Source organism: Methanobacterium spitsbergense (assembly GCF_019931065.1).
In the GTDB taxonomy this organism is placed as follows: Archaea; Methanobacteriota; Methanobacteria; order Methanobacteriales; family Methanobacteriaceae; genus Methanobacterium_B; species Methanobacterium_B spitsbergense.
The window spans coordinates 522,255-579,925 of record NZ_JAIOUQ010000003.1; the positions used below are offsets into that span (position 1 = coordinate 522,255).

The following is a 57,671-nucleotide window of genomic DNA, read 5'->3' on the forward strand; positions in this document are numbered from 1 at the left end:
GCATACTGTACTTGAATAAAATATTCGGTACATTTTTTTCATTTTTTAATATAAAAAATATTTAGAGGGCTATTCTTTTAGGATGTGAATAAATATTGAATCTTTCTCCCCTCATAAATCCAATCATTGTTACACCTGCCTCTTCAGCCACTGAAACACCTGAAGATGTAGGAGCTGCATTGGAAGCTATAATTGGAATGCCAACCCTAGCTATTTTAATTAGCATGTCCGCAGGCATACGGCCACTATAGACTATGAAACTTTTGGAAAAATCATAATTTTCTAGAGCGCCAGCACCAATTACCTTATCTACGGCAACGTGCCTACTGACATCTTCTATAGCAATGAACTTGTTTTCACTAACTAAACCCGCAACATGAGTACCACCAGTTTCTTGCCATATTTTTGCTTCTTTTTTCAACGTATTAAATGCTTCAAAAAGAGCTTCTTTTGAAATTGTATACTCTGATTCAACTTTTCCAATGAATTCGATTTTAGTTCTCCATCCACCAAAACAATCTGAACCCACAACCAATTCTTTTCTTATGTCAAAGTCTACTAAATCAATTTCAGCTTTTATGGTTTTGTCTTCTATGATAATGTCGGTAATATTGTCCACTGATTCTGTTAAACCTTCACCAAGAAGGTAACCCACAGTAAATTCACGAAGTGAATTAGGGCTAATAGAAAATCTTCTTGAAATACTATTATTAATTGTTATTTCAATTTCTTCGTCATTCACAATTGTTTCCATTACTTTGGATGGTTTCCCTTCAAATCTTATTGCATTTACTTGTTTAGACATTTCCAGCATTTTGAAACTCCTAAGAAATCTATGATCTTATCAGATAATACTACTTAGAGGTGTTAATTAGAATAGGTTATATCATTCTCAATTCTCATAAAACTATTCCAAAAAAAATGTATTTCTAATTTAGTCAACAAAAAGGTCCTCTGCCCAAGAAATAGCTGCTGCTACATTAGGAAAACCAATTGTACTTGTGAGTAGTAAAAGAGATTGGTAGATCTCATCTTTTGTTGCTCCAGATTCCATGGCTTGTCTTGTATGGCTATGGACTGCACCTTCTGATCTTATTGCTGCAGATGCAGCTAACTGTATGAGCTGCGAATTTTTTTCATCAATGGGGCCTGTTTCCCTAACAACACGACCTAAATCACTTAATACTACGCCGTACTCCTCAAACCTTTCCCTTATGTTAACGTAATGTTTTGGTAATTCATGACTTTGTTTTTCATCTGACAAATTATACCCTCCATAATTTTAAAAAATTTTTACCTTAATTATATATTCTAACTTTGATGCAATATATTTTAAGAGTAACGAGTTTATAAAATACAAAAACTATACAATAGAATTCAAACACATGCATTTTATTAAGGAGAATTTTAATGAGTAAGATCTTAAATAAAATATTATCCAAGTACAGTGGAGATAAATCAGATTTGATACCAATTCTACAAGATATTCAATCTAACTTAGGTTATTTGTCTGAAGAGGCTATTATTGCGGTTTCAAAATTTGCTGGAATTCCTGAAAGTGAAATATATGGAGTTGCAACTTTTTATACACAATTCAGGTTTACACCAGTTGGAAAAAAACATGTGATGGTTTGTAAGGGAACTGCATGTCATGTTAAAGGTGCACCACAGATAATAGAGGGAATTGAGAGACATTTAGATATAAAAGAGGGAGAAGTTACATTTGATATGGAATACTCTCTAGAATCTGTTGGATGTCTCGGATGCTGTGCACTGGCGCCATGCGCAATGGTAAATGAAGATGTGGAATCTAATCTTACTTTAAAGGATGTTAAAAAGATTTTCTCTCGAATGAAACGGGAATCTAAGAATAATGATTGTAATTAATACGAATGAATAAATATAAATAAATCATTGAAAGGTACCATAATGAATTTTAATCAATTAGTAACGGAATCAGTTGAAGAGTACAACGCATTATTTGAAGGTGATACTCCTATAATATTAGTTGGTTCAGCAACATGCGGAAAATCAGCAGGAGCACAGGAGATATCGATTACATTTAAAGCGGAACTGGAAAAACAAGGAGAAATTGCTAAAGTCATTGATGTAGGATGTATAGGGTTGTGTTATCTAGAACCTGTAGTAACCGTTATAAAGAAGGGAATGCCTGCTATTTTCTATGATGAAGTAACACCAAAACTGGCAAAAAAAATTGTAAAAACCTACATAATGGGCAATGATCCAATGCCTGAACATGCTCTGGGAAGTTTTGGTGAGAAACAAATTGAAGGCATTCCTGAACTATTTAATATACCAGTTATGAAACCTCAAGTTCGCAGAATATTAAGAAACTGTGGATTCATTGACCCTGAAAATATCAAGCACTACATTGCAGTTGGAGGATACACCGGATTAAATAGAGCACTCCAAATTGAACCAGGAGAAGTAATTGAAAAGATAAAACTTTCAGGATTAAGAGGCAGAGGTGGAGCAGGTTTCCCAACGTGGATGAAATGGCAATTTTGTATTGATTCCGATGAAGATGAAAAATATTTAATCTGCAATGCTGATGAGGGTGATCCTGGGGCTTTCATGAATAGATCACTTCTCGAAAGCGATCCGCATTCAGTATTAGAGGGTATTGTTATTGCCGCGTATACTATTGGGGCAAAAGAGGGTTATATTTACTGTAGGGCCGAATATCCACTCGCCCTTGATAGGTTAAAACATGCAATATCTGAAATGAGGGAACAGGGATTCCTGGGAGAAGATATTTTAGGCACAGGCTTTAATTTCAATATAAAAATAAAAGAAGGAGCAGGTGCATTTGTGTGTGGGGAAGAAACTGCTTTAATAGCTTCAATTGAAGGAAAAAGAGGAATGCCACGTACTAGGCCACCTTTTCCAACTACATATGGTCTTTGGGGAAAACCAACTGTGATTAATAATGTAGAAACAATGGCGAGTGTCTCATTGATTATGCAAGGTGGTCATAATCAATTTATTAAATATGGGACAGAGGAGAGTAAGGGTACAAAAACATTTTCATTGGTTGGTAATGTCAGAAATACTGGACTAATAGAAGTTCCATTAGGAACAACTCTTAGACAAGTTATAGATGAAATTGGTGGAGGAATAATTAACAATGGAAAATTCAAAGCTGTTCAGATAGGAGGGCCATCTGGAGGATGTCTTCCTGAGTCATTTTTGGATACAAAAATAGATTATGATTCTTTAACAATGGCAGGGGCTATAATGGGTTCTGGAGGTCTTGTTGTAATGGATCAGACCAGTTGTATGGTTGATGTGGCAAGATATTTTCTGGAATTTATTCAAAATGAATCTTGCGGTAAATGTGTTCCATGCAGACTTGGTACAAAACAGATGCTGGACATATTAACTGATATTACACAGGGAAAAGGTAAATCTGAGGATATGGATCTGCTCCTTGAATTGGCTGAAGGAATTAAGGATGGATCGTTATGTGGATTAGGACAAACTTCTCCAAACCCGGTATTAACTACAATTAAATTTTTTAAAGAGGAATACGATACACATATTAATGAAAAGAAATGTCCTGCCCTTCTCTGTAAAGAATTAATAGATTATCAGGTTATTGTGGAAAAGTGTGAGGGATGTATGCTTTGTCTTAAATCATGTCCTGTGGGAGCAGTATCAGGTATTAAGAAAGAATTACATTCAATTGACAAAGAAAAGTGTATAAAATGTGGAACATGTATTGAACTTTGTTCTGGTAAGTACAATGCCATTGAACGTGTTTCTAAATATTAAATTTTTTTTAAGTTAAATCAATTATCAGCATGAATCAGTAAAATAAGGTTCTCTATTCTGAATTGCCTCTAAAAAAGCTTGTTTTAGTTTTTTATTTGATAATCCACTACGCATAGGTTCTATTAGATCAACAAGGTTATCATTTCTTAGGAGACATGGTTTTATCTTGCCATCGGGAGTTATCCTAAGCCTTGTACAGTTTTTGCAGAACTCTGTGTTATCCATTGGTCTAACAATTTCTATTTCTCCACCATCAACAAAGTATTTTTTTCTATCCTGCATAAATTTTCTAATTTTGACATGATTAGAAATTTTATGAAGTTCATCTTCAAGTTCACCCATATCAAAATGGTATTCTTCAAAAAATTCAGATTCTTGGCCATTTTCAGTTTTTAAGAGCTCTATAAGTTGTAGTATTGCTCCATTATTCTTGCAAAAATTGAACATATCCCATATTTCGTTGTCGTTAATTCCCTTCATAACCACCATGTTAACTTTAACTGGATTGAGCCCGGCTTCAACTGCCTTTTTAATTCCTTCCATGGCATTTTCCATATAATCTCTTTTAGTGATAAACTTGTAGGTATCAGGGTTCAATGTGTCAAAACTAACATTAACACGTGTAAGTCCTGCATTATAAAGGTTTTCTGCGTATTTGCCCAGCAATATACCATTTGTTGTAAGAGAAATATCACGAAAACCAACCGATGATATTTTGGCCACAATATCAATAATATCTTCCCTTATTAATGGTTCTCCTCCAGAAAGTCTTATTTTGTCTATTCCAATTGATTTTGCAACCTGTACTATTCTTTTAATTTCATTGGATGTCATTTCATAGTCTTGTGGGACTATACCGTCATGGTGGCAGTAGAAGCACTTTACATTGCAGCGATTCGTAATTGATATCCTCAAGGATATCATGGGCCTTTTGAACTTGTCAGTTACCTTTTCTGCTATATTACTTTTTGTCATGGTCATCTCTTATCAGAAGTTCAATTTTTTCAAATTCATTGGCCCCAAATTCATCTGTTTTGAGCGATTTAACCATTCCCAGTATTGTTTCTTTAACAAAATTTCTAACGAATGGATTCAAAGGTATAACATTATTATCTATCTTGAGAAGTACCTCGTCAGATTCTGCCTTACATGTGGTTGCATTGTGAATTCCATTTATCTTTGCTTTAACAAAATCGTTGCAACTATCAAAGCCACATTTTTTACAATTAAGATCTTTGATCATTCCATAGCTTCTTTCTAATAAAAGATCTACAATTGATTTCAGTTTTAGATCATCCATTTCCTTTACTTTAACATTTGCAATGGTATATTCATCGTTGATATTTGAAGTAGATATTTTAGCATACCGGGATGTTTTAAATCCTTCCAATACTACAATATCCAGATTTTCAATAAAGTTCATTGTACTTAAAACGTTATCCCAACTCATTCCTTCATTCATTGTGAAAAAAGTTTCTTCCCCAATACCTGCTACAATTGCAGCTCCTGCTTTTTTATGTTTCCCAGTATCGCTATCTGACATGTCAAAATGATGATGTGAATGTTTCACTGTACCCACTTCAAATCCCCTTTCAACCAGTTCTCTAACGATTTGGGTTACTAAAGTAGTTTTACCTGTATTTTTGGTTCCGATAACTGCGATGATCTTCATGCTACACCTTTAATAAATACTATTTCATAGAATATTTTATCGTATCTACTTTCATAATGTTACTTAAATATATATGATGTTAGGATATATGTCATTGTAGAATACTCATTTTATGATTTGTATTTATTTAGTATAAGAAAAGTTTAGGATTATCAATATTTATTAACCTGATTAAAATGAATAAAAATGAAATAAAGCTCAAAATTGACGGTTTAGAAGTAAAAGCAGAAAAAGGAAGTACTATACTACAAACTGCTCTTAACAATAATATTTACATTCCTAACCTGTGTTTTTATCAGGGATTGGAACCATGGGGGTCATGTAGACTTTGCATGGTGGAGAATGAAGAAGGTCGTCTTATAACTGCATGTGAAACCGCGGTACAAGATGGAATGAATATTATTACAGAAAATACCAGGATAAATAGAGTGCGTAAACTTTCAGCAGAGTTGTTAATTGCTAATCATGAAGTAGACTGTCTTACATGTAGAAAAAATGACAATTGCAAACTTCAAGAAGTAGCAGCCTACTTAGGCATTAACAGGGAAAATCTTGGAAGTTTAAGAAGGCAGGTCAATAAAATTTCTATGGATGATTCAAATCCCTTCTTTGATCGTGATCTGAAAAAATGTATTCTCTGTGGAATATGTGTAAGAACTTGTAGTGAAATTTTAGGAGTCAATGCTATCGACTTTGGTTTTAGAGGGTATGAAAGTAAAATAACAACGTTTGCTGACAAACCGCTCATAGAATCAAACTGTGTTTCGTGCGGAGAATGTGTTGTTGCATGTCCTGTGGGAGCTTTGGTTCCAAAAGAAACTTTAAAACCTTCAAGGGAAGTTAAAACAGTATGCCCTTATTGTGGGGTGGGATGTAACATACATCTCGGAGTAAGAGGAGATCAAGTAATAAATGTAAGGGGAGACATTGATAATTCAGTTAATAAAGGTAATTTATGTGTTAAGGGTAGGTATGGATACAAATTTATTAACCATCCTGACAGACTATCTAAACCAATAATTAAACGAAATAATACCTTTGAAGAAGTTGAATGGGAACAGGCATTGGACTATGTAGTTGAAAGATTTTCAGAATATAAATCTAATGAATTTGCAGCTATATCCTCTGCAAGATGTCTAAATGAAGATAACTATGCTGTTCAAAAATTCACAAGGGCAGTTATGGGCACTAATAATGTGGATAACTGTGCAAGGTCATGTCATGCTCCGTCAGTGGCAGGATTGGCTAAGATATTCGGTAGCGGTGCAATGAGTAATTCAATAGATGAAATTAAAGATTCAGCATGTTTATTTGTCATTGGAACAAATCCAACAGCAAGTTATCCGGTAATAGGGCTTCGTATAATTGAGGCTGTAAAAAATGGCGCAAAGCTCATTGTAGCAGACCCAAGGAATATTGATCTATGTAAACATGCAAACATAGTTTTAAATCAGATTCCAGGTACGGATGTAGCTCTTTTATCTGGAATAATGAAGATCATAATTGATGAAGGACTTCAGGATGAAAACTTCATAAAGGAACGTTGTGAAAACTACGATGAATTCAAAGAATCTCTTAAAGAATATGATCTGGATACTGTAGAAGTCATAACTGGGATAAATAGGGAGATAATTATCGAAGCAGCAAAACTGTATGCAACAACAAAACCTGCCTCAATACTCTATTCACTAGGTATAACTGAACACACCCATGGAACAGAAAATGTTTTTGCATTGGGTAACCTTGCACTTCTAACAGGTAATATGGGAAAACCTTCTTCTGGAGTTAATCCTATAAGGGGTCAGAACAATGTTCAAGGCGCATGTGACATGGGATGTCTTCCTGATGTATTTCCTGGTTATCAGAAGGTAGAAGATCCAGAAACAATCATACATTTTGAGGATGCTTGGGGGGTAGAATTAACTAATTCTACTGGGTTGAAGTTTCCGGAGATGCTAGAATCAGCAAAAAATGGAGATATCAAGGCAATGTACATTGTGGGTGAAAATCCAGTTACAAGTGAACCAGATACTGATAACATAAAGAATAGTCTTCAAAATTTAGAGTTCTTAGTCGTCCAGGATATATTTCTAAGTGAAACAGCACAGATGGCAGATGTAGTTCTTCCAGGATGCAGTTTCGCTGAAAAGGATGGAACATTTGCCAATTCTGAGCGTAGAATTCAAAGGGTGCGCAGTGCAATCAATCCAATTGGTGAATCCAAACCTGACTGGTTAATAACTTGTGAAATCGCTCAGAGATTTGGTGCAGAAGGATTTGAATATAATAATGCAAGTGAAATTTACAAAGAAATAGCAGAAATAGCCCCAATCTTCAGTGGTATTAACTATCAAAGGATTGATAAAGAAGGGATACAATGGCCATGCAACGATGTGAATGATATGGGAACGCCAATTCTACATACAGAAACTTTCAAAACAGAAAATGGAAGAGGAAAATTTATTCCATTGAAATACAGGCCTTCAGCAGAACTTCCTGATGAGGAATACCCTTTGATACTAACCACAGGCCGTAATATTTATCACTATCAGACAAGTACAATGACTGGGGTTGTTGATGGACTTAAAAAGCTTTATGGTGAAGATTATATTGAAATGTGTTCAGATGATGCTAATAAAATTGGAGTTGAACACGGAGAGAAGGTTAAAGTGATTTCAAGAAGAGGTGAAATTGAACCAAAAGTCAGGGTCACTGATAGTTGCCTGTCTGGAGTAGTTTTCATGACATTCCATTTCAGTGAGTCAGCTACCAATATTATAACCAGTGCGGCTTTAGATCCAATCTCTAAAACTCCTGAATTTAAAGTGTGTGCAGTAAGGGTGGAGAAGATAAAGGGGTAAAATCTAAATAAATTGAGATAATACTTTTCATTAATTTTTTTATTTCTTTAAATAATAATAGTATCAGCATATTTTAAGGGTATTGTATTTCAAAATATTGCATTTTCCATGTTTTTTTATCTTTCCTGTACCCTCTTCAGCAATAATATAACAGTTTGACAACAATATTGATTTATTTATCCCTGCTTTTGTTCTTATGGGATAAACAACACCTGTATCATCTTTAAAATTGGCCCTTATTACATTATACTTATCTGGGGATGATCTTATGTTTTCTCCTGCTATTGCTGTGATAAAGTTAAATTTTTTGTTTATCTTCTGCATTTTAAGAATATGGTTTCTAACGAATATATCGTATTGGACCGCTACAGCCACAGGGTAGCCAGAAAGCATGAAAACAGGAGTTTGTTTGATAATTCCAAAACCAAATGGTTTTCCAGGTTTAATTGAAACTCCATGGATTGGAACATTTCCAAGATCTTCAACTATGTCAACTATTAAATCTCCTTTACTTATTGCAGTTCCACCTGTTGTTATAACAGCGTCGTATTTGTCCACAGCTTCTTCAACAGCTAGAATAAGCTGTTTAGAATCATCAGAACATTGTTGAATATGTGCTACTGCCATTGAATCTTCGATAACTCCTTTTAAGGCAAATTTATTTGAATTAATAATTTTTCCAGGAGTTAATTTTGTTGAAGGTTCAACAAGTTCGTTCCCTGTTATTATAACGCCAATTTGAGGTTTTTTATATACTTCTATCTCATTATATCCTGCAGATGCAATAACAGATAAATGGTGAGGACCAAGAATTTGGTCGTCAGAAATGATTAATTCTCCCTTTTTAAGGTCTTCTCCCTTTAATGCTACATCATTGTTAGAATTTACAGGGGACACAATTTTTATTTTGCCTCCTTCATACTCAACGTTCTCTTCCATTATAACTGCATCTGACCCCATAGGCATTTTGGCCCCTGTTGCAATTTTTATTGCCTGGCCAAATTCAATAACATGATTTGAAACATCTCCTGCACCAATTTCTTCAACAACCTTCAAATACCTGGGTTCAGTTTCTGATGCTTTTGAAACGTCATCTGCAATTACAGCATATCCGTCCATTGCAGATCTGTTGAATGGAGGAACATCTATCTTAACTTCAATTTCCTGTGCCAGAACTCTTGAATTTCCATTTTGAAGATTAATTAATTCTTTTTTTGTATTCCATTCAAGTTTTTGGATTATTTCAAATGTTTTTTGAACGTTTAATAGGTTTTTGTGATACATTGATAACACCTGAGCTTTATTATATAACTACAATTTGTGTTGTTCATATTTGAAAAATATGTTCATAAGTGAAATCTTAATATAGATTTTAAAATAGGTCATAAATTTTATGTTAAATTTAGATATTTTTTAAAATTAAGGTATAAATTTTTTATATTTGATTACGAAATTTAAGTGATAATATCCAATTAAACTAAAAAATAGCATTATAAACAAATTTTTAACAAAATTTAATGGGATTAACTTGTTAAATTAAAATTTAAGACATTGTATGTTTATTTAATCTAAAAATTTTAGTGTTGTTACTACACATCAATATTTAAATTTTTTGTTTTGGTTTTAGTAGCAATTTATATATTATATGTGGTGAAATGTGTATTTAACACACATGGTGTCCACATGCCGAAACATATTATATCAGGATTGAAATATCTAACAGCAGTTGAACTCATAAGAGAGGGATACAGTCAAAAAGAAGTTGCAAAAATTTTAGAAATGGACAGATCAACAGTTTCACACTATTTAAACGGTAGAAATCTGTCATGGAATTCTATAGAGTTTGCAGAGAAAATTACAGAGTTATGTCCCAAAGACTTCTTAATATTGACTTATGCCCTCATGCATGAAAAGGCAAGGATTGTAGTAAAGACTTGTTCAAACAGTGAATACAAAGGAATAATTAAAGAAACCTGTATTGGTTGTGGGCTTTGTGCAGACATTTGTCTCATGAAAGCCATTGTGTTAAACGATCTCAAGGCACAAATAGATTCTGATTGGTGCTGTGGGTGTCTTATATGTGGTGAATCTTGTCCCACAAACTCAATAGAAATTTTGGAGGTAAAAAATGATTTCTAATACGAAAGAGGTCCAAGACAGAGACTTTGAAATATCAAGGTCCGCTGAAGAAAAACGTGAACTTCTTTACAAAGACGATATCTGCATTGGTTGCGGCATATGCGAAAAAACATGTCCTGTTGATGCAATTGAACTAGGCTCAATTGGTGCAATAGTAAGAACAGACGCTGACGTACCAAAAATAGTATGTGATAAGGATAAATGCGTACTCTGTGGTATGTGTAGTGTAGTGTGTCCAGTTGATGCATTAGAATTTAAAATTAATGATGAAGATATCAAAGATATGGAAGAATACCCTAGTTTAATATCTTCAGCAGAAATTGATGATGAAACATGTATATATTGCAAAGCATGCGAAACTGCATGTCCTAGAGAATCAATAACAATAGCAAGGGAGCTGCCTGAAAGATCCAAGCTCGTTACGGGTGAAATTGAAATCGATAAGGAAACCTGTATAGACTGTGGAATTTGTGAAGAAATGTGTCCAGCAGACGCTATAACAATGGAACACAAGCTACCAACATCAGACGATCCTTCAGTATCTTCTGATATAAATGTTGACAAAGAAAAATGTGTTTACTGTCTCATATGCAAAAAATCATGCCCTGTTGATGCAATTAAAGCTGTATGCAGATCATGTTCATATGGTGAATACGATCTAAACCCTGAAGACTCTGAAACCACTGGAACTTCATTCATAGATCAAGAAACATGTGTTAAATGTGGATGGTGCCAGGAAATCTGTCCAGTTGATGCAGCAACAGTTGTAAAATCATTCGAAGGTGAATTAAATATAGATCAGGAAAAATGTCAGGCATGTGGAGCATGTGTAGATATATGTCCTGCAAACGTACTTTCATTCCCTGCATCCAGCAAACCTGGAAATCAGCCTGAAAAGGTAATGTCCGACGAAAATTACTGTATTTACTGTGGCGCTTGTGATAACGTATGTCCTGTAGATGCAATCGAAGTTAAAAGAACAAATGTTAAACATACACCAACTAAATCAAAATCCTGGGAAAAGCAGATGGAATCTCTTAAAAGTTAGATTTGAGGCGATATAATGGCGGAGATGGAATTAAAAGTAAATCAAGATAATTGTCTTGGATGCGGAGTATGTGTAGTTGCATGTCCTGTAAATGCATCCATAAGCAATGAAGTAGCAGGTGGCCATGGATCTAAAACCACTGAAACAATCATGATGGTTGAGAACGGGTTTATTAAACTATTCAGCCCAGACAAATGCACAAAATGTGGAACTTGCCAGTTGTTCTGTCCAACAGACGCAATATGGTTAGAATGAGGTGTTATTATGACTTATGTTGAAAAACCCACCGTTTCTAATGTGGTAAAATTGGACGATCCAAACGTTAAAAATGTTAGTAAATTAGAAGTAATGCTCAATACAGGAACCGATATATATCAGGGAGCTTGTAAAAAGCGAGGATCAACACTTAAAGATGAATACCGAAAAGTTGCAGGTATTGCCTACATGGATCCAAAAGACATGGCAAAACTGGGAGTAGCAAACTGGGATAGTGTAACTGTAAAAACTGATTGGGGAGAAGTTGTTGTTTACGCAGCACACTCAAGGGACGCACCACACGAATCAATGATATTCATACCAAAAGGCCCATGGGCAAATGTTATTGTAAGTCCTGAAACTTACTGCTGTAACGACCCAACTTACAAAGGAATCGATGCTACAGTTGAAAAATCTGATGACGAAGTCCTTTTAATGGCTGATCTAATGAGATCAGTGTATAAAAAATACGTTAACAAAGATAAGAATGTAAGCGAGCTCCCTTCACTTGGAGAGATGCCAGTCTACAGGAAAAAATAAGGAGGTAATAAAATGGCATACGAAGAACCTGTTACTGATTACGATCACATGGTAGAAAATTGTACATGTGCATTCTGTGGAAGTAACTGTGATGATTTAGATATCCTGGTCAAGGAAAACCATGTTGTCGGTGTAAGACATGCATGCAGATTAGGTGCAAGTAAAATCATGGAAGACGAGGACCAGAGACTACTAGTTCCTATGGTGAGAGATGAAACCGGAGAACTCGTTGAAGTTGACTGGGACACAGCACTAGACAAAGCAGCTGGACTCTTGGCAAATTCTGTGAGACCATTATTATACGGTTGGAGTGAAACATCCATAGAATGTATGAAAAAAGGATTAGAACTTGCAGAAGATATTGGAGCTGTTATAGACAACCAAGCAACAATCTGCCATGGGCCAACTGTACAGGCTGTGCAGAACGTAGGATACCCCCTTATGACATTAGGTGAAGTTAAAAACAGAGCAGATATGGTAGTTTACACTGGAAGTAACCCAATGAACGCTCATCCAAGACACCTTGCAAGGTATACCACATTCCCAAGGGGATGGTTCAGACAGAGAGGAAGATTTGACAGAACCCTTGTTACATGGGATCCAAAATTCTCAGACACTGCAAAGATGTCAGACATATGGGTACCATTTGAAGAAAACGGTGACTATGGATTTGTAAATGCAATAAGAGCTGTTTTAAAGGGTAAAGAACTTAAAGAAGATGTTATTTCTGGAATACCTAAAGAAGACATAGTTGAACTAACTGAAGCTATGAAAAATGTTGAATTTGGTGCCCTTTTCTTCGGGCTTGGATTAACCCACACACTATCAAAACAGAGAAACATTGATATAGCAATCCAACTTGTTCAGGATTTGAATGCATATACAAAATGGGTTCTACTCCCAATGAGGGGTCACTTCAATGTTAATGGATTTAACATTTTCCTCTCCTATGAAATGGGATTCCCATACGGTGTTGATTTCTCCAGAGGATATCCAAGATACATGATAGGTGAAACAACCACAATTGATCTTCTTAACAGGAAAGAAGTAGATGTATTCCTAGTAATTGCTGCAGATCCAGGAGCTCATTTCCCTGGTGGAGCAAACATGCACCTTGCAGAAATACCTATGATACAGATAGACATACACTGGGGACCATCCACAGAACTTGCAGATGTAGTACTTCCTGGAACTTTCATTGGTTTGGAGACAGCAGGAACCAGTTATCGAATGGATTCAGTTCCAATTCACATGAAAAGCGCCATAGATCCACCTGAAACATGCAGAGAAGATGAATGGATCGTGAATGAACTACTTGAAAGAGTTAAAAAGATAAAAGAGGCTAAATAGGTGATCTCATGGAATACATATTAAAAAATGGAATAGTATATGATCCAACAAACAGTGTAACAGGTGAGAAGAAGGACGTAATGATCAAAGATGGAAAAATCGTTGATAGAGTTTCTTCAGATGCCAAAATACTTGATGTTACAGACAAACTTGTTATGGCTGCCGGAGTAGATGTTCACGCCCATATTGCCGGTCCAAAACTATGTGTTGGTAGGCTTTACAGACCAGAAGATGAAAGAAGAGGAGTCGTACCTAAAACGGATATAACAAGAGCAGAAACAGGATTTTCAATACCTAGCTGTTCTGCAACAGGATACCGGTACTCCAGAATGGGTTATGGAACTGTTACTGAAGCAGCAGTGCCACCACTCGAAGCAAAACACACACACGAAGAAATAATGTCCATACCAAATATAGATGTTTCACCATTACTTCTCTTTGGAAACAACTGGTTTGTTATGCAGTATGTAAAAGAAGGAAACATTGAAGATCTTGCAGCATTCGTATCTGCATGGCTCAAAATAGCAAAATGTTACGGAATGAAAGTAGTTAATCCATGTGGAAGTGAAGCATGGGGTTGGGGTATGAACGTACATGGAATTGACGATCCTGCACCACACTGGGGCGTAACAGGTAGAGAAGTTGTAAGGGCATTAACACAAGTCAACGAAATGTTAGGACTACCTCATTCAATGCATGTCCACCCTAATGACCTCGGACACCCAGGAAACTATCCAACAACAATAGGAACACTGGATGCTGTTAAGGATATTAAGAAAAACCCATCTGTCACCAGGGATCAAACAATACACTGTACTCATCTTCAGTTCCATTCATACGGCGGTACAAGTTGGAGAGATGCTAAATCAGGTGCAGAACCAGTAGCAGATTACATAAATAAAAATAAACATGTAACATGTGATATTGGTCAGATAACATTTGATGAAACCACAACCATGACTGCAGATGCACCAATGGAATACGATCTGTACAAAATAAGCGGTTTAAAATGGGCAAATAAGGATATTGAACTCGAAACAGCAGCTGGTTTAATACCTATCATATATTCACCAAAAGCTCCAGTGTCTACATTGCAGTGGGCTATTGGATTAGAGTTATTCCTTATGATAAACGATCCATGGCAAGTTGTTCTTACTACAGACAGCCCTAATGCTGGTCCATTTATCAGATACCCAAGAATTATTTCTTGGCTCATGAGCAGCGATCGTAGGAATGAAATGATGGAAAATGGTGAAGTACATAAATGGGCAAGTAAAAGGACTTCATTAGCAACACTTGATAGGGTTTATGACTGGAATGATATAGCAACTGTAACTAGATCCGCACCTGCTAAGATATTAGGACTTGATGAGAGAGGACATCTTGGAGTAGGAGCAAATGCTGATGTAGCGGTTTATGATCTTGAACCAGAAAACTTCGATGCAACCAAAGCTGCAAATGCTGCAGTTGTTGAAGATGTGTTAGGCAGAGCTTTATACACACTTAAAGATGGAGAAGTTGTTGTTAAAGATGGTAAAATAGCAAAAGTAGTTCCAAGCAGACACTTGTGGTCTAATATCCAGGGATTCGAAGAACAAGAGAAAAAGGTACTTGAGAATATTATGCCTATGTTCAACAGGTATTACACTGTCAAGTTCGAGAACTACAAAGTACATGACCACTACGTTGATCCTGATGTTGAATTCAAGATTGACGCAAGTAAATAAGGGGTGTTTAGATGAAAACAATAACATTAACTTTAAAGGAGTTTTCCAGCATAGCCCTGGAATTTGATGAACTTAGGCCAGATGATGTATACACCTGGACAAAAGAAGATTTTGAAAAATATCAGGTACCTGTAGGTAACTCTAAATTTCCATTATCCAACTATTTCGACATAGAAGTTGAAGGAGAAGCTGAAGGTCCTGAAGAAGTCAAAATGATCCTAAATGGTGATATGGGCCGAGTTAAATACATCGGATGCGGGATGACAGCAGGAGAAATACTAGTAGATGGTGACGCAGATCTTCATGCTGGTGCACAGATGGAAGGAGGTTCCATAAAAATAAATGGTAACGCAGAAAGTTATGTCGGTAGGGAAATGACTGGCGGAAGCATTGAAGTCATGGGAAACGTTAAAGAATACTGTGGAACCTCATATATCGGTGAATGGAGAGGGATGAGTGGAGGAATAATCAACATCCATGGAAATGCAGGCAAACAGCTAGCTGATTGTATGTCCGGCGGAGAAATATATGTCGGTGGTAGTTGTGATATACTTGCAGGCATTCATATGACCAAGGGATATATTGAAATTGGTGGAGATGTAACCCGATGGCCTGGCGGTCAGATGAAAAACGGTACCATTGTAATTAAAGGTAAACTGGACAGTCTCCTTGAAGGTTTTGAATCTGAAGGAGTATTTGAAAATCCTGATCTCGATGGAAAACAGTTAACAGGCAAATACATAAAATACAATGGTGACATTGGAGTAAATGGAAAAGGAACTTTATGGCTTAATGCTGAGAAAAACAGAGACTTATTATAAGTCTAATTTCTCACCTTTCTATTTTTTTTCTATTTTTTAAAATTAATATAATTTAAAAAATTAAAACTTATTTATGCTTTAAGATCCTTATTTTAATAGGTGAATCCTCATGGAAAAAGAAATGAATTTAAAAGCTGAAGAAGCTTTGGATTATATAAAAACCAATGTTAAAAATTACGATGTCCTTGAAATATCCTATAACCGAGTTTTTATTCCTGGTGAAGTTCTGGATATTTTTGCTGATGAAAATTTAGATAGTCTTAGACTTCTTTTAAAAATGAATGGTGAAACTATAAAACAGACCGTAGAAATGGATCTTGTGGAAATAAAAGATGATATTGTTGAGATAAGGCACATAACTGATGAAACATCTACACTTTTAACTATTGAGGAATAGGTGATTTTATGATCGAAACAATGACCATGGACTGTGATGAAGCAATAGATTATGTACGTGAGAATGTAAAAGTCTATGATACTCTTGAATTGTCATATAATCGTATTTTTACTCCGGGAGAGGTCATAGGTATTGATACTACGGAAGAATGCGGGGATAAGGCATGCAAATTAATGATTCAAATTGCTTCCCAATTAGGCACAACAGTGGATGTAGATCTGGAAGATTTAAAGGATGATCTGGTTGAAGTTAAACACACACCTCAGGATAGTAAAAAAACTACGATTATAATCATTGAAAGGTGTGAAACTGACCTTTAACTTTTTACTATTTTTTAATTATAACATAGATATTTATACTATTTTAAAAGTGCTAAATTTTAATCGCATGCTGGAAAACTTCATATGGAATTGTAGGACTCATTTCCGTCTATAATTTTCACATTAAGCGATTTAAAACTTATATAAACTTTTTTTCCCTTTTCAATGTCGAGTATATCGAAGGAACTTGGGGTGATTATGCTCTTGAAAAGAGTTTTATTCACAAGTGCTTCAACCCATACTGTTGGACCTATTTTTACAACATCCTGAACTGTTCCTATTATCTGGTTTCTTAATGAAGATACAAAAGCTTCATTTGATAGAATGATATTTTCTGGTCGTATTGCAACCAAAACATTTTCAGGGTCTGATATTATAGGATCAGAACTTCTGATGAGTAGACCATCTCTGAGTTTTACAGTGGTTATTCCATTTTTAGTTTCAATAGCAGTTCCGTCGAAGACATTATGAACTCCTACAAAGTCTGCAACAAAATTGTGAGAAGGTTTGCTGAATACTTCCTTTACTCTACCCTGTTGTAATAATTTTCCATCTCTCATTACAGCTACATGCTCAGCTAAATTCCAGACGTCATTAAAATTATGAGAAACATGTATACATGTAGTTTCATGGTCTTCAATTGCATTTTTAATTAACCTTGTCATATACGCGTGAGTGCTTACATCAAGTGCACTGAATGGTTCGTCCATAAGGAGTATGTTTGGTTCAACTATGAGAGATCTTGCTATTGCAACTCTCTGTTTTTCACCCCCACTCAGGGTTTCGGAATGTCTATCGAGTAGATGATCAATTTTTAGCTGTTCGGCCAAGACATGAACCTTGGAGTTTATTGTATCATTATTAGAGGTGATTTTTTTGAGGCCATAAGCTATATTTTCAAAAACATTCATATTAGGAAATAAGACATAATCCTGATAAACTATGCTTATTCCTCTATTTTCAGGTGTTAAATTTGTTATATTCTTCCCTTCTAAGTATATTTCTCCAAAAGTAGGATTATAAAATCCTGCTATTGTTTCTAAGAGAACAGATTTTCCAGATCCAGTTGGTCCTATAATAACTAGATAATCATTCTTTTCAACTTGTAAACTCAGGTCTTTAAGATGGAACTCGCCCAAGTCAACGCTTAAGTTCTGTATATCTAGGAACATTCGATCACCATCTGTAATAAATTTATAATATTATATTTCATATATACTGCTCCTTGGCATACCTTTCAAGGAAGAATATTGCTATGAATGATATGATTACAAGTAATATTCCGGCTGTGATCGCCATGTTAATATTTCCAAAGGACAGGTTTAAATAAAGGGCAATTGATAGGGTTTCTGTTTTTAGGTAAGTTCCCCCTGCTACGAAAAGTACTGCTGCAAAGGTTCCTATACACCTTGCAAGAGTAACAACACCTCCTGCAAAAATACCATTTTTTGCTAATGGTATGGTAATATTTCGTAGTGTTTCAAATTCACTGTAACCCAAACTTCTCGATACAAATTCATAACGTGGATTAATATAGTTAAATGTCGAATATAATATTCTAACGGCATATGGGAACGCAACAAAAAATTGGGCCACAACTATACCGGTTGTGGTGAATATAATGTACACATTAAACATTCTAAATGGTTCACCAAGTAGTGTATTTCCAAAGAGCATTAAAAGTGCAATGCCAATTACTATTTCGGGTAATGCCATGGGTATGTCTAAAATAATTTTTACTAATGTTTTTAATGGGAAAGAATATCTGCTCAATGCATAGGCAGTTGGTAAAGCAAAAATCATAACTATTGTAGCTGCAATAAGTGAAGTAGTAACTGTGAGCTGTAGGGCGTAAAGCATTTCATATGATAAAATAGAATTGATAATATCATTCGGACTAATAATTACAAAAAGACTGCCTAATAAAATGAAAAGCAGTGCAGTTAATAAAAAAGAAATGGAAATAAAGGTTATTTCAAGCTTGGTTCTCATTTTATCTCCTCTAATCCAATAATTGTATAGCGCTGCTTTTAAGCTTGTCACTTTTATAAACCATTGTATTCAATTATCCGGAAATAGGTTTAAATCCCCATTTTTCCCAGATTATCATCCCCTGTGGGCCTGTTGCAAAATCTTCAAATTCCTTTGCAAGATTGTTGTTTTGTGTGTAAACTGTTTCAGCTATAGGAACAGTACTAACTTTACTTTCATTTGCAGGGATCTGAATAACATCAATTTTTCCTTGCCCTTCAGGCCATGTGGCCAAATCTTGCCAAATTATTACTGCATCTGCTTGGCCGGTTACGAGATAAGTTAATAACTGGTTAACTGTGGTTGTTTTTACAACAACATTGGCCTGTACTGTTTTATTAAGATTCGTATTATTGAGTATATCTGCTGTTGTTTTTCCTATTGCTGGTCCTTTTGGATCTCCTATTGCAACTTTAACGCCAGGTTTTGCAAGATCGTATAATGAAGTGATATTTTTAGGGTTTCCCATTTGTACGCCAATAACTGGAATATTTTGGGTAATATTTTTCACAGTGTTATTTTGGACATATCCATTGTTAATTGCATCTTGCATATATTTATAATCAGCTGGAAGGAAAATATCTGCACTTTTTTGTGTTTCAAGTATTCCAAATAGTTCGCCACTTCCTCCATTTTTCACATTAACTGTAACTCCGGGATGAGTTTTTTCAAATTCTATTTTTAGATCATTCGTAACCTTAACGAAACCCGCGCCTGCCAACACCGTAATGGTCTGATTTTGCCCATTTGATCCACTATTTGTTAAAATACCGCTGACATATACGCCTGCTATGATAATTACTATTGTTACAATTCCTATAATTGCTAATTGTTTTGTATTCATAATAAACCTCCTCTAAATAATTTATTGATATGAAAATATAAACCTATCGTTGATCATAAAAAATTAGAAATTAATATTATCACAAAAAGAGTCATAAAAATAATATTTCATTTTATTTAGGTATAAAATTTAATATCAAATTAATCTATTACTTTAGATTTTAACCATAGATATTGCCGCGGCTTTAAACCCTATAAATACCTCTTTACCTAAATTTAAGTTTAATTGCTCTCTTGCATACTCAGTTATATCTGCAAATAAATTTATTTCCCCTAAATTAATATTAAGTCTTATTAAATGATCTTTAATTTCCATACTAGTAATTTTACCCTTAAAAATATTTCTTACACTTGATTCTTGAGGTTCTAACATAACAAAGATATCATCAGGACTTATTAAAACTAAAACTCTATCACCAATATTATAATTTCCCCGAAGTGGAAGAATTACTTTTTCATGATTTAAATTTATATTAGCAATTTTATTTTTTTGATCAATATCAATAATATTGGTTTCAATTTCATTGACATCATCATGCATTTTTAAAATACTTTCAACTTTTCTATATTCTTTTAAAATTAATTTACCGTTATTAGTAAGTTTACTCTCACCGCCTCCACCTTTACCTCCTCTCTGAGTAGAAACAATACTCTTATTACTTTCTTTTTCAAGTTCTTCAATATATTTAAGAGCACTTCTGTAAGGAATATTTTCCTTTTTTGATGCCTCCATGATTGAACCACATTCATCAATATTTTCTAATAGTTTAAACTTTTTTTTATTCAATAAAATTATCTTATCATAAAATTTTAGCCTGTATTGCGGTCCATTTTTTGTTCTATCCATTTTAGACCTCCTGATTTAGTTAGTTAGTCATGATATTTTATATTTGAATGAATTAAACATTAAATTTCAAATTATTTTATTTATAATATGTTTTGTTATGTTTTATTTATTTGATCTTCTTAATAATGTAAATTTCTAAAAAAAAATGGGAACTTGAAAATAGAAATAATTTTCATAAACTTTTAGAATAAATATCTAAAACATTTAATTAGAAGAATTTGGATAACTCTAAATTTTATTGAAGATTGAAATTATTAGAAAATTAATTTGATGAATTTTTAAGTATAATAAATCTTCAGAAATAAATTATTACAATTAAAATAAAAAAATTTAAAGAAAAGAAATTGTCTATTTTCCTGTAGTTAAACTAGACAAACGATCCTGCCAGGATTTAGATCGTATATTTTCCAAGTTCATTTTTGTTCTTTTTATTCGAATACCTTTTTGTGGGCAAACATTTGCACAAGTACCACAAAGGATGCAGAATCTTGGATCAATAGTTGAATGGCTTTCTATAATGCTTACAGCATTACATGGACAAACGTCTTGGCACGCATGACAGGAATCACCTTTACAGGTCATGTTTTCTTCAAAAGTCACTTCTCCTTCAAATGGTTTGATAACAGTTGCAGCTTCTACTGGACAGATCTCCTGGCACCATCCACAGTTTACACACGAATCTGGATTTAACATTGTGGTACCGTGGGTTTTAAAGTCTTCTGGGTCAAATTTATAATCTTGATAGGCACATGAACTGCATATGGCTTTTATGGCATCTGTAGGGCATGCTTGTTTACATACCAAACAGTAAACACATTTGTTCTCATCTACAACAGTTTCAAAAGTTTCACGACCTGTTTGTTTGATTTTTATGGCATTTCCCGGACATAGCTCTTCGCATATCTTGCAGTTAATACATTTTTCCTGATCAACATCGATCTCTCCAACAACTAGATTTTCCCTTTTGGGTAAAGTTCTTGCTACTTTTATAGCATCCTGTGGACAAGCTGTCTCACAAGCTTTGCAATATACACATGTTTCTGTATCTATTTCTGCATCTTTAGTCCATTTTGGATACTCTTCCATTTCTTTGATGTTTTTATCGTTAATTTCAAATTCAATGGCATCAAATGGGCAGGCACTTGCACAAAGCCCGCACAGACAACAGTTAATTTTATTAATGTTTATGTAATTCATTTCTACTAGACCTCTTGCTATAGGAAGCACAGGTCCATTTTTGATGGATTCTGTAGGGCATATGCTTGCACATATTCCACAACCAACACATTTATCGTTAATATGGGTTAAAGAACGATCTTGTTCCCCTATTCTCGTTATTGAAGTCATTATATCTTCTCTACAATTATATTACATAATTTATCATCTTTAGATATTGCTTGGTTGGGACAGTTCTGAATACATAAATCACAATCATCGCAATTTTCTGATATAAGAATCACATCACCTTCTTTTTCAATAAGAGCTCCTTGTTCACATAATTTAATACAAAGCCCTTCTCCAAGGCAGTTTTCTATTTTACCACATTTTTCTGTATCAATAGTTACTGGCAATAATCTCACCTCTAAAACTTTATAGTATAATTACCAATCAACGATGAGTATATATAAACATATCGATTTAATTTAGGGGATAGATTTTCAAAGTTCAAGATTTTTATAACTTAAGAATCACTTATTTATTCTCGTGTCAAAAATAAAAAAAAACGATTTACTATATGCCTTATTGATTAACGTAGTCAGGGTGATAAAATTTTTATTCTGAAAATTATTTTTGTTAAAAAAAAACATAATATATTCAAATTAAATAACGATAAGTATAGGCCAACTTATCGAAAATTTGTAACTATTTTGCTAAAAATTAATTAATGTTCTAGTAATATTCATTAAAAAATGAAGTATCAATTACCTGATTATTAAAAAAAAATTTAAGAAAATAGAATTTTCAATAATTTATTTATTCTTTTCCAACAATGATTTCTGTGGATTTTATAATAGCAGATACAGTATCTCCCTTTTTAAGGTCGAGTTTTTCTACAGATTCTTTGGTAATTATGGCGGTAATAAGTTCAGGTGATTCAATTTTTATTTTAACATTGGCCATGACTGCTCCAACTTCTACATTTTCAATTTCACCTTCAAAAACATTTCTTGCACTAATCTTCATAAAATCACCTCATTTTTTCTTTACTAATGATTTTATATACTTAATAATTTAAAAACTGATCTTATGTATAAAATTGCTAATCGATACTATTTATAAAAATTCGGTGAAAAACATGGAAACAATTGAATTTAAAGCTATAGGTACTATTCATTCTCCATTTAAAGATCTTAAAGGAATGCCTATACAACCAATAGGTGCTAAAGGGATTCGGGGTGAAATACATCTTAAAGAAGAATACAGGGATGGTTTAAAAGATCTTGAGGGGTTTTCACATATAATTCTCATTTATCATTTACATCTTTCTAAAGGGCATTCATTGAAAGTAAAACCATTTCTTGATACTAAAAAACATGGAATTTTTGCAACAAGAGCCCCTAAAAGACCAAATCCCATAGGGATGTCTGTTGTAGCTCTTGATAAAATTGAAGATACTACATTATTTATTTCAAATGTAGATATAGTTGATGGTACTCCATTATTAGATATAAAGCCGTATATTCCACATTTTGATAAAGATGAGGATGAAGAGATATCTATAGGATGGTTTGAAGATAAACATCAAGATGCAGTACACAAAAAATCTGATGAACGTTTTACAGATTAAAAATAATAGAAAATATTTGGAAAGTTTTTGTTATGGATTATTAAAATTCTTCCATATCGGACACTTTCATCAAAGTTTCAACGGCCTTAGGTTCCACATCCATGCCATGTTCTTTTAATGCAGCAATAGGATTTAAACCTCCAGGTGCAACTATCCCAACATGATATCTTTCAACTTTTGCATTATAAACTAATTCGCTTGGTTTTCCAATCTTTAAAACTGAAAAACCTGCATCTTGAACTTCTTCAAGTACATCAACAGCAGATGGCCGTGCTATATAGGGGATCTCCCTTAAACTTGCTAAAACTCTTCCTGCACCTTTTATAGCGTCTGAAACAGAAGTCATTCCCTTTGCAATATAAATTTCATGAGGATCTAATGAAGAACCACTGTATGCTGTAAGTTCAATGAACCTAGGTTCTTTACCATCTGATTCGAGAATTCCTCCATACTGAGGTGTGGTTGATACTCCATTTTTTACCAAAATACCATCAAGTGTAAGACTACACACAGTTGCAATTCCAGTTTGACCTGCTTCTTTTCCAGGTATTATCTTGAAATATTTACTGGTACAATATTGAGGACCTGTATTCATAACCTCTTCAAAAATGTCTAGAGCATCATCAAGTTCGTCTGTCTTAATGTATGATAAATTGCTTATAACATTTCCAGAGTGTGTTTCAAGGTCAAAATCCACCTGATATATTAGATTCCAAGCTTTGGAAAGTAGAAATTTCACCTTTCCATGAATTTCAGGACCTGTATTTTTTAGAATGGGTTTAGGTTTAACTAAACTTTGCATTTCTCCGAATTCTATAGTATTTTCAGCCAGTTTAATATTAACATCAAATCCTGCTTCTTTTGCTGCACAAAGTGGCGCTATTCCGCCAATAACAGCTATTCCAACCATATTATCGTCAACAGGTATTCCAAGTACAGATTCTCCTTCATTACCCATTTTGAGTAATCCTATTATTCCTAACTTTTGAAGATTTTCAAAAATCTTAACCGCATTTTCCCTTGCACTTTTTGGTATAAGCCTGAAGTTGGCAGGTATACTACCATTTCCATTATCAATAACCTCTAGAACTGAAGTCATATTTTTGTCAGTAAATGCTTCAAGTGGAGTCATAGAAGTCTTCTTGTAAGAAATAAGTTCGGTAAACCTAGTAGGAATATAATCCTCAACATTAACAATGCCTCCATATTTAGGAATAACTGGAATTCCCTTACCCAGAAGCATGCCGTCAATGGTGGTTCCACATACAGTTTCAAGTTTTACTTCGCCACCTTCCTTTGGGATAGTGTCTAGAAACTTTACATAAGGACTTACAGCAATCCCCTTTTTAAATACAGATTTCAGAATTTCCATCACATTTTTTTCGTATTTAAATGATGAAGTGTTCACAATAACTTTTCCAGTTCCATCTGAAGGATTTAATGTAGTTTGGTATATCATGTCTTCAAACTTCGAGAAAATAAAATCTACCTGATCATAAATTAGGCCTTTTTCAAGTTCTTTAAGGCCCTTATTAGTTATTTGTCTTCCAGCATACCCTATACGTTCTGTAAATCCTTTTTCATCGAGGATACGCATGTGATATCTTACTGCCCTCTCTCCGAGGTCATAACCCTTTTTTTTCAGTTCTTCTGCAATTGTCTTTGCTCCGAGAACTTCTTCTCGATCAGCAAGAATACGCAGAATCTCCATCATTTTACGATCGGTTTCTTGTGGCATTTATTCACCAGATAATGTTACTTTAAGATATATTCTCTTCATAATAGTGATTTTATCATTTATCTGCTTTTTTATTGAATATTTTCTTTAAAATACTTTTGTAATAAGTTTTTAAGAAATTCAACTTTTTTATTACTTTGATTAAAAAAAATAAAAAAAGAAGATAGATTTAGATCATCAAGTATCTGTTGAGTTCGTATGGGAATACTTGTATTCTGTAATCATCCCATTCTTTCCTCTTGATATCCATGAACTGGTTGTAAACATGGTCTCCAAGAGAGGATTTTACAACATCATCATTTTCTAATGCATGATATGCTTCCCATAGGCTTGAAGGTAAAGTTTCAATACCATTACTCTCAAGTCCTGCAGCGTCAAGTTTGAACACATCTATCTCGGTAGCAGCTCCAGGATCCATTTTATTATTGATACCATCCATTCCGGCTTCTAACATTGCTGCAAATGCAAGGTATGGATTACATGAAGGATCTGGGCATCTGAATTCTACCCTTGTACCGTTACCACGGGATGCTGGGATCCTTACGAGTGTTGACCTATTTTTAAGTCCGTAGGCTATGTAACAAGGTGCTTCGTAGCCTGGTACTAATCTTTTGTATGAGTTTACAGTTGGTGCAACTATTGCTGAGAGTGCCTTTGAATGGTTGAGTAATCCTCCAATAAAGTATCTTGCTTCTTGAGAGAGTTCATCCTGACCATCAGGATCGTAGAAGATGTTTTTACCATTTTTGAATAGACTTTGGTGGACATGCATACCGCTACCATTTACTCCGAAGAATGGTTTTGGCATGAAAGTAACCATGTATCCTAGATTATCAACGATGGCTTTTATAGCCTGTTTGAATGTTATTACAGCGTCTGCTGTTTTCATTGCATCGTCGAATTTGAAATCTATCTCATGCTGACCTGGGCCTACTTCGTGGTGACTTACTTCAACATCAAAGTGAAGGGATTCTAATCCTAAAACTAGTTCCCTTCTAACGTCTGTTCCCTGGTCAACTGGTTCAACATCGAAGTAAACACCATCGTCATGAGGGATGATATTTCCATCTTCATCTTCTCCAATGATGAAAAATTCAGGTTCTGGACCAACATTGTATTCATATCCTTTGGACTCTACTTTTGCTAGTGCTTTTTTAAGCACATTCCTTGGATCACCTTCAAATGGGGTTCCGTCTGGCCAATAGATATCACATATAAATCTGCAAACACCCTTTTCTTCAGGTCTCCATGGTAGAGTTGAGAATGTATCTGGGTCGGGTTTTATTATCAAATCGCTGGAGTTAATGTCAACGAATCCTTCTATGGATGAACCATCAAACAATAATCCGTCTTTAAGTATATCTTCAATGTCTCCGGGTTTAGCCAATGGGACTGCCATGTTTTTTGGGGTTCCATGTATATCCACAAATTGTAACCTAACAAATTTTGTGCCGCATCTTTCGATGTCTTGAATAACCTTTCCTATTTTATCTTGCATAGATCGAATACCTCCATGAAATAAATGTCATGATCTTTTATACCGGAAAGATGTTTCCTTTTACTGGTATATAAATGTTTTGAAGAGATTATGAAGATCAAATATTCTAGATTTAGAGGTTACTCAAGGATAACTGATTAATTTAGGCTCAATAAAAGCTAAACTGAGATAAATGGGATATTGAGTTTAATGAATTTTAAACTATTTAATAGAGTCTATTTATATTATTTTAGAGTTCTCATAAATTTTTAATTAGAATTATTATGATCAAACATAAAAAAACAATTACTGTATAATGATTAGAATTTTTGTTATGAATTAGAATTCTACAACTGAAAATGGGTTTTTTTTCATTAGATCGAAAATCAAAACATCAGGTGCTTTAATTACATTTCCTCTGTTAGTCAAAATTTTAATAACCTCAAATGACTGAATGCAACCAACAATATTAGGTATTGGCCCAATTACAGGAGGAACAGCTCTTGTGAGTTTTTTTAATTCGTTTAATACTTCTGAGTTTAGTTCTTTTTGATACGACGTTAATTTGAAAGTTTCTTCATAAGAAGGTGTTTCCGTGGTAAAAGTAGTAATTTGTCCCATAGTACCATGAATAGCGCCATGAACAAATGGTATATCCAAGTCTAATGCGCATCTGGATGTTATAATCCTAGATTCAAGGTTATCGAGCGCATCAACAATGACTTTGCTACCTGCAATGATCTCGCAAACATTATCCTTATTCAATTCAGTGTCAAAGGTTTCGACATTAACAAATGAGTTTATTGAACAAATTATTTCCTTAGTAACTGCTGTTTTTTCCCTACCAACACTATCCATGCTGCTCATAAGCTGTCTGTTAATGTTAGAAACATCGAATTTGTCTTTATCAACTATTCTAATATTAGATACACCCATTCGGGCTAACATCTCAATCGCAGCTCCACCGATACCTCCACATCCAATAACTGTTATTGTAGAATTTTTAAGCTTTAACTGTTCTTTTTTATTCAGAATTTCCTTTTGGCGATCGATCATTTCCCAATATATTCTTTCATCGTAATTTCCTGACATTTTGCACCTTCTAAAGCAGAATCTATTACAACAATATCATGATTTGTTAATATAATTTATCATACTAATAATCATGAAACAATAATTTTGTTAATATTATTCTCTTTGTTGAGATAAAAATTGTTATTTAGAAAAGCAAAAAAGAATTTGAAACAATATAAAAAAGAATAAATTTAGTCTCTGGAATATTATTGGAGGCCATAAAATTATGTGAAGTGCCGGGGGCGGGATTCGAACCCGCGGCCTCACGGTATCCCAGGAAAAAGTCAGAGCACTTGCTTAATACCCTATGAGCCGTGCGCTCTAACCAGCTGAGCCACCCCGGCATGGCTTATATGCTGTTAGGTATCATCTCACTTAAACCTTTCTATAGGCCAGAATTTAATACAAAATAATTTTATCAAATTAAATGAAATAATTATTGATATTCAGATCTATCAGTCAATACCTGCTAGTGCGCGTATTAAACTACTCTGGGTAATAAGGCCTATTAAATTTCCATCATCTACCACAGGAATTCTCTGATAACCTTTGTCAGCCATTATTTTAGTTACATCAATTATAGGTGTATCTTTCTCTGCAACCATTAAATCCTTACTCATCAAGTCCTCTACTTTAATCACTAATGCTTCGCCTCCTGCTAGAAGAACATCTCTATGTGTTATCATACCAACAAGCTTTCCTTCATCCACAACGGGTAATCCTCCAACGTTACACCGCATCATTTTAAGCTTTGCAGCTGCAACCAAGTCATTTCGCGAGGTAACAAAGATATCTTCAATCATGATATCCTTTGCCAATAACTTTTTTATCATACATTTATTCTATTCATCTCGATATTTAAAATATTATATTTCAAAAAATAAACTCATGATGAACTTTTAACTCTTAATATAGTTATTATTTTATTTAAATCGCATTTTGGAGATTAAATATGTTCGAAAATAGAAAAATATATGAGTATAATGATTAAAAATACTATAAAAACATTCGTTAGTTTATGATCTATTCTAAGTTCTATGCAAGATTAATTTTAATTAATGATCACACTTATGAAATGGAACAAATAGATATAAAAATTTAAGCATATCATTAATAAATTACAGCCTTCGAATACTAAATTTGAAGTGTCTTGGCAGAAAAATTGAAAAAATTATACTAACATTGAAAATTAATAACACATTTTCTTAATGGATTTTATATGGGGTATGAAAAGTGACTCAGATGCAAGAGGCCCGAAAAGGCATTATAACAGATGAAATTAAATCAGTAGCAGAAATGGAATGTATTGATGCCCATAAAATTGTTAAAGGATTAGCAAATGGACGTATTGTAATTCCAAAAAATATAGGAAGTAAAAGCAGACCTTTAGGTATAGGAAAAGGCCTTAAAACCAAGATAAATGCTAACGTAGGATCTTCTTCAGAACTTGAAAAAGTTGAATGGGAAGTTAAAAAGGCCAAAGCAGCAGTTAAATATGGTGCGGATACGATAATGGACTTAAGTACAGGACCAGAATATGAAAAAGTCATGAAATCCATCATGAAATCTGTAGAAGTACCAATAGGAACAGTTCCAATTTATGAGGCAGGTATTACAGCTTCAAAAATAAAAGGGGCTGTTATAGATATGGATGAAGATGATATGTTCGGTGCGATAGAAAATCAGGCAAAAGCTGGTGTTGATTTTGTAACTGTACACTGTGGTATAACAAAGGATCTTATATCTAAGGTTAAAGATTCAAACAGGATAATGGGCATAGTAAGCAGAGGAGGTTCTTTTTTAGCTGCATGGATACTTAAAAACCAGGAAGAGAATCCACTCTACAAAAATTATGATTATTTATTAGAAATAGTTGAAGAATACGATGTGACATTAAGTTTGGGTGATGGACTTCGCCCAGGGTGTTTGCATGATGCATCTGATCTGTCACAAATACAAGAACTTGTTAATCTAGGAGAATTAGTTGGTAGGGCCAGGGAAAAAGGAGTTCAGGTAATGGTTGAGGGCCCGGGTCATGTTCCAATCAATCAGATAACTGCCAATGTAGAGATCCAAAAAACTGTTTGTAAGGAAGCCCCATTCTATGTTTTGGGCCCTCTTGTTACCGATTTGGCACCGGGATATGATCATATCACTTCAGCTATCGGTGGAGCAATTGCTGCTTCAGCAGGTGCGGATTTTTTGTGCTATGTTACTCCTGCCGAGCACCTTGCAATACCTAACATTGAAGATGTAAAAGATGGTGTTATAGCTTCTAAAATAGCTGCAGAAGCAGCTGATGTTGCTAAGGGTATAAATGGTGCATGGGAAAAGGAAGTTGAAATGGCAACTGCAAGGAAGAACTTCGACTGGCAAAAACAATTTGAATTAGCATTCGATAATGAAAAACCAAAAAAATGTAGAGCTCGTAACCAAACATCTGAAGATATGTGTACTATGTGTGGCGAATTTTGTGCTTTAAGACTTGTTAGAGACAATATTTAAATTTATTTTATTTCTACGGACTATCCAATAGATTAGAACTTCCGTTACTAACTTTTTTTATAAGAAAAATATCGTTTGTAACATGCCAAACTATTTATATGATTTCAAACAATTATTTATTAAATTAAATATTGAGAACAATATAAATGGAGTTTAATTTCATGAAAGCTGAACAATTAAATCAAAAATGTCCTGAATGTGGATGTACTGATAAGCATATATCCCGAAAGAGAAACACTGGAACTAATGATGAAGCATTTTACATACCACATGTACCTCAGGGAACAATAGGAATAATTCGCTGTAGTGAATGTCGACATATATTTGAATACTGTACAGATGAAGAATGTCTTGTTGAAATTAAAAAAATAGATTTTAACAAGAAGTAGATTTTCTTCAAAATTTTACAACATAGTTTTTTTCTTAAATAAGTTATTAGTTATAATACTCTCTTAAACACATTCTAAATCTTTTTTAACTAAATATATTAAATTTTAAATAGTGGTTGGTTACATAAAAAAGAATAAGAAATAATTCTAATGCCAAGGGAGGCTAAAGAAATGATCATGCAACACGTTGAAGGTCAGGATAAAGGGAAATTAGTTCTTTTTGCTTTAAGTACATGTGGATGGTGTAAAAAAACCCGAGCATTAATTGAAGATTTTAATGCAGATTATGAATTTGTTTACGTTGATCTACTTACTGGCAAAGAAAGAGAAGAAGTTGTAGAAATGGTAAAAAAATGGAATCCCCAAGTTTCATTTCCAACTCTAGTAATAAACGACTCTAAAACCATAATTGGATTTAAAGAAGACGAAATAAAGGAGGCAATTGAATGAGTGGCTTCAATGAGCCCTCAGACAATGATGTTGATTTATACTACCTTAAAGTAAAAGAAGAAGCAGAATCATCTGGATATATTCTAAACAATGATATTGAATTTACAAAAGGGCTTTTAAAGAGCATTCTAATAAATAATGCACGTTATGGTTATGGGGCATGTCCTTGTAGGTTAGCTTCAGGTGAAAGAAATGATGATTTGGATATCATCTGCCCTTGTGATTATAGGGATCCTGATTTAAATGAATATGGGGCTTGCTATTGTGCACTTTATATTTCCAATGAAATCTTAAGTGGAAAGAAAAAAGTACAGTCCATACCCGAGAGAAGGCCATCATTTGAAGACAGAGAAAAAATTAAGGAAGAAAAAGAAGTTCAAATATCTGGACTATCAAAGCCAGTTTGGCGCTGTAAAGTCTGTGGATACCTTTGTGCAAGAGATAAACCACCTGAAGTATGTCCAATTTGCAAAGTTTCCAGTGACAGATTCGAAAAGTTCATATAATCTTAAATAATTTCTTTTTTGAATTTATAAATATATTTATTTTCTTTATCAGAGGGATAAAAAAATTATTAATTCGGGGTTTTTATATATTTATTATTTATGATACCTTAGTTATCACTAAACTAGGTAAAAATCAAAACTATTAAATTTTGAACTTAGTAAGAGTATATTGAATAGGTAGGTTATATCAAATTAAAAATTATATTGTAAATAAGATATTTATTGCAAAAAATATGTTTAGATTAATCTAAGTTTATTAATTTGAAGTTGAGGTTTTGACATGATGAAAGCGGAAGTTGGAATGAGTTACAGTAGAATAGTAGATGTTTATGAAGCTTTGGATTCCACAACAAAGAGGCTTGAGAAAACTTCAATACTTGGAGATTTTTTTGCAGACATAGGTGAAAAAAATCCTAAACTACTCCCGGTAGTAACATTGCTTGCATTGGGCAGGGTATTTCCAACTGGGAGTGAAGAAGAACTTGGAATAGGTACAAAACTCTTAATGAAGGCCATTGCTTTTGTAGTAGGTGTGAAACCTGAAGATGTTGAGGATATGCAACGAGATGCAGGGGATATTGGACAGGCAGCTCAAAACCTTTTCATGAAAAAAAAGCAATCAACTCTCTTTTCAAGATCCCTTACAATTGAAAAGGTACACAGCAATTTGATCAAGATAGCTAATATATCTGGTAGCAAGGCACAGTCAAAGAAGTTGGAAATTCTAAGGGAACTTTTATCTTCTGCTTCACCTACAGAAGCCAAATATATCACCAGAACTGTAATAGAAGAACTTCGTGTGGGTGTTGGTGAAGGAACTATTCGAGATGCACTTGCTCAGGCTTTCGATGTAGACAAAGGAATTGTTGAAAGGGCGCATATGCTCACCAATGATTTGGGTTTAGTTGCTGAGGTATCAAAAGAAGAAGGAGTCCAAGGACTTCAAAAACTCACTTTATTACCAGGAAAACCAGTGAAACCCATGCTTGCTCAGCTTTCTCCAGGCATTTCTAAAAGTATTCTTGAAATGGGATGGGCTCTATGCGAGACCAAATATGATGGAATAAGAGTTCAAATTCATAGATTAGGTAACGAAATTAATATTTTCACTAGAAGATTAGAAAATATTAGTAAAGCCGTGCCAGAAATAGTAGAATACATTAGAAAATCTCTTCCATCCAAGAATTTTATTGTTGAGGGCGAGATAATAGTTACTAAGGATGGAAAACCCATTTCTTTCCAGTACATTCTCCAAAGGGTACGTAGGAAATATGATATTGAAAGGATGAGGGATGAGGTGCCTCTTAAACTCTATTTATTTGATGTATTATATTATGATGGGCCATTAATAGATGTTTCATTTGAGAAAAGAAGAGAGGTTCTAGAATCCATTGTAACAGTTAGTGGAGATAAGATACAACTCAGTAGAAATGTTAAGGTTACTCCAGAATCTTTACAAGATGCAGAAGATCTTTTCAATGAATCTATAAAAGCAGGTCATGAAGGTATAATGATAAAAGACCCCCATGCACCATACATGCCTGGAATTCGAGGTAAAAAGATGCTTAAATTTAAAGCTGAACCTGAGACCTTGGATCTTGTAATTGTAGGAGGCAGTTATGGTAGGGGTAAAAGAGCCCACCTTATTGGTTCTTATCTTCTTGCAGCCAGAGATGAAAATAATGAACTAAAAACATTGGCCTATGCAGCAACAGGATTAGACGATCAAACATTATTGGAACTTTCTACATTAACAGAACCTCTAATAACAAGTAAAATTGGTAGACAAGTTAAAATAGCACCTCATATCATTCTTGAAATAGCTTACAGTGAAATAGTTAAAAGTCCAGAATATGAAAGTGGTTATTCCCTACGTTTCCCTGTTGTAAAAAGGATAAGGGATGATCTGAGTATTGATGATATAGATACAGTTGAAAGAATTGATTCTATGTTCAAAGGTCCTGATTGAAGTCGATTTCTTTAGTCATGGATTATTTTTAATTTTTTTTGATGAAAATTTAAATCATTTTTCGTAATAATTTTTATATTATCAGTAATAAAATTTATCATTGTACTGGTACAATGAAAGATCGTTATATGTTCAAAATCGCACTTGCAACTGCAATCATAGGGATAGTTGGCATGATGATTTTTGCAGTACAATTATTCTTGGCGATACCTATTTATATTTTAAAACTCTATATATTCCTAGGAGAGTAAATTATGGAATACACAATAGAACAAATAAAAGAGGACCTAAGATTTAAGAAATTTTTAAAAAAAAAGATAGGAATAAAACCTGCTACCATAACAAACTATTTATATGCTTTAAAAGACTTCTGTAACCTTACAGGAAAAAGTCCTACAGAAATACATGATATGCATAAGGCAGATCTACGAAATCACGTGGCTGAATTTGATATGTGGATAACTGATGCATTAGATGATTATGTCCACTATATGATAGAGAATGAATTTAGTTATGATGGTATAAGAGGTAGAGTAGGTAGGATAAAATCTTTTCTTCATGCTTTCAGACTTAGACCAACACCTGAGATAGATATATCAAAAAAGAGGATAGTTGAGGATGTTAAATTTGCTTTAAAAGTTGAAGATATAAGAAAAGCAATTAAATACAGTCTTCCAGTTTACCAATCTATTTTTATAACTCAAGCACAAACGGGGCTTTCAATAAGTGATGTTTTACTTTTAGATATCGAAGATTTCATTAGTGCAGTAAGTAAAAAAGACGAAGAATTAACAATTAAGGAAGCCATATACAGGGCTAAAAAAGAAGATAATCTTATAGGATGTTTTGATTTACGGCGAAAAAAGACTACAGCAGAGTTCTACACGTTCGCCGGACCTGAAGTTCTTCGAAATATGGCAGAATTATTAGATTCAAGAGATGAAAAGTATTTAAAACCGGATTATCCTATTTTTGTAAAGGAAACTTCACATCTACCTGTAAAATTAGGAGAAAATCCTCTTCCCGAAGATTTAAGATTATCCCCCGAGGCTGCCAAGAATTATGTACACAGAATGCATAAAAAAAAGAATATATTTCCTCAAATAGATGTGGATGGCCAAAAAAAGAATTATTTTCGAACGCATAAATTAAGAAAGTGGTTTTCTAATCAAGTTAGGTTTAAAGCAGGATTTAGTGCAGAAGATACAAAATATTTAATGGGTCAAAAAACGGGCGATGTTCTTGAGAGATACATAAATCCAAATAGTTATAATACCTTAAAAGCCAGTTACCGTAAAGCTCTACCATTCTTGGCTATTAATGATGAAATAGTTATGGAAGAAAATCAAGAAGCCATAGAAAAACTCGAAATGGATAACAAACATCTACAAGAACAAATGCAAAAACGTGAAGAACAACACCGAATCGAAATGGAAGAAATGAAAGCCAGGGTCGACAACGTAGAAACAGACAGTATCAGTGTTGAGGACATAAAAAACTTACTTCCATACATATTTAAAATTAATGGAACAGAAGACTTAGACCTATCCGCAACGAAAAGTTTAGAGGAATTAATGAAAAATTTAAAATCAAAAAACTAATTTTTTATACAGTAAGTTGTCTATTTTTTCTTTCTATTTCATATGCATGGAATTTTAATACAACATTCTAATTATATTAGATTACTATATCATTGAGTTAAATGATAGAATCAAGTTAAATCATGAATTTAAATGTCTATTACTAGTTTTAAATAACTTACCTTGAAATAGAAACAATATACCTTTTGCTTCATCTATATCCACACATTAAAACATCTTAACAATTGAAACTTGAATATATCCTTAGCCATGTTTTGTGACGACGGCGCGCCTTGCGCCGGAGGAACATTGTTTCAGTTAAAATGGAATAGACTCACTCTTTAATATTGGGGAGGCTGGAGTTTCGGGTGGGTATTATTATTTTTTTAAATAATGTTGGGTGGAAGGCAGCAGCATTTTGCCTAAAACATTTTCTATTCTATGGATATAATTTTTTTAAAATTTGATATTGTTTTTATTCTTAGTTTATATTTTTAAGACTTATATTATTGTATTTACTTTATTAACGTTATCTAAGCTGGTTCTAATCGACATGTTTATATTAACGCTAATATACAGCATATTTAAGGATTATACATAAAATGAACTTTGAATATACATTTGGAGGTAAAAATGACATTTAAAAAACTGATAGACCTTAAACTTGAACAAAAGGATGGATTAGATGATATTCAATTCGAGATTAGTGAGAATGGCGGGAGTGTTTCGCTGGCTGAGCTGATTTCGGAAGCGATTGATATTTTTATCAAATTTTATTATGAACAAGCAGTGGACAAACATTCTCCACTTTATACATTAATAGGAACTGAAATTGAAGAAAGAAAGTAAATTTAACGTTCTTGTACAAAAACCTGTTTATTACACTCTTATTTTATGTATAAAATTTAGTTTTAGATATGATTATACATAAATGGATAAGGTTGTATAATGATGGATAAGGTTATACACAGTTATATAATAGTTTTTATTCAATTCGGAACCCTTATATACCAAATTAACAGAAGCTATTGTATATGCAGTTCAATAATATTAAAAAAGTTCTGTATATTGCCAGATTAATTAGATTAATATCTTAAATAATAGGTGAGTGTTAAAGTGGATGTATTGCTATCTAAAAATAAATTTGAATTAACAGGTAAAAAAGAGTTAGACATTATCAATGCCAATATGGAAACAATTCGTATAAAGAGAGCATATGTAAATAATTTAAGGCATCTTAGCAAAATTTTAAGGAATTCTAGTCTTGAAACAGATAGTTGGATTGGAAGAGCTAATAATAGAGAACTTAATGAAACTATACAAGAAATTAATCATGCAGAATCATCTATACAAAAATGTGAATCTCATATAGTTCAATATTTGGAACCTATTTTGGAGAATCTAAACCGTGATTGTAATTGTACATGTAAAAAACTGGAGGAATAATGGCATCCGATTCTGTTCCTTCTCCTATTCCTTTTATTGAAACTTCAAGGGCAAATTATACTAATCGGCTTGCAAATTTAGCATGCGGAGACGTACTTATTGTAAATTTACCTAATCGTTTCGGTAAAACTGTAACAGCCTTAAAATATTATGAAACTCAGCCTGTTAAAGTTTTATATCTTAGTGATAGACATGAACAGATGAACGAGATAATTGGAGGAGATAATTTTAGACACTGGTATGGCTTAAAAAAGATTTGTGAGAAGAAGGATGAACCTTTTATTGGTGCATTAATTGGTAAAGGTTTTCATGCAAATATAATATGTCGTAATTTCTGCAATACTCAATGTTCTTATAAAAATCAGTTTCAAGTCCCAGAAGAAGGAATCGTTGTTGCACCAAAAGAATATTTACCCACTACATATGTGCAAAATAATCATTGGGATGTAGTAATACTTGATGAAAATATTGAAAAAGCTAAAAAAATACAATACACTCACCCAAATATCCCATTAGGAGCACTTGAGGATTATAGAGTAAATGTAGAGTTTTATAAGGATATAGGTAGAATTATTGAAGGAGATATTTACCCTGATGATTTAGCTGAACTTCAAAGGCGTAAAACTAATGCAGGGAATATATCTGGCATTATTAAAATGATTAGATTGAGAGGTGATGGTTTTAGACCTACTAGGGCCGAGTTAGATATATTAAACTATCTCAATAACCTCGATGGAACTATAGAATGGATACAATATTATCAAAGATATGGAAGATTTAATCATTTCTATAAACCATTTTTACACTATGCACATGATTTGAGATGTAACTTTAATTGTAAATTAATTCTCCTAAACACGTCATATGATGAATGGATTTACAATCAATTGATGTCTAGATACGAAGGTAGAATAGTTGAACCTCAAAACTATAACCAACTAATCAATAACAAGAAGAGCATACTTCTACATTATAATTCCAAAAATAGGTCCTTAGCAAAAGATACTATTACACAAAGAGATGGTACTAAACTAGGGAAATTGGTAGGAAAAGAAATAAATCAAATGTTAAAAAATTCTATAAGCTTCTCATATAATAGATCTTTAAAAGTAGGTATAATTACATATAAAAGCTTAACCGAGGATATTACAAACCAATTTGAAGATAAAACTTATGAAATAAGTTATTTCGGTGGTCACCAAGGGTCCAATAAATTTGAAGATGTTGATGTATTGATAATAGTTGGAACATTCCATTTGAATCCAAGCGGTCTGTATAAAAAACATTATGTTATTAACAATGAGTATCTAGCAGATGATCATGCTGTCTATGGTGGGAGAAACAATAAAATAATCAATGGTATGCAAATCAACCTCACAGATAACGACAGATTAAACAAAGTGAAACTATACAAGTTAAATGAAGAACACCAACAAGCAATATTCCGTAGTGGAGCACATGTTAAACCGGGAAAACTAGTAATAAGCTTTGGTTATGTTCCTCAAGGCATAGAAGATATACTTACTTATAAAACATTCAATAACAAAAACCAATTAAATGCTTACCTAAACGTGAATAGGGACAATATAGGAACTTTTAATACATAACAAAAGAAAATATTAGCATAAACCTGTACATTAAACTATTATCTATTTCTATTTCATGCTAATAACATAGCTAATGACGTATTTACTTAATTCATCTATAAAAGTAGTATAATATTTTATAGACTAACATATCAAAGCAAGATGATATGGGCTTTTTTATAGAAACTAAGAATAAATAGCAATAGTTTGATATACTTTGTGCTGAAAAAAACGTTCTATAAAGTAATAAGGATATAATGGGAAGTTTTTACAAACATTGAAATATTAATAATTTAGCTAACCATTCAATTAGGAATCTACAATATAAAATCTAAAATCTAAAATATGAAGCAATGTGGAAGTTATAGATCCTCATATACCCTTTAATTACATTAAATATAATTGAGTTGATGCTTATAATAACACTAAATTAGCTGTTTAAAATCTATTTAAGCATTTTAGACATTTTTATAAAATAAGGTGTTGGGGGGTATCACTCTCCCCCGATGGTCATTTATGGGATTTTCTCAGCTGCTTGCTTGCAGAGTTCTGACAGGGTCAACAAGGCTGAGCGGGCAATCTTATAAATAAGTGCCATGACCATCACCTCCTCCAGTATAGAGGTTTTAGTGTATCTACCATATGGGTTCCTCCTGGAATTTACTCCACCCTAAGACAAACAAGGGTAGTTGTTTGCAATAGAATGTGCAAAGAAATATTTGATAGAACTCTTATAAATAAGCTTGACTATAAAAAAAAAATACTTTAATAATTTGATATAATGCTAACAATTATATATAGTAGAAATCATAATTTCTAATTGTATCAATTACCATGTGGGTTCCGCAAGGTAGCAGATATTCATTCAACATATTTTGTGAAGAATATTTGCACATAAAAAGGGGGTACTGTCGCATTAGAATCTCGATAGATTCTAATAGGTAGGAGGAACACAAAAAACATCTACGGGTAGGTAGATTTGACCTCCCTTTTTATTTTTATACTACTTTTATTTTGTTTCGTATGGTTACTAACTCCAGTTTGATATTGATAAGCATATTCAAATCAAAATCTGTTAATAATTTTGAGATATAAAAACCTTATAAAAGTTAGTATTTACCGTTATCTACAATATATAATTATCCTATTCATTCTAAAGCATTTATTGCTTTGATAATAGACTCTGCTACCGCTATTATCTTTTTACCACGTCCTTGTAGTTCTTTTTTATTACCTCCCCAATTTCCTATATATAATCTGCTTTTGTTGTTCTCAAGTCCTAAAACACTCGAAACAATAAAACTAACAGTTTCAGCTTCAATTTCCTTTGCAGACTTGTCCTCTATTTCAAATAATGTACCTGAGCTTTCGCAGTGACCTAAAGCCACATGGGCCCATTCGTGTATTGCAGTAGCAACCATTGCAGCTTGATTCTTCTTTGGTGCAATTTTTATTGTGTTTCCATCTGTCTGGCCGTTACTTACTCCCAAATATCTTATTAGTACCGGTACTGGTGAAGCTTTAACTATTGTTTCAAAGTCAAAGTTACCAGAAACCAGTTCAGGACACCCTAATTCTTCAATTTCATCTCCTTCTGTTTGTGCTATGTCAAAAACCGATACAGGGTGGAAACCTCTTATTATACATGTTTCATCTCCATTATCCTCTTTGATTTTCTTGACCATTGGTGCAAGGATTCTTATTGCACGTTCACCCTTCTTTACTTGACGTTCACGTCCTTGCCATGCCTTATATCCTGCTAGTAATGTAAAGTCTGGTCTTTGAATCCAAGCGAGTATTGTATTATTAAAACTGTAACTATGGAATCCTCTCGTCCATTTTTTGATGAACTCCCAAAGTTGCTCTTCACTTTGACAAATTTCGTCAGCCAGCTCATCCAGTTTTTCCGTTAAGAATTTAGTTAACTCCTGACCTTTCAGTTTTCGAGGTATTTCTATCTTATCCATATTATCACCTTTCTATCTATTTCCAACTTTTTTTCTACTATTATTCATCATATGGCCTATTTTTCATAAATTCACATTTTATCACCTCTTTTTGGCTCTTAAAAAACAGTATTAACAGCTAATTTACAGCATGCTGATAGATTCAATAGTTCTCTGAAAAATCAACATTCAATAAAGTCTTTGATAGTTTTAAGAGCTTTTAATCCAAAATGAAGTAGAAAGAAAGCACGGAAATCCAGTATTCAAACCCATAAAGCCTTGTGTGAGTGTATTGAGTTGAAGATTTACATTTAACGTTAACTTTAAGTCTTTGAATTGGTACTAACCATCTATAAACATTTAATTCAAATAATAAGTGATGAGTAATGAAATAAACGGAGCTTTTATCTGTATAACTATCTAAAGAGGGATTTATATGTTAAAATCAGTTTTTATTGAGAATTAAATATGATTAGTGTCCGTATTTACTATGGTTACCCTACATGGCGGACTTAATTTACATGCATCTCGGGCCATACTGTTTATCAATTCTTGAGTTAATATGTCGCTCTATTTCATTATCCATCTATAGATGCATCGATAAATAAATGTATGTACACAATAATAAAATTAGACCCTGTTAAGCTACTTCCATTTCAATAAGCCTATAAAATAATAAATAGCAAGATTTAAGCTTAAGTTATTAAATATCTTAGATTAATTATGGGGGGATAAATTGTTACAAGCTCCGGCAGAAATAATTGAGTTAGTTGATAAGTTTGAACGGAATATTAATGCTTACAAAAATCCAAGCTACAAAGAAGAACAATTAAAACAAGAATTCATCAATCCCTTTTTTAAAGCATTAGGTTGGGATATTGATAATACCACAGGAGCAGCCCCACAATATCGGGATGTTATTTTTGAGGATTCAATTAAGATTGCCGGAGGTACAAGAGCACCTGACTATTGTTTTACTCTTGCAGGTAGAAAGATGTTCTTTGTAGAGGCCAAAAAGCCATCTGTAAATATAGACAAAAATATAAAACCTTCGTATCAACTAAGGCGTTATGCATGGAGCGCAAAACTACCATTATCTATCCTTACTGATTTTGAAGAACTTGCGGTTTATGATTCCAGGACCACACCTAAGAAAACTGACCGAACAACTACAGGAAGAATAAAGTATTTGACATACAAGGATTATGTGGACCAATGGGATTACTTATACAATACATTCTCAAAGGATGCAGTATTAAAGGGTTCGTATGATAAATACGCAGAAACAACTAAGAAGAAGAAGGGCACCACACTAGTAGATGATGAATTCTTATCAGAAATAGAAACATGGCGAGAACTACTTGCAAAAGATATAGCCCTCAGAAACTCAGACCTAACAGTTGATGAATTAAATTATTCTGTACAACAAATTATAGACAGAATCATATTTCTACGTATGGCTGAGGACCGGGGAGCGGAAAAATACGGACAGCTGCAAAAACTCCTCAACAAACAAGCAATATTCCAAGAATTATGCGAAATATGGAAATCCGCAGACGAAAAATACAACTCAGGCCTGTTCCACTTCAAAAATGAAAAAACTCAAAAAAGCCCACCAGATACACTAACACCACAGTTAGAAATCAAAGATGGAATATTCAAACAAATCATAAAAAATTTATATTATCCAGACAGCCCATATGAATTCTCTGTATTATCTCCAGAAATATTAGGAAATGTATATGAACAATTCTTGGGAAAAGTCATCAGACTAACAACAGGACACCGAGCAAAGATAGAAGAAAAACCAGAAGTAAAAAAAGCCGGCGGAGTATACTACACACCTCAATATATTGTTGAGTACATCGTAGAAAATACTATAGGCAAACTATGCAGAGATAAAACACCCCAAAAAGTATCAGAGCTTAGAATACTTGACCCTGCATGTGGTTCGGGTTCATTTCTACTTGGAGCTTACAACTATCTTCTAAACTGGCATTTAATTTATTATTCAAATCTCAAAGACAAAAATCGTTTAAAAGACCAGATATACAAGGGAAAAAACAATGAATGGCACCTTACAATAAAAGAAAAAAAACGTATCCTCCTAAACAATATTTATGGGGTTGACATCGACCGCCAGGCTGTTGAAGTCACCAAATTAAGTCTACTATTAAAAGTACTAGAAGGCGAAAACAGAGATGTATTAGAAGCTCAACAAAAATTATACAAAGAAAGAGCACTACCGGATTTAGAAAACAACATAAAATGTGGAAACTCCTTAATTAGTCCAGAAATCTACAATAATCAAGATTTACAATTCACAGCAGAGGAATTGAAACATATTAATGCTTTTAATTGGAATAATGAATTTGGGGATATAATGGATAATGGAGGATTCGATACAATAATAGGAAATCCTCCATATGGTGCAATATTGTCAAATAACGAGAGCATTTATATCCAAAATACTTTTGTACTTCAAGATTATCAATTAGATACATATTTACTTTTTATTGAGAGGTCTATCCACTTTTTGAAAGATAATGGGTTATTTGGTATGATTATACCGAATACATGGCTTTTAAACTTTAAAATAGAAAACATTAGGCGTTATATATTTTCAAATACTGAGATTGTAAAAGTTGTACATTTTCTTTTCTATGTATTCAAAGCAACTGTAGATACAGAGATTTCTATCATAAAAAAGGCTTCTCCAAAGAAAAATCACCAAATTAAGATTGAAATAATTGATAAAGACCGTAATATTGATACTCACAACATTAAACAAGTTAATTGGATTGATAAAGGCGGAAAACCTGTAAATATCTTCGAAAAACAAGAATTTATCACAATAACTGATAAAATGAAAAATTTAGATAAATTAGATGAATTATTTCTAATTAGACAAGGAACAAAACCTTTTCAAAAAGGCAAAGGTAAACCTCCTCAAACTGAAAAAATAGTACAAGAAAAACCATTTGTTTCTCATATCAAAAATGATGTGACATTTCGACCACTATTACGTGGTAGTATGATGCACAAATATAAAATCAAATGGGATAATGATTATTGGATTAGTTTTGGGGATTGGCTTGCAGAACCTAGATATTCCGCAAATTATGATGCGCCTAAGATAATTATAAGGCAAACAGGAGATTCTCCAATTGCAACTATAGATAATTCTAAGTTTATAGTTAGAGATAATCTTTATGCAATTACCACAAAAAAAGATGAGCTTAATGAAATTGATTTAAGATATATCTTAGGAATTATCAATTCAAATTTAATTAAATGGTTCTACCAAAAAATTCTGAATCCAGAAAAAGGTGAGGCATTAGCACAAGTTAAAAGGGGACATATAGCTCAATTCCCAATAAAAGTTCCTATATTAGATGATGAAATTGATAAAAAACAATACGAATTAATGGTAAATTTAGTAAACCAAATGATTCAACTCAACACCGATATTGATATAGCCAGAACGCCACAAGACAGGGAATTAATGCAACGACAGATTGATGCAACGGATAAACAGATAGATAAATTAGTTTATGAATTGTATGGTTTGACAAAAGAGGAAATAAAGATTGTTGAGGATATGGGATGAAATCCGTTATATTCTAGGTTAGATTTTTGTCGAGATGAGATAATGAAAGCTTGCAGATATGAATATTCAGATAAATTTTATAAGTTTAAATGCAATGAAGAATCTCTTCATGGTTCAGATTATTGTATACTCCATACAAGATTTCCAGAAGATGAGAATTCCCATGATTATCATGTTTTATTAGAGGAAAAGAATAAAAAAATAAAAGAAAAAGTTGAAAACGATGATTTTAATTTTTGGGGTGCCAAATTACCTGAATTAAATTTTGATGGCATGAATATTGAAGGAGATTTAACTTTTAGGGGCGCCACAATAAATAGATATGCTTCGTTTCGTGGTACTACAATAAAGGGGTATGCTAACTTTGATTTTTCCATAATAGATGGAACAGTAAACTTCGAGGGTGCTACAATTGACGAATATGTTTTTTTTGATGGTGCAAAAGTTAAAGGATACGCCTTTTTTATGGATGTGACAATAAATAAAGACTGTCACTTGAGACATGCTGTAATAGATGGAAATTGTTCTTTTAATAATGCATTTGTTGATGGGGATGTGTCTTTCAGTGATGGAACAATTGGAAAACATCTTTTTTTCCATGATGCTACAATAAAGATGAGTATTTGCTGTGATAATACAACAATTAATGGAAATCTTTCATTCTATGATGCTACAATAAATAGAGAGGCTTACTTTAATGGTGCTACAATAAATGGACTTGTTTTTTTTGAAGGTTTAAACATATCCAAAGAACTAAATTTTAAAGATACAATATTTAAAAACCCAAATTCCCAAGAAAAAGCGTGTAGAAAAGCAAAACAAGTATATGAGGAGTTAGGCGATAAATCAGAGGCTGAAGAATATTATTATAGAGAAATGGTGGGTAAAAGACTCCAAAAACCGTATTATAAGAGATATCTTGAGTTGATAATACAATACTGTTTTGGCTATGGTGTTTATCCTTATAGACTTGTAATTACGTGGGTACTAATTGTAATCCCACTTGCTTTTATTTACTGGCTTGGAAATGGAATACAAGATGCAAATACAATTTGGTCTAATCTATATTTCAGCGTTGTAACTGCTTTAACACCAGGGTATAGTGGTTATAAACCAATTAATTCACTATTTCAGATTTTAGCGACAGGGGAAGCTATTTTTGGAGCTTTTATGTGGGGAGCTTTTATTGTAACTTTTGCAAGGAAATATTTGCGATAAAAAATACTAATATGTCCCATTACAGATTTGTATACTGATTAATGAATTATTAAACAATTTATGTAATTTTATACTCCTAAAGAGTCTATAATAAATTACAGAACCAGAAAAGAGTTGTGATATTAGCATGTCAATAAAAGAATTTTTGAAAATATTTGATTTGCATAAGCTTTGGACATACGGTATATTGTTTATTGTGTTGTTACTGATATATGAGGTAAATTGGAAGTGGGTGGTAGCGCATAAGTTACCAAATGTTATTAGTACAACATTAACATCAGCAGAATTGTTAGTAGTAGCAGGACTTACAATTACGTTTTATACACTTTTATTACAAGTCATAGACAGAACATTAGGAAAGGATAAGAAATATGAGATTATAGAGAGTATATCTACTACTTTAATCCTATTAAATATATTTCTTGTATCAATAACTATAATTTTGATTTTAATATCTTCATTAGGGGCAGATTCTTTAAGATTAACTGGATTTTACTATTTAATTAATAGTTGGGTTTATAATGTGATAATAATGTTTTTTGTGATTGTGTCTCCATTTATGGAAAGGCTATTAGTAAAGAAGACTGATAGAATAATAATCAACTTAAGTTTAATTATCCTTTTAGTATATAGTGTTGTGAAATTCTTATTTTTTACTATATGATGATGTCTTATAGATTATTTTAATAACAGTTTCTACGTCTTTTCCGGTAATATTACAGTATTTTTTCCAAAGATTTGAATTATACTAATTTTTTCTTGATAATCTGTTCTTAGATGTTATCATATCATAAATATACTTTTATTTCATTGATTGAGAGGTAAATAATTGAGTTTTGAGATAGTGATAGATTAAAGTGTTTTTTATTAATTTTAGAGCCCAATATGATAGTATTGATATAGACTAAACTTGCAATAAATGTAGTTACTTATAAATCAACACATTTAATCATACGGTCATGTATTAATTGATATAGTTAGATATTGTATGTATCATTTACTCATGGGTGAAGTTGATTTAATTAATGTTTTTGATATTCACTTACCTTTGTTTTGAGTTGTTCAATTTTTATATAATTTCCTGGACATCGCATTCTAATTAAATTTTTAATTTGTTCCATTTCATTTTAAATAGATCTCCAAGTTTAGAAACATATAGCGTCAATTCGTAGATTCAAAACAGATACTATTTTAATACATTAAACACCATTCTTATACATGTTGGGGGAAATGGATGCGAGTTTTAACAGACACAAACATTTTTATTTTAAGGGAAGATAACAGTGTTGTTTCAGAGAATTTACAAAATTTGTTGCGTATATTAAACAAAGAATCTGTGACAATATTAATACACCCAATTTCAAAAGCTGAAATAAAAAAAGATAAAGATAAGGATAGAAAAAAGGTTTCATTATCCAAAATAGAAACATATCCATTATTGGAATCTCCACCTAATCCTATAGGAGATAATGAATATTTAACTGTAGTAGGAAAGCCAAAGAATAGTCATGACATAAACGATAACATTATTCTTTATTCTGTTTACAAAAATGCTGTGGATTTTTTTATTACAGAAGATAGGGGTATTCATAAAAAAGCATCAAAATTAGGAATCGAAGATAGAGTATTCACATTAGATGAGGCTTTAACCACCTTCGAAGAGATGTTTAAAGAGTTTCAACCACCTTATCCTCCTGCAATTGCTGCTAAAAAAGTTTATAATTTAGATGTTAATGATGAAATCTTTGATTCTCTTAGAGATGAGTATGATGGTTTTGATGAATGGTTTATAGATATTTCGAAAGAAGGCAGAGATTGTTGGGTACATTTTAATTCAGACGAAAGTATTGGAGCAGTTTTAATCTATAAACAAGAAGACGATATCATAGAATTAAAAGATAAAACTTTGGATAAAAAGAAGCGAGTTAAGATATCAACTTTTAAAGCTAAAAAAACAGGTTTTAAAATAGGAGAATTGTTTTTAAAACTTAGCATTGAATTTGCACTAAAAAATAACGCGACAGAAATTTATTTGACTCACTTTTCCAAACCAGATGATCATTTAGTAGAACTCATAACGGACTATGGATTTTCATATGTTGGTAAAAATAGGCGATATGAAGATGATGTTTATCTCAAAGAATTAAACCCCAGTAAAGAAGATTTAAAGCATTTATTTGATTCAGATGGTCCTGTTAAAGTGGCAAAAACTTTTTACCCTCATTTTTATGATGGAACTGAAGTTAATAAATTCATTGTTCCAATACGTCCTGAATTTCACCATAGACTGTATGTAGATTATAAAGGAAGGCAAACAACAATTCCTGAATTTTCTAACGAGTTTATTATAGAAGGCAACACTATAAAAAAGGCATATATTTGTAATTCCGTAAGAATAAATATGAATCCGGGAGATTTACTATTTTTCTACAGATCTCATGATGTAAAAGAGTTAACTACAATTGGTGTAGTTGAAAAAGTTTTTATAGACAAAAATAAGGAAGATATTATTAAAATCGTCGGCAAACGAACTGTTTACACAAATAAAGAAATAGAAGAAATATCTAAGAAGAGGACATTTGTAATTTTATTTATAATGGTGTTCCATTTACCAAAATCTATTAAACTTGAAGAATTAAAAAAGGCAAATGTTTTAAAAGCAGCTCCACAATCTATAATTAATGTAACAGATAAATATATTACTATAAAAGAGTTGGGTGATATTAATGGCCGTTTTACTTTCGATTAAACCCAAATATGTTGACGAAATAAAAAGCGAAAATAAAAAATATGAGTTTAGAAAGTCGATATTCAAAAGAAATAATACATCTAAAGCATATGTTTACTCAACTAATCCTGTAAAAAAACTAATAGGCAAGTTTAGTATTGGAAAAATCATAGAAGATCATCCAGAAAAATTATGGGAAAATTTTAATGACTATGCTGGTATAAATGAAGATGAATTCTTTGATTATTTCAGTGGTAGAAATAAGGGATTTGCAATAGAAATTAAAGAATTCATACTTTTTGATGATCCCATTGAACCTAAAGAGTTAATCCCGAATTTTGTCCCTCCTCAATCCTTTTATTATATTGAAGAAGACGTTATTGAAGGTAATTGTAACTCAAAAGAAGTACAAGAGAGTTTAGATTGTTACAGCAATAGTAAATAAATCAAACATATATTAATTTTTTTTGATATGCTAAGATTCATATAATTCAAAATGTCCAGTTAATTTTTTGATAACCAGTTTCAAGTTTTAATATTTCTCATCTCTTGTCTTAATAATCTTAATAGCCTTGTTATATTCATCAAATAATGTGTTATAATCATCTATAAGATGATAAATAGTTTCATGATTCATAAAAAAGACAAGTTCTCCATAACTAAAGTCTTTCAATAATTCAGGATAATGGGGTTTGTTTGAAAGATTATTTTATTACTAAAATCAAATTAGTTATGTCAAAATTAAAAAATAAGTATCGCTAACATGAATAGTCTTTGCAGGACAGATAACACCTAAACATCCAAATATTAATGAAATTAATCCTGGAATGCTTGACGAAGAAATTACGATTGAAGGAGTAGTGGATAATATCAAAGAATCTCCTAAAAGTCAAACATATTTTTTGGAAGTATCAGATAATACTGGAAAAATTAACGTAGTTATTTTTAAAAGAAATGCTAAGGATATTGAAAATAATAATCTAAATATTTTTCAACTTAATAAAAGAAGAATAAAACTTTTAGGTACAGTTACAGAATATAATGGTAGAATGGAACTAATATTAAAGGATGAAAAGTCAATTGAAATCATTGCATAAGTTGAATGTATCATCTTAAATTGATAAGATAAGTGAGAAATTTCAAAATATTTTTATATCATATTAAGTTAGAATCTAAAATTCATATCCGGTATTTAACTTGTTGAATGAATTGAATCAAAACAATAAAATTATCTATAAATTTTAATATATTATGTTTCATACCTTTAACAAATAGAAATTATAAAATTTGGAGTTATTTTCATGACGATAAAACGATTATTTGGAACATTTGGGGTTAGAAGAATTGCAAATCAGGAATTAACACCAGAATTTGCATCAAAACTTGCAGCAGCATATGGTTCACTTGTAAAGGGTACAGTTGCTGTTGGCGGAGATCCGAGAACATCTACAGAAATGATAAAACATTCTGTTATTGCAGGATTATTATCTTCCGGTTGTGATGTTGTTGATCTAGGAATATTGCCAACTCCTACTGTTCAGTTTGCAGTCAGAAATTATTATGATGGGGGAGTAATGATAACAGCATCTCATAATCCTCCAAAATACAACGGGTTGAAGTTTGTTGATTCTGATGGAATTGGAATCCCTGAGGATATGGAGAAAAGTATTGAAGATATGTTCTTTAATGAAAATCCTGAAAGGGTTTCTTGGAATGATATTGGAGAAGTATTTGCTAACCCGGGTATTATAGATGAATACGTTAATAACGTTTTTAACCGTGTTAATCAGGATTTAATAAAAAACGCCAAATTGAAGGTTATTGTTGATTGTGGAAGTGGAGCAGCATGTTTCACGACACCTTATCTCCTAAGAAAGCTTGGTTGTGAAGTAACTACTATGAATTGTCAACCTGATGGGTTTTTCCCTGGAAGAAATCCTGAACCTACAGCTGAAAACTTGGAAGAACTCAGAAAAGTTGTGAAATCAACAAAGGCTGACTTGGGAATTGCTCATGATGGGGATGCAGATCGTACAATATGTATAGATGAGAATGGAGATTTTGTTTTTGGTGACAAAACATTTGCATTAGTTGAAAAGGATATGCTTAAAGAAAATGGCGGAGGAATAATTGTAACAACTGTTGCAACATCTGCAGCAATTTATGATATTGCAAAAGAGTACGGGGGCGAGGTTATTGCTACAAGAGTTGGTGATCTTCTTGTTGCAAGAGAATTAAAGGATATGAATGGTTTATTTGGAGGGGAAGAAAATGGTGGTTTAATATTCCCTGATTTTGTTTATGGTAGAGATGCAGCATTATCAACAGCAAAAATAGTTGAAATAATGGCAAAAGAAGACAAACCCCTTTCAGAGTTAATAAGAGAACTTCCAAGTTACAGTTCAGCTAAGCTCAAGATTGAATGTCCTGATAATCTTAAAGTTGAAGTCATGGAAAAAATTGCAGATGCAACATCTGAGTATAAGGTAGATACTACAGATGGAGTAAAGATATTGACAGATGAGGGATGGGTTATTATAAGACCTTCAGGGACTGAACCAATATTCCGATGTTTTGCAGAAGCTGAAAACGAGAGCGATGCAAAAAAGATGGCTGAATGGGGAATCTCACTCGTTAAAGAAAATATGAAACAATAATTTAAAAATACCCATTTTTTTGTAACTATTTAATAGATAACTTTCATAAAATTCAATCTTTGTAAAACCCGTAAAATTCTGAACAGTAGGCACACATGGGATATTTTTCATATTTATAATGACTTGCATCGTCTTTGTTTATATCGAATTTTTGAAGACAGAAATAGCAAGTCTCTATTTTTCCTCCATTTTCACATTCACATTTATAATTATTTTGTTCTTCTATTTTAACACCCCTATACTGATTTGGATATTTATTTAGGATATTTTACTTTTAATAATTTATGTATACAATCACTTTTTCTTATACTTTACAAGTTGGTTATCTAAGTTCAGAAAAAAATTTTACCTTCAAACAACAAAATTATAACTATGATAGTCAAGGGAAAAAGAAGGAAAGTTGCATGGGGCATAACTGGAAGTGGCGAAAAGATTATGGAAACTGTAGAGATTATGGAAAAAATGAAAAAGAAGTACAGAAAAATCTATGATATTAGAGTTTTCATTTCCAAAGCCGGTGATCAAGTTTTAAAATATTATAATCTTTCAAATACATTGGAAACAATTTTTGATAAAACTTGGACTGAAATAAATGCAAATGCACCTTTTTTAGCCGGACAAATTCAACTTGGGAGTTATGAATTTCTCTTGGTAGCACCAGCAACCTCTAACACAGTAGCAAAGATATCACTAAGGATAGCTGACACATTACTTACAAATGCGGCTATAATGGGTCAGAAAACATCTACACCTATCTATATTATGCCAACAGACTTTAGAGAGGGAAGTGTAATTACACAGCTACCTAATGGAAAAGATCTAGAATTAAAAATTACTCATGAAGATGCTGAACACGTTGAAAAACTATCTAAAATGCCCAACACCTTCGTTTTTGAACATCCCGATGAAATACCTTCTATATTTGAGAAGCATTCTGGCAATTAAACAGTTGATGATAAAAACTGCAAAGTCACACTTAGATTGAACAGTCCATCATCGTTAGCAGTCATGTCAGAAATTCCTCTGAAGTAGTGGTCAACATCTCCTGCACCTGCGATATTTAATGCTAACGGTTCAACTTCGTCAATTCCTTTGAAAAAATTACCAATATCCATTATTTCGGATTCAGATCCTTTAAAATTTACTACAACACTGCCTCCAGTCCGTGACTGTATTGTAACATGTTGATCATCTACTTCTAGTTTTTCTTCACTTTTTTTTGTATTTGCTCTATTTTTTATGAATACTATATTGGATTTTTCCATCTCTAATCACCTATACCTAGTTAATAGAAGTTTTTTAAAACAAATCAATAGTTATATATTGGACTGGGCAGTATAAACTTTTTTTTATTTGAAATGTTTATATCAATATTTACATTAAAAAGGATAATAAAATAATCAAAAGGGTTTTATTAGAACTTGTAGCCTATTTCTCTTAAGAATTTTTTCCTGAATATTATATCCTCTTCAGTTTCAATTCCGACCGGTTTAAAACCATCAATAACTCCAATTATTCCTCTTCCTTGTTCTGTTTCTGCGATAAGTATCTCAACTGGATTTGCAGTAGCACAAAATAGGTTTACAACTTCTGGAACACTTTTTATTCGTTGTGACACATTTATGGGAAATGCATTTTTTAGAAATATCAAAAAAGAATGTCCACATCCAATTTCTAGCATCTTTTCTCCAGCAAGTTCTGATAATTCGTCATTATTACCTTCAATTCTTACAAGGCAGTCTCCAGATGCTTCACTAAATGCTATTCCAAATTTTGCACCAGGTACTGTATTAAATATGGCTTCATACAAATCTTCAATTGTTTTTATGAAATGGCTTTGTCCCAATATTATATTACAATCTTCTGGAGCTTCTAATTTAACTACTTTTATTTGCATGTCCATAAAAAACCTCCATTTTTGTTATAATGAATTTTATATTCTTTATAATTATTCAATTTATCTAACCTTCAATAATTTTAATTAGATTGGCTGAAATCATTTTCAAAAATTACTTTAAATTCGGGAGCGATCATTATATATATCAGAATTTTAAATAAATTGTCATTAACAATCATTATAAATATTTTAGAGTTTGAAAATTTCTAGCTTTTAATAAAATCAAACTAAAAAGTGTCTATGTTTTTAATTTATAAGAGGTTTCAACATGAAAGAGAAAATGAAAGAGATTGCTCAACGTGTTTCAGAGTTAAGGGAACTTTCTGATATTGGTATAGATGAAATGGCAAACCAATTGAATGTTCCTGTTAAAACTTATATGGGTTACGAAGAAGGAAAAAATGATATATCTGCAAGTGTACTTTACGAAATAGCACAGAAATTGAATGTGGATATGGGGCTACTGCTCACTGGAGAAGAAACTAGAATGCATATATTCGCAGTTACTAGGAAAGGTAAAGGTGTGAGAGCTGAAAGAAGAAAAGAGTACAAATACGAGAACCTCGCTGAAAAATTCATACATAAGAAAGCCGAACCATTCATAGTAGCTGTTAAACCTAGGACCCAATTAGGAAAACCTTTAACCAACTCACACCCCGGCCAAGAATTCAACTACGTTATTGAAGGAACCTTGAAAATTTACATACACGATAATGAAATTGTTCTTGAAGATGGCGATTCAATATTCTTCGATTCATCTTATGAACATGCAATGGAAGCACTAAATGATAAAAAAGCTAAATTTTTAGCTATAATTCTTTAAAACAACCAGATATATTATAATCAAATGGAAAATTAAAAATAAACTGTAAGTTTGGGAAAGAGTGTTAAGGGGTATTACAATGTCATCGTTACTAAATAAATTCGTTCCAAAAATGGAATTCGATTCATATCAAGATTTTGAAAAGAACTTTAAGATAGAAGTTCCTGAAAAATTTAACTTCGCATACGACGTAGTTGATGAGTATGCTGAGAAGGATCCTGAAAAGATTGCAATGGTCTGGTGTGATGACAATTCAGAAAAAATTTTTACATTCAAGGAAATGAAAACCTACAGTGATAAGGCTGCAAATCTTTTTAAAAACTATGGTATTGTCAAGGGCGATACAGTTATGCTTACATTAAAGAGCAGATATGAATTTTGGTTTTGTCTGCTGGCACTTAATAAGATAGGTGCAATACCTATCCCTGCAACGCATATGCTCAAGTCGAAGGATATTGTTTACAGAATTAAAAGTGCAGATATAAAGATGATGGTTTGTATAGCTGAGGACCAAGTTCCTGAATGTGTTGACAAGGCAGAAAAGGCTATTGGCGATAGAAAATTGATAAAATCAGTTGTTGGTGGGAAAGAGAGACCAGGATGGATAAATTTCAGGGAAGAACTTGAAAATACTTCAGAAGAATTTAAACGTCCCACAGGAAAAAATTCAACATCAAATGAAGATGCATCAGTTGTTTATTTCTCATCAGGAACAACAGGGCTTCCAAAAATGATACTCCACGATTTCACCTATCCGCTAGGGCATATAATAACCGCTAAGTACTGGCAGAATGTTGTTGATAATGGGCTTCATTACACAGTTGCAGACACTGGCTGGGCCAAATGTTTATGGGGAAAAATATATGGACAGTGGATAGCAGGAAGTGCAGTATTTGTTTATGATTATGACCGTTTCGACGCTGCTCAAATGCTTGAAAAAGCATCAAAACATGGTGTGACCACATTTTGTGCTCCTCCGACTATTTACAGGTTTCTAATCAAGGAAGACCTTTCAAACTATGATTTTTCAACCTTAAAATACGCAGTAACTGCGGGTGAACCATTAAATCCCGAAGTTTATAATAAATTCTATGAATTTACAGGTTTAAGATTAATGGAGGGATTTGGGCAAACAGAAACAGTGGTGAGTATAGCCAATTTCCCATGGATGGATCCTAGACCAGGTTCAATGGGAAAACCTTCCCCTGGATACGATATGCTGTTAATGGACAAACATGGTAAGATATGTGATATTGGTGAAGAGGGCGAACTAGTTGTTAAAACAATTGATAAAAAACCCCCTGGGCTCTTTGGAGGATATTATAAGGATAAAGTCAAAACTGACCAAGCATGGCACGATGGATATTATCATACAGGAGACACAGCTTGGAAAGATGAGGACGGATATTTATGGTTTGTTGGAAGGAATGATGATATCATTAAAAGTTCTGGTTACCGTATAGGTCCCTTTGAGGTTGAAAGTGCAGTTATATCTCATCCTTCAGTACTTGAATGTGCAATAACAGGTGTTCCACATCCTGTAAGGGGCCAAGTTGTTAAAGCTACCATTGTATTGGCCAAAGGTTATGAACCTTCTGAAGAGCTTAAGAAAGAAATTCAAAATCATGTAAAAAGTGTTACGGCTCCTTATAAATATCCTAGAGTAATTGAATTCGTTGATGAGCTTCCTAAAACTATAAGTGGAAAAATTAGACGTATAGACATAAGGGAAAAGGACAAAGAGGAACAAAATTAACACTATTAATTGGATGTGACAATAACACCAGGTAATAGGTTAAATGAGTATTAAATTTTATTACTAAAGTGATTGAGCATTTAAAAATTTTATAAATATAATTTATAAATTCATTATATATACAAAATCAAGAAAGATTGATATTATGTCTGAAAAAAAGGATAAAAAGGAACCATATCCTGTAATAAACACTTTAGAGTGTAAAGAATGTGAGAGATGTATTTTAGCATGTAGAAAGGGAGTACTAAAGATAAGTAGTTCCCTGAATGAAAGAGGATATCATTATGTTGAATACACTGGTGAAGGATGTACAGGTTGTGGAGACTGTTATTACACCTGTCCAGAACCTTTAGCAATTGAAGTACATATACCTAAGAGATCTAAAGATAAAAAGAAGAAAAAAAATGAGGAGGAAAATGAATGGCAACACAGCTCATTAAAGGAAACACAGCCGTTGTAATAGGGGCCATGTATGCAGGATGCGATTGTTACTTTGGATATCCAATTACCCCAGCCACAGAAGTCCTCCATGAAGCATCCAAATATTTTCCTATGACTGGAAGAAAATTTGTTCAAGCCGAATCAGAAGAAGCAGCTATAAACATGGTTTATGGTGCATCGGCAGCAGGTCACAGGGTTATGACAGCATCATCAGGTCCGGGTATAAGCCTTAAACAGGAAGGAATGTCTTTTCTAGCAGGAGCCGAATTACCATGTGTTCTTGTAGATATAATGCGGGCAGGACCAGGTTTGGGTAATATTGGGCCGGAACAAGCAGATTATACACAGCTTGTGAAGGGTGGTGGACATGGTAACTATAGAAACATAGTTTTAGCACCTAACTCTGTTCAAGAAATGTGTGATTTTACAATTAAAGCATTTGAACTTGCAGATAAATACAGAAACCCCGTAGTTGTACTGGCAGATGGAGTATTGGGTCAAATGGTTGAGCCTTTACAATTCCCTGAAAATGCGTTGAAACCCTCTATAGACACATCATGGGCTGTTTGCGGGAATAAAGAAACAAAAAATAATTTAGTTACATCTATATTCCTAGATTTTGACCAGCTTGAAGATTTTAACTTCAATTTACAGAATAAATATGGAATTATAAAGGAAAATGAAGTTGAATTTGAAGAATTTGCAATGGAAGATGCTGAAATAATTCTGGTTGCATATGGGATAAGCAGTAGAATAGCTAGATCAGCTGTTGAACAGGCAAGGAAACATGGGATAAAAGTTGGATTATTCAGACCAAAAACACTCTTTCCATTTCCTGAAAAGGCTCTAAAAAAGATAGCAGAAGAAAGGGAATGCAAATTCATATCTATTGAAATGAGCAACGGGCAGATGATGGAAGACATAATCTTGGCAATAGGTTGCAGTAGACCAGTAGAATTAATCAATAGAATGGGCGGAAATCTTGTGGATGTAGAAAATATAACCAAAAAGGTAATAGAAATTGCTGGAGGTAAATAAATGTCAAACAAGATTGAAGATCCCACAGAAAAGATTTTAAGAAAACCAAAATCTATTCTCGATGAATTTCCCCGTAAAGGTGGAAGTGCACCTACAGCAACTCATTATTGTCCGGGATGCGGACATGGAATTCTTCACAAACTTATTGGAGAGGCAGTTGACGAGTTAAATATTCAGGATAGAATGGTAATGACTAGTCCTGTGGGATGTGCTGTTTTTGCCTATTACTACTTTGATTGTGGCCATGTACAAGTTGCACATGGAAGGGCACCTGCAGTTGGAACAGGAATATCACGAGCAGAAGACAATGCAATTGTGATACTGTATCAAGGAGACGGGGATCTTGCTTCAATAGGATTAAATGAAACTATTCAAGCTGCCAATCGTGGAGAAAAAATGGCTGTTTTCTTTATAAATAATACAGTGTATGGAATGACTGGCGGTCAAATGGCACCTACAACACTTGTTGGTGAAGTCACAGTAACCTGTCAAGAAGGAAGAGACCCTAGATTCACAGGATACCCACTGCACATGAGTGAACTTTTAAACAACCTCAAAGCACCTGTTTTCATTGAAAGGGTTTCACTTTCAGATCCTTCACACATAAGAAAAGCTAAAAAGGCTGTTAAAAAAGCACTTGAAATTCAGAGAGATGGCAAGGGTTATGCATTTGTTGAACTTTTATCACCTTGCCCAACCAATCTAAGACAAGATGCAGAGGGTGCAGAAAAATTTTTGAATGAAAAAATGGAGGTCGAATTTCCATTAGTTAATTTCAGGGATAGAACATCCGAGGTTGAACCTTTATGTAGAGGTGAAAGTGATTTTTCAAAGGAATTACTAGATAATATATTTGAAGTTGATAGTGGAAGTTCAATGGAACCATTAGATGATCCTGACTTTGAAACAAAGGTTATCAAAATATCAGGATTTGGAGGACAGGGTGTTTTAAGTATGGGCCTCATAATTGCCCGAGCTGCGTGCAAAGCACGCCGTTATGTTTCATGGTATCCTTCATATGGTCCAGAACAGCGAGGAGGAACATCAAACTGCACAGTAATAATATCTGGGGAAATAATTGGTTCTCCAGCAGTGCACAATCCTGATATACTGGTAGCACTTAATAAACCTTCTCTAGAAGAATTTGCACCAAGGGTTAAAAATGGTGGTACCATACTCTATGATTCGAAAATTGGAGAATTCATTACTCAAGAAAATATCAGGGTTATTGGAGTTCCTGCAATGAAAATAGCTAAGGAAAAAGGAGTTGGAAAGGCTGCTAATACTGCGATGCTGGGTGTTTTAATGGCGATTTCAAAGGAACTTTCTGAGGAAGTTTTCAAGGATGCTGTAAAACAGGCTTTTGCAAAAAAACCTAAACTAATTCCTGTTAATCTGGATAT

The 57,671-nt window shown here is 33.1% G+C and carries 56 protein-coding genes and 1 tRNA gene (2 of these 57 cut by a window edge); 37 read left to right on the forward strand and 20 right to left on the reverse strand.

Annotation, left to right across the window (positions count from 1 at the left end):
* Window positions 1-19: the 3' portion of a 6-phospho-3-hexuloisomerase gene (gene hxlB, locus K8N75_RS03845; RefSeq protein WP_223790794.1), read on the forward strand. The gene continues 566 nt to the left of window position 1, outside the view; 19 of the gene's 585 nt are visible here — the last part of the coding sequence; its start codon lies off the left edge, out of view; its stop codon occupies window positions 17-19.
* A 42-nt stretch (window positions 20-61) separates the two neighbouring features.
* Here hxlB and fdhD read toward each other — a convergent pair whose 3' ends face one another.
* Both fdhD and K8N75_RS03855 read right to left on the reverse strand, forming a co-directional pair.
* Window positions 62-814, reverse strand: coding sequence for a formate dehydrogenase accessory sulfurtransferase FdhD (fdhD, locus tag K8N75_RS03850; RefSeq protein ID WP_223790795.1), 753 nt, complete (start codon window positions 812-814; stop codon window positions 62-64).
* 120 nt (window positions 815-934) lie between these two features.
* On the reverse strand, window positions 935-1,264 hold the full coding sequence (locus tag K8N75_RS03855) for a carboxymuconolactone decarboxylase family protein (protein ID WP_223790796.1): 330 nt from the start codon (window positions 1,262-1,264) through the stop codon (window positions 935-937).
* 146 nt (window positions 1,265-1,410) lie between these two features.
* On the opposite strand from K8N75_RS03855, the gene nuoE reads away from it, so the two are divergent.
* Together nuoE and K8N75_RS03865 are read left to right on the forward strand one after the other, a co-directional pair.
* Window positions 1,411-1,887 (forward strand): NADH-quinone oxidoreductase subunit NuoE, encoded by a 477-nt coding sequence (gene nuoE / locus K8N75_RS03860; RefSeq protein WP_223790797.1) that lies wholly within the window; start codon window positions 1,411-1,413, stop codon window positions 1,885-1,887.
* A gap of 42 nt (window positions 1,888-1,929) precedes the next feature.
* Complete coding sequence (locus K8N75_RS03865) at window positions 1,930-3,795, forward strand: NADH-quinone oxidoreductase subunit NuoF (RefSeq protein WP_223790798.1); 1,866 nt, start codon at window positions 1,930-1,932, stop codon at window positions 3,793-3,795.
* A 24-nt stretch (window positions 3,796-3,819) separates the two neighbouring features.
* Here the strand turns inward: K8N75_RS03865 and moaA are convergent, their stop codons facing one another.
* Together moaA and mobB are read right to left on the reverse strand one after the other, a co-directional pair.
* Entirely contained in the window at window positions 3,820-4,770 is a 951-nt protein-coding gene (gene moaA, locus K8N75_RS03870; protein ID WP_223790799.1) for a GTP 3',8-cyclase MoaA, read from the reverse strand.
* On the reverse strand, window positions 4,757-5,467 hold the full coding sequence (gene mobB / locus K8N75_RS03875; protein WP_223790800.1) for a molybdopterin-guanine dinucleotide biosynthesis protein B: 711 nt from the start codon (window positions 5,465-5,467) through the stop codon (window positions 4,757-4,759). Before mobB ends, moaA begins: the two co-directional genes overlap by 14 nt.
* Window positions 5,468-5,643: 176 nt before the next feature.
* Between mobB and fdhF the strand changes: the two genes are divergently transcribed.
* Window positions 5,644-8,328: a formate dehydrogenase subunit alpha gene (gene fdhF, locus K8N75_RS03880; RefSeq protein WP_223790801.1), complete on the forward strand. Its 2,685-nt coding sequence runs from the start codon at window positions 5,644-5,646 to the stop codon at window positions 8,326-8,328.
* A 63-nt stretch (window positions 8,329-8,391) separates the two neighbouring features.
* On the opposite strand, the gene K8N75_RS03885 is transcribed toward fdhF, so the two are convergent.
* Complete coding sequence (locus K8N75_RS03885) at window positions 8,392-9,612, reverse strand: molybdopterin molybdotransferase MoeA (protein WP_223790802.1); 1,221 nt, start codon at window positions 9,610-9,612, stop codon at window positions 8,392-8,394.
* 399 nt (window positions 9,613-10,011) lie between these two features.
* On the opposite strand from K8N75_RS03885, the gene K8N75_RS03890 reads away from it, so the two are divergent.
* The 9 genes from K8N75_RS03890 to K8N75_RS03930 all read left to right on the forward strand — a co-directional run bounded on the left by K8N75_RS03890 (window position 10,012) and on the right by K8N75_RS03930 (window position 16,925).
* Window positions 10,012-10,467, forward strand: coding sequence for a 4Fe-4S binding protein (locus K8N75_RS03890; protein ID WP_223790803.1), 456 nt, complete (start codon window positions 10,012-10,014; stop codon window positions 10,465-10,467).
* Entirely contained in the window at window positions 10,457-11,515 is a 1,059-nt protein-coding gene (gene fwdF, locus K8N75_RS03895; RefSeq protein ID WP_223790804.1) for a tungsten-dependent formylmethanofuran dehydrogenase subunit FwdF, read from the forward strand. Before K8N75_RS03890 ends, fwdF (K8N75_RS03895) begins: the two co-directional genes overlap by 11 nt.
* Before the next feature lie 24 nt (window positions 11,516-11,539).
* Window positions 11,540-11,770 carry a 4Fe-4S dicluster domain-containing protein gene (locus tag K8N75_RS03900; protein WP_223790974.1) on the forward strand — a complete coding sequence of 77 codons (231 nt, stop codon included), beginning with the start codon at window positions 11,540-11,542 and terminating at the stop codon, window positions 11,768-11,770.
* A gap of 9 nt (window positions 11,771-11,779) precedes the next feature.
* Window positions 11,780-12,310, forward strand: coding sequence for a molybdopterin dinucleotide binding domain-containing protein (locus tag K8N75_RS03905; RefSeq protein WP_223790805.1), 531 nt, complete (start codon window positions 11,780-11,782; stop codon window positions 12,308-12,310).
* 12 nt (window positions 12,311-12,322) lie between these two features.
* Entirely contained in the window at window positions 12,323-13,660 is a 1,338-nt protein-coding gene (locus K8N75_RS03910) for a formylmethanofuran dehydrogenase subunit B (protein ID WP_223790806.1), read from the forward strand.
* Between the two features lie 8 nt (window positions 13,661-13,668).
* Window positions 13,669-15,387, forward strand: a complete 1,719-nt coding sequence (locus K8N75_RS03915; protein WP_223790807.1) for a formylmethanofuran dehydrogenase subunit A — start codon at window positions 13,669-13,671, stop codon at window positions 15,385-15,387.
* An 11-nt stretch (window positions 15,388-15,398) separates the two neighbouring features.
* Entirely contained in the window at window positions 15,399-16,208 is an 810-nt protein-coding gene (locus K8N75_RS03920; protein ID WP_223790808.1) for a formylmethanofuran dehydrogenase subunit C, read from the forward strand.
* A gap of 109 nt (window positions 16,209-16,317) precedes the next feature.
* Window positions 16,318-16,605, forward strand: coding sequence for a DUF2097 domain-containing protein (locus tag K8N75_RS03925; RefSeq protein ID WP_223790809.1), 288 nt, complete (start codon window positions 16,318-16,320; stop codon window positions 16,603-16,605).
* A gap of 8 nt (window positions 16,606-16,613) precedes the next feature.
* Entirely contained in the window at window positions 16,614-16,925 is a 312-nt protein-coding gene (locus K8N75_RS03930) for a DUF2097 domain-containing protein (protein WP_223790810.1), read from the forward strand.
* Between the two features lie 80 nt (window positions 16,926-17,005).
* Here the strand turns inward: K8N75_RS03930 and K8N75_RS03935 are convergent, their stop codons facing one another.
* The 7 genes from K8N75_RS03935 to K8N75_RS03965 form a co-directional block, all read right to left on the reverse strand.
* Window positions 17,006-18,097, reverse strand: a complete 1,092-nt coding sequence (locus K8N75_RS03935; RefSeq protein ID WP_223790811.1) for an ATP-binding cassette domain-containing protein — start codon at window positions 18,095-18,097, stop codon at window positions 17,006-17,008.
* A 37-nt stretch (window positions 18,098-18,134) separates the two neighbouring features.
* Complete coding sequence (locus K8N75_RS03940; protein ID WP_223790812.1) at window positions 18,135-18,917, reverse strand: ABC transporter permease; 783 nt, start codon at window positions 18,915-18,917, stop codon at window positions 18,135-18,137.
* 73 nt (window positions 18,918-18,990) lie between these two features.
* Entirely contained in the window at window positions 18,991-19,800 is an 810-nt protein-coding gene (modA, locus tag K8N75_RS03945) for a molybdate ABC transporter substrate-binding protein (protein ID WP_223790813.1), read from the reverse strand.
* 153 nt (window positions 19,801-19,953) lie between these two features.
* The gene (locus tag K8N75_RS03950) at window positions 19,954-20,646 is read right to left on the reverse strand and encodes a TOBE domain-containing protein (protein WP_223790814.1); all 693 of its coding nucleotides are present in this window, start codon (window positions 20,644-20,646) and stop codon (window positions 19,954-19,956) included.
* Window positions 20,647-20,994: 348 nt separating this feature from the next.
* Entirely contained in the window at window positions 20,995-21,993 is a 999-nt protein-coding gene (gene fwdF / locus K8N75_RS03955; protein WP_223790815.1) for a tungsten-dependent formylmethanofuran dehydrogenase subunit FwdF, read from the reverse strand.
* Complete coding sequence (locus tag K8N75_RS03960; protein ID WP_223790816.1) at window positions 21,993-22,217, reverse strand: 4Fe-4S binding protein; 225 nt, start codon at window positions 22,215-22,217, stop codon at window positions 21,993-21,995. The genes fwdF (K8N75_RS03955) and K8N75_RS03960 overlap by 1 nt, the downstream gene beginning before the upstream one ends.
* Before the next feature lie 403 nt (window positions 22,218-22,620).
* Complete coding sequence (locus tag K8N75_RS03965; RefSeq protein WP_223790817.1) at window positions 22,621-22,830, reverse strand: TOBE domain-containing protein; 210 nt, start codon at window positions 22,828-22,830, stop codon at window positions 22,621-22,623.
* 112 nt (window positions 22,831-22,942) lie between these two features.
* Between K8N75_RS03965 and tsaA the strand changes: the two genes are divergently transcribed.
* Window positions 22,943-23,434 (forward strand): tRNA (N6-threonylcarbamoyladenosine(37)-N6)-methyltransferase TrmO, encoded by a 492-nt coding sequence (gene tsaA, locus K8N75_RS03970; protein ID WP_223790818.1) that lies wholly within the window; start codon window positions 22,943-22,945, stop codon window positions 23,432-23,434.
* A 40-nt stretch (window positions 23,435-23,474) separates the two neighbouring features.
* Here tsaA and K8N75_RS03975 read toward each other — a convergent pair whose 3' ends face one another.
* From K8N75_RS03975 to K8N75_RS03995, 5 genes are all read right to left on the reverse strand, one after another.
* Window positions 23,475-25,172, reverse strand: coding sequence for a DUF128 domain-containing protein (locus K8N75_RS03975; RefSeq protein ID WP_223790819.1), 1,698 nt, complete (start codon window positions 25,170-25,172; stop codon window positions 23,475-23,477).
* A gap of 169 nt (window positions 25,173-25,341) precedes the next feature.
* Window positions 25,342-26,670, reverse strand: a complete 1,329-nt coding sequence (gene glnA / locus K8N75_RS03980; protein WP_223790820.1) for a type I glutamate--ammonia ligase — start codon at window positions 26,668-26,670, stop codon at window positions 25,342-25,344.
* Between the two features lie 318 nt (window positions 26,671-26,988).
* Window positions 26,989-27,741, reverse strand: a complete 753-nt coding sequence (locus K8N75_RS03985) for a HesA/MoeB/ThiF family protein (protein WP_223790821.1) — start codon at window positions 27,739-27,741, stop codon at window positions 26,989-26,991.
* Between the two features lie 216 nt (window positions 27,742-27,957).
* Window positions 27,958-28,067: transfer RNA gene (locus K8N75_RS03990), tRNA-Met, on the reverse strand.
* Between the two features lie 111 nt (window positions 28,068-28,178).
* The gene (locus K8N75_RS03995) at window positions 28,179-28,556 is read right to left on the reverse strand and encodes a CBS domain-containing protein (RefSeq protein ID WP_223790822.1); all 378 of its coding nucleotides are present in this window, start codon (window positions 28,554-28,556) and stop codon (window positions 28,179-28,181) included.
* Window positions 28,557-28,956: 400 nt separating this feature from the next.
* On the opposite strand from K8N75_RS03995, the gene thiC reads away from it, so the two are divergent.
* The 10 genes from thiC to K8N75_RS04045 all read left to right on the forward strand — a co-directional run bounded on the left by thiC (window position 28,957) and on the right by K8N75_RS04045 (window position 38,175).
* Window positions 28,957-30,228 (forward strand): phosphomethylpyrimidine synthase, encoded by a 1,272-nt coding sequence (gene thiC, locus K8N75_RS04000; RefSeq protein ID WP_223790823.1) that lies wholly within the window; start codon window positions 28,957-28,959, stop codon window positions 30,226-30,228.
* 161 nt (window positions 30,229-30,389) lie between these two features.
* Window positions 30,390-30,617: a TIGR04165 family Cys-rich peptide gene (locus K8N75_RS04005; protein ID WP_223790824.1), complete on the forward strand. Its 228-nt coding sequence runs from the start codon at window positions 30,390-30,392 to the stop codon at window positions 30,615-30,617.
* 171 nt (window positions 30,618-30,788) lie between these two features.
* On the forward strand, window positions 30,789-31,067 hold the full coding sequence (locus K8N75_RS04010; RefSeq protein ID WP_223790825.1) for a glutaredoxin family protein: 279 nt from the start codon (window positions 30,789-30,791) through the stop codon (window positions 31,065-31,067).
* On the forward strand, window positions 31,064-31,573 hold the full coding sequence (locus tag K8N75_RS04015; protein ID WP_223790826.1) for a ferredoxin-thioredoxin reductase catalytic domain-containing protein: 510 nt from the start codon (window positions 31,064-31,066) through the stop codon (window positions 31,571-31,573). The genes K8N75_RS04010 and K8N75_RS04015 overlap by 4 nt, the downstream gene beginning before the upstream one ends.
* A 301-nt stretch (window positions 31,574-31,874) precedes the next feature.
* Complete coding sequence (locus K8N75_RS04020) at window positions 31,875-33,542, forward strand: ATP-dependent DNA ligase (RefSeq protein WP_223790975.1); 1,668 nt, start codon at window positions 31,875-31,877, stop codon at window positions 33,540-33,542.
* 113 nt (window positions 33,543-33,655) lie between these two features.
* Window positions 33,656-33,793, forward strand: a complete 138-nt coding sequence (locus K8N75_RS04025; RefSeq protein WP_223790827.1) for a hypothetical protein — start codon at window positions 33,656-33,658, stop codon at window positions 33,791-33,793.
* Window positions 33,794-33,796: 3 nt separating this feature from the next.
* Window positions 33,797-35,143, forward strand: coding sequence for a hypothetical protein (locus tag K8N75_RS04030; RefSeq protein ID WP_223790828.1), 1,347 nt, complete (start codon window positions 33,797-33,799; stop codon window positions 35,141-35,143).
* A gap of 612 nt (window positions 35,144-35,755) precedes the next feature.
* Entirely contained in the window at window positions 35,756-35,971 is a 216-nt protein-coding gene (locus K8N75_RS04035; protein WP_223790829.1) for a hypothetical protein, read from the forward strand.
* A 267-nt stretch (window positions 35,972-36,238) separates the two neighbouring features.
* The gene (locus K8N75_RS04040; RefSeq protein WP_223790830.1) at window positions 36,239-36,568 is read left to right on the forward strand and encodes a hypothetical protein; all 330 of its coding nucleotides are present in this window, start codon (window positions 36,239-36,241) and stop codon (window positions 36,566-36,568) included.
* Entirely contained in the window at window positions 36,568-38,175 is a 1,608-nt protein-coding gene (locus tag K8N75_RS04045; RefSeq protein ID WP_223790831.1) for a hypothetical protein, read from the forward strand. The genes K8N75_RS04040 and K8N75_RS04045 overlap by 1 nt, the downstream gene beginning before the upstream one ends.
* A 1,127-nt stretch (window positions 38,176-39,302) precedes the next feature.
* Here the strand turns inward: K8N75_RS04045 and K8N75_RS04050 are convergent.
* The gene (locus K8N75_RS04050) at window positions 39,303-40,121 is read right to left on the reverse strand and encodes an ArdC-like ssDNA-binding domain-containing protein (RefSeq protein WP_223790832.1); all 819 of its coding nucleotides are present in this window, start codon (window positions 40,119-40,121) and stop codon (window positions 39,303-39,305) included.
* A gap of 715 nt (window positions 40,122-40,836) precedes the next feature.
* Between K8N75_RS04050 and K8N75_RS04055 the strand changes: the two genes are divergently transcribed.
* The 8 genes from K8N75_RS04055 to afpA all read left to right on the forward strand — a co-directional run bounded on the left by K8N75_RS04055 (window position 40,837) and on the right by afpA (window position 51,258).
* Entirely contained in the window at window positions 40,837-43,710 is a 2,874-nt protein-coding gene (locus K8N75_RS04055) for an Eco57I restriction-modification methylase domain-containing protein (RefSeq protein WP_223790833.1), read from the forward strand.
* Between the two features lie 42 nt (window positions 43,711-43,752).
* Complete coding sequence (locus tag K8N75_RS04060; protein WP_223790834.1) at window positions 43,753-44,928, forward strand: pentapeptide repeat-containing protein; 1,176 nt, start codon at window positions 43,753-43,755, stop codon at window positions 44,926-44,928.
* Window positions 44,929-45,055: 127 nt separating this feature from the next.
* Window positions 45,056-45,592, forward strand: coding sequence for a hypothetical protein (locus K8N75_RS04065; protein WP_223790835.1), 537 nt, complete (start codon window positions 45,056-45,058; stop codon window positions 45,590-45,592).
* Window positions 45,593-46,162: 570 nt separating this feature from the next.
* Window positions 46,163-47,677, forward strand: a complete 1,515-nt coding sequence (locus tag K8N75_RS04070) for a PIN domain-containing protein (RefSeq protein ID WP_223790836.1) — start codon at window positions 46,163-46,165, stop codon at window positions 47,675-47,677.
* A complete protein-coding gene (locus K8N75_RS04075) occupies window positions 47,655-48,101 on the forward strand; it encodes an ASCH domain-containing protein (protein WP_223790837.1) in 447 nt (148 codons plus the stop codon). Before K8N75_RS04070 ends, K8N75_RS04075 begins: the two co-directional genes overlap by 23 nt.
* A gap of 382 nt (window positions 48,102-48,483) precedes the next feature.
* Window positions 48,484-48,753 (forward strand): exodeoxyribonuclease VII large subunit, encoded by a 270-nt coding sequence (locus K8N75_RS04080; RefSeq protein WP_223790838.1) that lies wholly within the window; start codon window positions 48,484-48,486, stop codon window positions 48,751-48,753.
* A 204-nt stretch (window positions 48,754-48,957) separates the two neighbouring features.
* A complete protein-coding gene (glmM, locus tag K8N75_RS04085) occupies window positions 48,958-50,313 on the forward strand; it encodes a phosphoglucosamine mutase (RefSeq protein WP_223790839.1) in 1,356 nt (451 codons plus the stop codon).
* A gap of 372 nt (window positions 50,314-50,685) precedes the next feature.
* Window positions 50,686-51,258, forward strand: coding sequence for an archaeoflavoprotein AfpA (afpA, locus tag K8N75_RS04090; protein ID WP_223790840.1), 573 nt, complete (start codon window positions 50,686-50,688; stop codon window positions 51,256-51,258).
* Here afpA and K8N75_RS04095 read toward each other — a convergent pair.
* Window positions 51,255-51,578, reverse strand: coding sequence for a hypothetical protein (locus K8N75_RS04095; RefSeq protein ID WP_223790841.1), 324 nt, complete (start codon window positions 51,576-51,578; stop codon window positions 51,255-51,257). The genes afpA and K8N75_RS04095 overlap by 4 nt on opposite strands.
* A gap of 149 nt (window positions 51,579-51,727) precedes the next feature.
* The gene (locus tag K8N75_RS04100) at window positions 51,728-52,216 is read right to left on the reverse strand and encodes an adenosine-specific kinase (protein WP_223790842.1); all 489 of its coding nucleotides are present in this window, start codon (window positions 52,214-52,216) and stop codon (window positions 51,728-51,730) included.
* Window positions 52,217-52,478: 262 nt separating this feature from the next.
* Here K8N75_RS04100 and K8N75_RS04105 point away from each other — a divergent pair, with 262 nt between their 5' ends.
* From K8N75_RS04105 to K8N75_RS04125, 5 genes are all read left to right on the forward strand, one after another.
* On the forward strand, window positions 52,479-53,033 hold the full coding sequence (locus K8N75_RS04105; RefSeq protein ID WP_223790843.1) for a helix-turn-helix domain-containing protein: 555 nt from the start codon (window positions 52,479-52,481) through the stop codon (window positions 53,031-53,033).
* A gap of 79 nt (window positions 53,034-53,112) precedes the next feature.
* Window positions 53,113-54,789, forward strand: coding sequence for an AMP-binding protein (locus K8N75_RS04110; RefSeq protein WP_223790844.1), 1,677 nt, complete (start codon window positions 53,113-53,115; stop codon window positions 54,787-54,789).
* Window positions 54,790-54,934: 145 nt separating this feature from the next.
* Entirely contained in the window at window positions 54,935-55,249 is a 315-nt protein-coding gene (locus K8N75_RS04115) for a 4Fe-4S dicluster domain-containing protein (protein ID WP_223790845.1), read from the forward strand.
* Window positions 55,210-56,268, forward strand: coding sequence for a 3-methyl-2-oxobutanoate dehydrogenase subunit VorB (locus tag K8N75_RS04120; protein ID WP_223790846.1), 1,059 nt, complete (start codon window positions 55,210-55,212; stop codon window positions 56,266-56,268). Before K8N75_RS04115 ends, K8N75_RS04120 begins: the two co-directional genes overlap by 40 nt.
* Window positions 56,269-57,671, forward strand: partial view of a 2-oxoacid:acceptor oxidoreductase family protein gene (locus K8N75_RS04125; RefSeq protein ID WP_223790847.1) — the 5' portion only. Its footprint extends 52 nt past the window's final position; only the first 1,403 of its 1,455 coding nucleotides appear in the window; its start codon is at window positions 56,269-56,271; its stop codon lies beyond the right edge, outside the window.

What these genes read in the sequence shown, in the direction of transcription:
- fdhD (WP_223790795.1), bottom strand. Translation starts at nt 814, where the DNA reads ATGCTGGAAATGTCTAAACAAGTAAATGCAATAAGATTTGAAGGGAAA.
- nuoE (WP_223790797.1), top strand. Translation starts at nt 1,411, where the DNA reads ATGAGTAAGATCTTAAATAAAATATTATCCAAGTACAGTGGAGATAAA.
- K8N75_RS03865 (WP_223790798.1), top strand. Translation starts at nt 1,930, where the DNA reads ATGAATTTTAATCAATTAGTAACGGAATCAGTTGAAGAGTACAACGCA.
- moaA (WP_223790799.1), bottom strand. Translation starts at nt 4,770, where the DNA reads ATGACAAAAAGTAATATAGCAGAAAAGGTAACTGACAAGTTCAAAAGG.
- mobB (WP_223790800.1), bottom strand. Translation starts at nt 5,467, where the DNA reads ATGAAGATCATCGCAGTTATCGGAACCAAAAATACAGGTAAAACTACT.
- fdhF (WP_223790801.1), top strand. Translation starts at nt 5,644, where the DNA reads ATGAATAAAAATGAAATAAAGCTCAAAATTGACGGTTTAGAAGTAAAA.
- K8N75_RS03885 (WP_223790802.1), bottom strand. Translation starts at nt 9,612, where the DNA reads ATGTATCACAAAAACCTATTAAACGTTCAAAAAACATTTGAAATAATC.
- K8N75_RS03890 (WP_223790803.1), top strand. Translation starts at nt 10,012, where the DNA reads ATGCCGAAACATATTATATCAGGATTGAAATATCTAACAGCAGTTGAA.
- fwdF (WP_223790804.1), top strand. Translation starts at nt 10,457, where the DNA reads ATGATTTCTAATACGAAAGAGGTCCAAGACAGAGACTTTGAAATATCA.
- K8N75_RS03900 (WP_223790974.1), top strand. Translation starts at nt 11,540, where the DNA reads ATGGAATTAAAAGTAAATCAAGATAATTGTCTTGGATGCGGAGTATGT.
- K8N75_RS03905 (WP_223790805.1), top strand. Translation starts at nt 11,780, where the DNA reads ATGACTTATGTTGAAAAACCCACCGTTTCTAATGTGGTAAAATTGGAC.
- K8N75_RS03910 (WP_223790806.1), top strand. Translation starts at nt 12,323, where the DNA reads ATGGCATACGAAGAACCTGTTACTGATTACGATCACATGGTAGAAAAT.
- K8N75_RS03915 (WP_223790807.1), top strand. Translation starts at nt 13,669, where the DNA reads ATGGAATACATATTAAAAAATGGAATAGTATATGATCCAACAAACAGT.
- K8N75_RS03920 (WP_223790808.1), top strand. Translation starts at nt 15,399, where the DNA reads ATGAAAACAATAACATTAACTTTAAAGGAGTTTTCCAGCATAGCCCTG.
- K8N75_RS03925 (WP_223790809.1), top strand. Translation starts at nt 16,318, where the DNA reads ATGGAAAAAGAAATGAATTTAAAAGCTGAAGAAGCTTTGGATTATATA.
- K8N75_RS03930 (WP_223790810.1), top strand. Translation starts at nt 16,614, where the DNA reads ATGATCGAAACAATGACCATGGACTGTGATGAAGCAATAGATTATGTA.
- K8N75_RS03935 (WP_223790811.1), bottom strand. Translation starts at nt 18,097, where the DNA reads ATGTTCCTAGATATACAGAACTTAAGCGTTGACTTGGGCGAGTTCCAT.
- K8N75_RS03940 (WP_223790812.1), bottom strand. Translation starts at nt 18,917, where the DNA reads ATGAGAACCAAGCTTGAAATAACCTTTATTTCCATTTCTTTTTTATTA.
- modA (WP_223790813.1), bottom strand. Translation starts at nt 19,800, where the DNA reads ATGAATACAAAACAATTAGCAATTATAGGAATTGTAACAATAGTAATT.
- K8N75_RS03950 (WP_223790814.1), bottom strand. Translation starts at nt 20,646, where the DNA reads ATGGATAGAACAAAAAATGGACCGCAATACAGGCTAAAATTTTATGAT.
- fwdF (WP_223790815.1), bottom strand. Translation starts at nt 21,993, where the DNA reads ATGACTTCAATAACGAGAATAGGGGAACAAGATCGTTCTTTAACCCAT.
- K8N75_RS03965 (WP_223790817.1), bottom strand. Translation starts at nt 22,830, where the DNA reads ATGAAGATTAGTGCAAGAAATGTTTTTGAAGGTGAAATTGAAAATGTA.
- tsaA (WP_223790818.1), top strand. Translation starts at nt 22,943, where the DNA reads ATGGAAACAATTGAATTTAAAGCTATAGGTACTATTCATTCTCCATTT.
- K8N75_RS03975 (WP_223790819.1), bottom strand. Translation starts at nt 25,172, where the DNA reads ATGCCACAAGAAACCGATCGTAAAATGATGGAGATTCTGCGTATTCTT.
- glnA (WP_223790820.1), bottom strand. Translation starts at nt 26,670, where the DNA reads ATGCAAGATAAAATAGGAAAGGTTATTCAAGACATCGAAAGATGCGGC.
- K8N75_RS03985 (WP_223790821.1), bottom strand. Translation starts at nt 27,741, where the DNA reads ATGTCAGGAAATTACGATGAAAGAATATATTGGGAAATGATCGATCGC.
- K8N75_RS03995 (WP_223790822.1), bottom strand. Translation starts at nt 28,556, where the DNA reads ATGATAAAAAAGTTATTGGCAAAGGATATCATGATTGAAGATATCTTT.
- K8N75_RS04005 (WP_223790824.1), top strand. Translation starts at nt 30,390, where the DNA reads ATGAAAGCTGAACAATTAAATCAAAAATGTCCTGAATGTGGATGTACT.
- K8N75_RS04010 (WP_223790825.1), top strand. Translation starts at nt 30,789, where the DNA reads ATGATCATGCAACACGTTGAAGGTCAGGATAAAGGGAAATTAGTTCTT.
- K8N75_RS04015 (WP_223790826.1), top strand. Translation starts at nt 31,064, where the DNA reads ATGAGTGGCTTCAATGAGCCCTCAGACAATGATGTTGATTTATACTAC.
- K8N75_RS04020 (WP_223790975.1), top strand. Translation starts at nt 31,875, where the DNA reads ATGAGTTACAGTAGAATAGTAGATGTTTATGAAGCTTTGGATTCCACA.
- K8N75_RS04025 (WP_223790827.1), top strand. Translation starts at nt 33,656, where the DNA reads ATGAAAGATCGTTATATGTTCAAAATCGCACTTGCAACTGCAATCATA.
- K8N75_RS04030 (WP_223790828.1), top strand. Translation starts at nt 33,797, where the DNA reads ATGGAATACACAATAGAACAAATAAAAGAGGACCTAAGATTTAAGAAA.
- K8N75_RS04035 (WP_223790829.1), top strand. Translation starts at nt 35,756, where the DNA reads ATGACATTTAAAAAACTGATAGACCTTAAACTTGAACAAAAGGATGGA.
- K8N75_RS04045 (WP_223790831.1), top strand. Translation starts at nt 36,568, where the DNA reads ATGGCATCCGATTCTGTTCCTTCTCCTATTCCTTTTATTGAAACTTCA.
- K8N75_RS04050 (WP_223790832.1), bottom strand. Translation starts at nt 40,121, where the DNA reads ATGGATAAGATAGAAATACCTCGAAAACTGAAAGGTCAGGAGTTAACT.
- K8N75_RS04060 (WP_223790834.1), top strand. Translation starts at nt 43,753, where the DNA reads ATGAAAGCTTGCAGATATGAATATTCAGATAAATTTTATAAGTTTAAA.
- K8N75_RS04065 (WP_223790835.1), top strand. Translation starts at nt 45,056, where the DNA reads ATGTCAATAAAAGAATTTTTGAAAATATTTGATTTGCATAAGCTTTGG.
- K8N75_RS04070 (WP_223790836.1), top strand. Translation starts at nt 46,163, where the DNA reads ATGCGAGTTTTAACAGACACAAACATTTTTATTTTAAGGGAAGATAAC.
- K8N75_RS04075 (WP_223790837.1), top strand. Translation starts at nt 47,655, where the DNA reads ATGGCCGTTTTACTTTCGATTAAACCCAAATATGTTGACGAAATAAAA.
- K8N75_RS04080 (WP_223790838.1), top strand. Translation starts at nt 48,484, where the DNA reads ATGCTTGACGAAGAAATTACGATTGAAGGAGTAGTGGATAATATCAAA.
- glmM (WP_223790839.1), top strand. Translation starts at nt 48,958, where the DNA reads ATGACGATAAAACGATTATTTGGAACATTTGGGGTTAGAAGAATTGCA.
- afpA (WP_223790840.1), top strand. Translation starts at nt 50,686, where the DNA reads ATGATAGTCAAGGGAAAAAGAAGGAAAGTTGCATGGGGCATAACTGGA.
- K8N75_RS04095 (WP_223790841.1), bottom strand. Translation starts at nt 51,578, where the DNA reads ATGGAAAAATCCAATATAGTATTCATAAAAAATAGAGCAAATACAAAA.
- K8N75_RS04100 (WP_223790842.1), bottom strand. Translation starts at nt 52,216, where the DNA reads ATGGACATGCAAATAAAAGTAGTTAAATTAGAAGCTCCAGAAGATTGT.
- K8N75_RS04105 (WP_223790843.1), top strand. Translation starts at nt 52,479, where the DNA reads ATGAAAGAGAAAATGAAAGAGATTGCTCAACGTGTTTCAGAGTTAAGG.
- K8N75_RS04110 (WP_223790844.1), top strand. Translation starts at nt 53,113, where the DNA reads ATGTCATCGTTACTAAATAAATTCGTTCCAAAAATGGAATTCGATTCA.
- K8N75_RS04115 (WP_223790845.1), top strand. Translation starts at nt 54,935, where the DNA reads ATGTCTGAAAAAAAGGATAAAAAGGAACCATATCCTGTAATAAACACT.
- K8N75_RS04120 (WP_223790846.1), top strand. Translation starts at nt 55,210, where the DNA reads ATGGCAACACAGCTCATTAAAGGAAACACAGCCGTTGTAATAGGGGCC.